The 57,047-nt window shown below is 72.5% G+C and carries 52 protein-coding genes and 2 pseudogenes (1 of these 54 running past the window's edge); 43 read left to right on the forward strand and 11 right to left on the reverse strand.

The window, feature by feature from the left end; translation table 11 throughout:
• The coding region (locus QWY29_RS18595; RefSeq protein ID WP_300962699.1) for an IS3 family transposase at positions 1-280 on the forward strand (280 nt) is incomplete at its 5' end.
• Here QWY29_RS18595 and QWY29_RS18600 read toward each other — a convergent pair.
• Positions 277-1,489 (reverse strand): annotated as a pseudogene (locus QWY29_RS18600) (IS30 family transposase). The gene QWY29_RS18595 and the pseudogene QWY29_RS18600 sit on opposite strands and share 4 nt — an antisense overlap.
• Positions 1,490-1,753: 264 nt before the next feature.
• Positions 1,754-1,837, reverse strand: a pseudogene (locus tag QWY29_RS21295) (hypothetical protein); the annotation flags it as partial.
• 35 nt (positions 1,838-1,872) lie between these two features.
• Between QWY29_RS21295 and QWY29_RS18605 the strand changes: the two are divergent.
• Positions 1,873-2,355 (forward strand): DDE-type integrase/transposase/recombinase, encoded by a 483-nt coding sequence (locus QWY29_RS18605; RefSeq protein WP_300962773.1) that lies wholly within the window; start codon positions 1,873-1,875, stop codon positions 2,353-2,355.
• A gap of 110 nt (positions 2,356-2,465) precedes the next feature.
• Here QWY29_RS18605 and QWY29_RS18610 read toward each other — a convergent pair whose 3' ends face one another.
• A complete protein-coding gene (locus QWY29_RS18610; protein ID WP_300962700.1) occupies positions 2,466-3,479 on the reverse strand; it encodes an ADP-ribosylglycohydrolase family protein in 1,014 nt (337 codons plus the stop codon).
• Positions 3,480-4,046: 567 nt separating this feature from the next.
• Here QWY29_RS18610 and QWY29_RS18615 point away from each other — a divergent pair.
• The 6 genes from QWY29_RS18615 to QWY29_RS18640 all read left to right on the forward strand — a co-directional run bounded on the left by QWY29_RS18615 (position 4,047) and on the right by QWY29_RS18640 (position 10,989).
• Positions 4,047-4,439, forward strand: a complete 393-nt coding sequence (locus QWY29_RS18615) for a helix-turn-helix domain-containing protein (protein WP_300962701.1) — start codon at positions 4,047-4,049, stop codon at positions 4,437-4,439.
• A complete protein-coding gene (locus QWY29_RS18620) occupies positions 4,436-6,895 on the forward strand; it encodes a protein kinase domain-containing protein (protein ID WP_300962702.1) in 2,460 nt (819 codons plus the stop codon). Before QWY29_RS18615 ends, QWY29_RS18620 begins: the two co-directional genes overlap by 4 nt.
• Positions 6,896-6,938: 43 nt before the next feature.
• A complete protein-coding gene (locus QWY29_RS18625; RefSeq protein ID WP_300962703.1) occupies positions 6,939-7,613 on the forward strand; it encodes a vWA domain-containing protein in 675 nt (224 codons plus the stop codon).
• Positions 7,614-8,423: a PP2C family serine/threonine-protein phosphatase gene (locus QWY29_RS18630; protein WP_300962705.1), complete on the forward strand. Its 810-nt coding sequence runs from the start codon at positions 7,614-7,616 to the stop codon at positions 8,421-8,423.
• Between the two features lie 58 nt (positions 8,424-8,481).
• Positions 8,482-10,161: a TM0106 family RecB-like putative nuclease gene (locus tag QWY29_RS18635; protein ID WP_300962706.1), complete on the forward strand. Its 1,680-nt coding sequence runs from the start codon at positions 8,482-8,484 to the stop codon at positions 10,159-10,161.
• 84 nt (positions 10,162-10,245) lie between these two features.
• Positions 10,246-10,989 (forward strand): uracil-DNA glycosylase, encoded by a 744-nt coding sequence (locus QWY29_RS18640; protein ID WP_300962707.1) that lies wholly within the window; start codon positions 10,246-10,248, stop codon positions 10,987-10,989.
• 372 nt (positions 10,990-11,361) lie between these two features.
• Here the strand turns inward: QWY29_RS18640 and QWY29_RS18645 are convergent, their stop codons facing one another.
• Complete coding sequence (locus QWY29_RS18645; RefSeq protein WP_300962708.1) at positions 11,362-12,672, reverse strand: FAD-dependent oxidoreductase; 1,311 nt, start codon at positions 12,670-12,672, stop codon at positions 11,362-11,364.
• Positions 12,673-12,854: 182 nt separating this feature from the next.
• Here QWY29_RS18645 and QWY29_RS18650 point away from each other — a divergent pair, with 182 nt between their 5' ends.
• From QWY29_RS18650 to QWY29_RS18695, 10 genes are all read left to right on the forward strand, one after another.
• Positions 12,855-15,386, forward strand: a complete 2,532-nt coding sequence (locus QWY29_RS18650) for a molybdopterin oxidoreductase family protein (RefSeq protein ID WP_300962709.1) — start codon at positions 12,855-12,857, stop codon at positions 15,384-15,386.
• A 1-nt stretch (position 15,387) separates the two neighbouring features.
• Positions 15,388-15,858, forward strand: coding sequence for a hypothetical protein (locus QWY29_RS18655; protein ID WP_300962710.1), 471 nt, complete (start codon positions 15,388-15,390; stop codon positions 15,856-15,858).
• A gap of 170 nt (positions 15,859-16,028) precedes the next feature.
• Positions 16,029-17,138, forward strand: a complete 1,110-nt coding sequence (locus QWY29_RS18660) for an SPFH domain-containing protein (RefSeq protein WP_300962711.1) — start codon at positions 16,029-16,031, stop codon at positions 17,136-17,138.
• Between the two features lie 13 nt (positions 17,139-17,151).
• The gene (locus QWY29_RS18665; RefSeq protein ID WP_300962712.1) at positions 17,152-18,552 is read left to right on the forward strand and encodes a hypothetical protein; all 1,401 of its coding nucleotides are present in this window, start codon (positions 17,152-17,154) and stop codon (positions 18,550-18,552) included.
• Between the two features lies 1 nt (position 18,553).
• A complete protein-coding gene (locus QWY29_RS18670) occupies positions 18,554-19,207 on the forward strand; it encodes a TetR/AcrR family transcriptional regulator (protein ID WP_300962713.1) in 654 nt (217 codons plus the stop codon).
• A gap of 39 nt (positions 19,208-19,246) precedes the next feature.
• Positions 19,247-20,947, forward strand: a complete 1,701-nt coding sequence (locus QWY29_RS18675; RefSeq protein WP_300962714.1) for a phytoene desaturase family protein — start codon at positions 19,247-19,249, stop codon at positions 20,945-20,947.
• Between the two features lie 126 nt (positions 20,948-21,073).
• Positions 21,074-22,204, forward strand: coding sequence for an MBL fold metallo-hydrolase (locus QWY29_RS18680; protein WP_300962715.1), 1,131 nt, complete (start codon positions 21,074-21,076; stop codon positions 22,202-22,204).
• A gap of 74 nt (positions 22,205-22,278) precedes the next feature.
• Positions 22,279-22,956: a response regulator transcription factor gene (locus QWY29_RS18685; protein ID WP_300962716.1), complete on the forward strand. Its 678-nt coding sequence runs from the start codon at positions 22,279-22,281 to the stop codon at positions 22,954-22,956.
• Positions 22,949-24,361 carry a sensor histidine kinase gene (locus QWY29_RS18690; RefSeq protein ID WP_300962717.1) on the forward strand — a complete coding sequence of 471 codons (1,413 nt, stop codon included), beginning with the start codon at positions 22,949-22,951 and terminating at the stop codon, positions 24,359-24,361. Before QWY29_RS18685 ends, QWY29_RS18690 begins: the two co-directional genes overlap by 8 nt.
• Positions 24,362-24,462: 101 nt before the next feature.
• The gene (locus tag QWY29_RS18695; RefSeq protein ID WP_300962718.1) at positions 24,463-25,038 is read left to right on the forward strand and encodes a PepSY domain-containing protein; all 576 of its coding nucleotides are present in this window, start codon (positions 24,463-24,465) and stop codon (positions 25,036-25,038) included.
• A gap of 34 nt (positions 25,039-25,072) precedes the next feature.
• Here QWY29_RS18695 and QWY29_RS18700 read toward each other — a convergent pair whose 3' ends face one another.
• Positions 25,073-26,233, reverse strand: coding sequence for a hypothetical protein (locus QWY29_RS18700; RefSeq protein WP_300962719.1), 1,161 nt, complete (start codon positions 26,231-26,233; stop codon positions 25,073-25,075).
• Between the two features lie 208 nt (positions 26,234-26,441).
• Between QWY29_RS18700 and QWY29_RS18705 the strand changes: the two genes are divergently transcribed.
• Genes QWY29_RS18705 through glsA form a run of 7 tightly spaced genes read left to right on the forward strand, consistent with a single transcriptional unit; the run spans position 26,442 to position 32,128 of the window.
• Entirely contained in the window at positions 26,442-26,975 is a 534-nt protein-coding gene (locus tag QWY29_RS18705) for an RNA polymerase sigma factor (RefSeq protein ID WP_300962720.1), read from the forward strand.
• The gene (locus QWY29_RS18710) at positions 26,972-27,814 is read left to right on the forward strand and encodes a zf-HC2 domain-containing protein (protein ID WP_300962721.1); all 843 of its coding nucleotides are present in this window, start codon (positions 26,972-26,974) and stop codon (positions 27,812-27,814) included. The genes QWY29_RS18705 and QWY29_RS18710 overlap by 4 nt, the downstream gene beginning before the upstream one ends.
• Complete coding sequence (locus tag QWY29_RS18715; RefSeq protein ID WP_300962722.1) at positions 27,811-28,698, forward strand: ABC transporter ATP-binding protein; 888 nt, start codon at positions 27,811-27,813, stop codon at positions 28,696-28,698. The genes QWY29_RS18710 and QWY29_RS18715 overlap by 4 nt, the downstream gene beginning before the upstream one ends.
• Complete coding sequence (locus QWY29_RS18720) at positions 28,695-29,249, forward strand: hypothetical protein (RefSeq protein WP_300962723.1); 555 nt, start codon at positions 28,695-28,697, stop codon at positions 29,247-29,249. The genes QWY29_RS18715 and QWY29_RS18720 overlap by 4 nt, the downstream gene beginning before the upstream one ends.
• Before the next feature lie 29 nt (positions 29,250-29,278).
• Positions 29,279-30,160 (forward strand): hypothetical protein, encoded by an 882-nt coding sequence (locus QWY29_RS18725; protein WP_300962724.1) that lies wholly within the window; start codon positions 29,279-29,281, stop codon positions 30,158-30,160.
• Positions 30,157-31,158 (forward strand): nucleoside hydrolase, encoded by a 1,002-nt coding sequence (locus tag QWY29_RS18730; RefSeq protein WP_300962725.1) that lies wholly within the window; start codon positions 30,157-30,159, stop codon positions 31,156-31,158. Before QWY29_RS18725 ends, QWY29_RS18730 begins: the two co-directional genes overlap by 4 nt.
• A 40-nt stretch (positions 31,159-31,198) precedes the next feature.
• Positions 31,199-32,128 carry a glutaminase A gene (glsA, locus tag QWY29_RS18735; RefSeq protein ID WP_300962726.1) on the forward strand — a complete coding sequence of 310 codons (930 nt, stop codon included), beginning with the start codon at positions 31,199-31,201 and terminating at the stop codon, positions 32,126-32,128.
• A gap of 79 nt (positions 32,129-32,207) precedes the next feature.
• Here glsA and QWY29_RS18740 read toward each other — a convergent pair whose 3' ends face one another.
• Positions 32,208-32,756, reverse strand: coding sequence for a hypothetical protein (locus QWY29_RS18740; protein WP_300962727.1), 549 nt, complete (start codon positions 32,754-32,756; stop codon positions 32,208-32,210).
• A gap of 112 nt (positions 32,757-32,868) precedes the next feature.
• Between QWY29_RS18740 and QWY29_RS18745 the strand changes: the two genes are divergently transcribed.
• Complete coding sequence (locus QWY29_RS18745) at positions 32,869-34,746, forward strand: gamma-glutamyltransferase family protein (protein WP_300962728.1); 1,878 nt, start codon at positions 32,869-32,871, stop codon at positions 34,744-34,746.
• 155 nt (positions 34,747-34,901) lie between these two features.
• On the opposite strand, the gene QWY29_RS18750 is transcribed toward QWY29_RS18745, so the two are convergent.
• Positions 34,902-35,303: a VOC family protein gene (locus QWY29_RS18750; RefSeq protein ID WP_300962729.1), complete on the reverse strand. Its 402-nt coding sequence runs from the start codon at positions 35,301-35,303 to the stop codon at positions 34,902-34,904.
• A gap of 198 nt (positions 35,304-35,501) precedes the next feature.
• On the opposite strand from QWY29_RS18750, the gene QWY29_RS18755 reads away from it, so the two are divergent.
• Positions 35,502-38,327 carry a crotonase/enoyl-CoA hydratase family protein gene (locus tag QWY29_RS18755; RefSeq protein WP_300962730.1) on the forward strand — a complete coding sequence of 942 codons (2,826 nt, stop codon included), beginning with the start codon at positions 35,502-35,504 and terminating at the stop codon, positions 38,325-38,327.
• 203 nt (positions 38,328-38,530) lie between these two features.
• On the opposite strand, the gene QWY29_RS18760 is transcribed toward QWY29_RS18755, so the two are convergent.
• Positions 38,531-39,610: an FUSC family protein gene (locus tag QWY29_RS18760; RefSeq protein WP_300962731.1), complete on the reverse strand. Its 1,080-nt coding sequence runs from the start codon at positions 39,608-39,610 to the stop codon at positions 38,531-38,533.
• A gap of 83 nt (positions 39,611-39,693) precedes the next feature.
• On the opposite strand from QWY29_RS18760, the gene QWY29_RS18765 reads away from it, so the two are divergent.
• The 4 genes from QWY29_RS18765 (at position 39,694) to QWY29_RS18780 (ending at position 42,972) form a co-directional block, all read left to right on the forward strand.
• Positions 39,694-39,984, forward strand: a complete 291-nt coding sequence (locus QWY29_RS18765) for a hypothetical protein (protein WP_300962732.1) — start codon at positions 39,694-39,696, stop codon at positions 39,982-39,984.
• Positions 39,985-40,175: 191 nt separating this feature from the next.
• A complete protein-coding gene (locus QWY29_RS18770; RefSeq protein WP_300962733.1) occupies positions 40,176-40,961 on the forward strand; it encodes a CoA transferase subunit A in 786 nt (261 codons plus the stop codon).
• Positions 40,958-41,596, forward strand: a complete 639-nt coding sequence (locus QWY29_RS18775) for a 3-oxoacid CoA-transferase subunit B (RefSeq protein ID WP_300962734.1) — start codon at positions 40,958-40,960, stop codon at positions 41,594-41,596. Before QWY29_RS18770 ends, QWY29_RS18775 begins: the two co-directional genes overlap by 4 nt.
• Before the next feature lie 17 nt (positions 41,597-41,613).
• Positions 41,614-42,972, forward strand: a complete 1,359-nt coding sequence (locus tag QWY29_RS18780; protein WP_300962735.1) for an alpha/beta hydrolase domain-containing protein — start codon at positions 41,614-41,616, stop codon at positions 42,970-42,972.
• Between the two features lie 3 nt (positions 42,973-42,975).
• Here the strand turns inward: QWY29_RS18780 and QWY29_RS18785 are convergent, their stop codons facing one another.
• Both QWY29_RS18785 and QWY29_RS18790 read right to left on the reverse strand, forming a co-directional pair.
• The gene (locus tag QWY29_RS18785) at positions 42,976-43,653 is read right to left on the reverse strand and encodes a PaaI family thioesterase (RefSeq protein ID WP_300962736.1); all 678 of its coding nucleotides are present in this window, start codon (positions 43,651-43,653) and stop codon (positions 42,976-42,978) included.
• Positions 43,650-44,918, reverse strand: coding sequence for a hypothetical protein (locus QWY29_RS18790; RefSeq protein WP_300962737.1), 1,269 nt, complete (start codon positions 44,916-44,918; stop codon positions 43,650-43,652). Before QWY29_RS18790 ends, QWY29_RS18785 begins: the two co-directional genes overlap by 4 nt.
• 176 nt (positions 44,919-45,094) lie before the next feature.
• On the opposite strand from QWY29_RS18790, the gene fadD1 reads away from it, so the two are divergent.
• The 12 genes from fadD1 to QWY29_RS18850 all read left to right on the forward strand — a co-directional run bounded on the left by fadD1 (position 45,095) and on the right by QWY29_RS18850 (position 56,499).
• Positions 45,095-46,699 carry a fatty-acid--CoA ligase FadD1 gene (gene fadD1 / locus QWY29_RS18795; RefSeq protein ID WP_300962738.1) on the forward strand — a complete coding sequence of 535 codons (1,605 nt, stop codon included), beginning with the start codon at positions 45,095-45,097 and terminating at the stop codon, positions 46,697-46,699.
• Between the two features lie 524 nt (positions 46,700-47,223).
• Positions 47,224-47,802 carry a TetR/AcrR family transcriptional regulator gene (locus QWY29_RS18800; protein ID WP_300962739.1) on the forward strand — a complete coding sequence of 193 codons (579 nt, stop codon included), beginning with the start codon at positions 47,224-47,226 and terminating at the stop codon, positions 47,800-47,802.
• Positions 47,799-49,064 carry a cytochrome P450 gene (locus tag QWY29_RS18805; protein WP_300962740.1) on the forward strand — a complete coding sequence of 422 codons (1,266 nt, stop codon included), beginning with the start codon at positions 47,799-47,801 and terminating at the stop codon, positions 49,062-49,064. The genes QWY29_RS18800 and QWY29_RS18805 overlap by 4 nt, the downstream gene beginning before the upstream one ends.
• Positions 49,065-49,071: 7 nt before the next feature.
• A complete protein-coding gene (locus QWY29_RS18810; RefSeq protein WP_300962741.1) occupies positions 49,072-49,896 on the forward strand; it encodes an SDR family oxidoreductase in 825 nt (274 codons plus the stop codon).
• Positions 49,893-51,296 (forward strand): cytochrome P450, encoded by a 1,404-nt coding sequence (locus tag QWY29_RS18815; protein WP_300962742.1) that lies wholly within the window; start codon positions 49,893-49,895, stop codon positions 51,294-51,296. Before QWY29_RS18810 ends, QWY29_RS18815 begins: the two co-directional genes overlap by 4 nt.
• Positions 51,297-51,303: 7 nt before the next feature.
• A complete protein-coding gene (locus QWY29_RS18820) occupies positions 51,304-51,543 on the forward strand; it encodes a ferredoxin (protein WP_300962743.1) in 240 nt (79 codons plus the stop codon).
• A complete protein-coding gene (locus QWY29_RS18825; protein WP_300962744.1) occupies positions 51,540-52,211 on the forward strand; it encodes a hypothetical protein in 672 nt (223 codons plus the stop codon). The genes QWY29_RS18820 and QWY29_RS18825 overlap by 4 nt, the downstream gene beginning before the upstream one ends.
• Complete coding sequence (locus tag QWY29_RS18830; protein WP_300962745.1) at positions 52,208-53,674, forward strand: aldehyde dehydrogenase; 1,467 nt, start codon at positions 52,208-52,210, stop codon at positions 53,672-53,674. Before QWY29_RS18825 ends, QWY29_RS18830 begins: the two co-directional genes overlap by 4 nt.
• 138 nt (positions 53,675-53,812) lie before the next feature.
• Complete coding sequence (locus QWY29_RS18835) at positions 53,813-54,547, forward strand: SDR family oxidoreductase (RefSeq protein WP_300962746.1); 735 nt, start codon at positions 53,813-53,815, stop codon at positions 54,545-54,547.
• Complete coding sequence (locus QWY29_RS18840) at positions 54,540-55,391, forward strand: NAD(P)-dependent oxidoreductase (RefSeq protein ID WP_300962747.1); 852 nt, start codon at positions 54,540-54,542, stop codon at positions 55,389-55,391. The genes QWY29_RS18835 and QWY29_RS18840 overlap by 8 nt, the downstream gene beginning before the upstream one ends.
• The gene (locus QWY29_RS18845) at positions 55,388-55,822 is read left to right on the forward strand and encodes a carboxymuconolactone decarboxylase family protein (RefSeq protein ID WP_300962748.1); all 435 of its coding nucleotides are present in this window, start codon (positions 55,388-55,390) and stop codon (positions 55,820-55,822) included. Before QWY29_RS18840 ends, QWY29_RS18845 begins: the two co-directional genes overlap by 4 nt.
• Before the next feature lie 131 nt (positions 55,823-55,953).
• A complete protein-coding gene (locus QWY29_RS18850) occupies positions 55,954-56,499 on the forward strand; it encodes a hypothetical protein (RefSeq protein ID WP_300962749.1) in 546 nt (181 codons plus the stop codon).
• 140 nt (positions 56,500-56,639) lie between these two features.
• Here QWY29_RS18850 and QWY29_RS18855 read toward each other — a convergent pair whose 3' ends face one another.
• Positions 56,640-57,047: the 3' end of an MFS transporter gene (locus QWY29_RS18855; protein WP_300962750.1), read on the reverse strand. Its footprint extends 783 nt past the window's final position; the window shows 408 of its 1,191 coding nt (coding positions 784-1,191); the start codon falls outside the window, past its right edge; it ends in the stop codon at positions 56,640-56,642.

Raw genomic sequence — 57,047 nt, forward strand, 5'->3', positions numbered from 1 at the left:
CACCTACGGCCACCGCCGCGTGCATGCCGAGCTGGTGTTGGGCAAGGGCATCGCGGTCAGCCGTGGGCGGGTGGAGCGGCTGATGCGCCACACCGGCGTGCAGGGCGTGCACCGGCGCCGGTTGCGCGGTTGCACCCGCCGCGACGAGGCGGCCACGCCGTCGCAGGACCTGGTGGAGCGCAACTTCACCCCCGATGCGCCCGACCGGCTCTACGTCGCCGACGTCACCCAGCACCGCACCACTTGGATTCCAGCAGTCGTCGCAACAGTGGGGATCTAGGTGGCACAGAGTAGTTGAGTCCAGCGCTCGGCCGGGGTGTCCCAGTCGAGAGACTTACGTGGTCGATCGTTGAGCTCAGTCGCGACGGTCTGGAGATCTTCGATCGTCTTGCTGGACAGGTCGAGTCCGCGTGGGAAGTACTGGCGAAGTAGGCCGTTGGTGTTTTCGTTCGTGCCGCGCTGCCATGGCGCTCCGGGGTCAGCGAAATAGACCTCGAAGTCGGTGGCGATGCTGAAGGCGCGGTGCTCGGCCATCTCGGCTCCTTGGTCCCAGGTCAGGGATCTACGCATTACGGCGGGCATGTCGCTGACGGTGGCGATGAGACTGTCGCGGACGGCTTCGGCGCTGCGTTCGCGGCCCAGGTGGCCGAGCAGGAGGTATCGGCTGGAGCGCTCGACCAGAGTCGCTACGGCTGATCCGCCTGCGGCGCCAATGACTAGGTCTCCTTCCCAGTGACCGGGGACCTTGCGATCGGTCGCGTCGAGGGGGCGCTGGCTGATGGGGGTCAGCGGGTCGACGAACCGGGGCCGTCGGGCATCGGGCTGCCGGCGGGGACGCCGTGCGGTGCGCCCGCGGCGCAGCTGGGAGCCGAGCTCGCGGCGCAGCTCGCCCTTGGCGTGGACGTAGATGGCTTGGTAGATCGTCTCGGGACACACGCGCATCTCCGGTGCGGCCGGGAAGTCCTTGATCAGCCGGTTGCTGATCTGCTGTGGCGACCACTTCTTCCTCAGTCTCACCTGCACGTATTCGCGCAGCGTCGGGTCGGCCACCAGCTTGGCCTGCCGGGGTCGGGCGCGGCGTGCGACCGAGAGCCGGTGAGCTGTGTGAGGCATGTAGCCGCGCGAGGTGGTGTTGCGTCGCAGTTCGCGACTGATGGTGGACGGGGAACGTCCCATCGCCGCCGCGATCTGCCTGATCGACTGCCCTTCGCGACGTAAGTCCTGAAGTTGCTCGCGCTCGAGGAGGCCCAGGTAGCGGGAGTCGATAGATCTGCTCGACCTTATTCAGGTCGACGCTGCCGCCGATGGCGCGGGTTCTGCGTTCGGGCACGCCTCCCATGATCGGCTCGGAATAGCGCACGATCCGGCCATCTGGGTAGACACGCCCCCGATTGATGATCGTGATGCCCTTGTCCCAGTCCGTGGCCGACCGGGCATCGGCTCCTACCTGTTTGCGGGCCTCTGCGCGCGTGAGTCCCTCGGCCCGCAGCCGCAGGAACTCCTCGCGCCGCGGGTTGGTCTTGCGAGCCTCGCTGGTGAAGATGCCGGCCTTGTGCGCCCACGCGTAGCAAGTCACGCGGGGGATGCCCATCTCCTTCGCCACGGCGGACACATTCGGGTTCACAGCCAGGCGGTGGAAGAAGTCAGCCTTCTCATCGGAGGTGTACTTCCGAGGCGTGGCACGAAACATCGAAAGCCCCGAGGCGCTGACCCACCGGTACGCGGCGTGCTCACTGACCCCGGCCGACCGCGCAGCGGCCCGGACCGTCCCTCCACGATCCAGAATCTCGAAGAAGCGCTCACGCTGTTCTTCGCTGTAGATCGGGCCACCCATCATCAACACCTCCAGTAGGCGTTGCGACGACTGCTGGAATCCAAGCCCGTGAAGGCAAGCTCTACCTCTGCGCGATCAAGGACGTCTACTCCAACCGGATCGTCGGCTACTCGATCGATTCACGAATGAAGTCCAGGATCGCGGTCGCTGCGCTCGACAACGCCGTCGCGCGTCGCAACGCCGAAGGCATCGATGTGGCCGGCTGCGTGCTGCACACCGACCGCGGGTCGCAATTTCGCTCGAGGAAGCTGGTCCACCAGCTCAACCGCCACGACATGGTCGGCTCGATGGGCCGGATCGGTGCGGCCGGCGACAACGCCGCGATGGAGTCGTTCTTCTCGCTGCTGCAGAAGAACGTCCTTGACCGGCGAACATGGAACACCCGCGAGGAGCTGCGGATCGCGATCGTGACCTGGATCGAGAGGACCTACCACCGACGCCGTCGGCAGGCCGCTCTCGGGCGGTTGACCCCGGTCGAGTACGAGTTGATCATGAAGCCCGCCGCCACCCAGGCGGCCTAAACCGACTGTCACCCGTTCGTGCAGCAGACCCCACGGTCGGGTAGCGCGGGTGGCGGCTTGACGGGCACACGCGGAATCGCGTGGTGTCGAGGTGTAGCCGTGGGCGAGGATCAGTTGAGAATGGGGTAGCGCTCGGAAACAGCTCTAAGTCCACGGACATGCTGGGCGAGGTCGAGCGCGAGCTGGTCAAGCACCCAGCTGAGTTCGAGACGACTCACCGCTTCGACCGGCAGGGCGTGCACTCCGTGGACGGCGCCGATGAGCGCAGCCGCGACTGTGGCCGACCCTCTGCCCCCGGGTAACCGGTAGGCGAAATCCAGCGCATCTTGTACATCGTCGGGTTCGGGAAAGGAGATCGCGGTATAGATCCCGCCCGTCATCGCTGACGTCGCGTCGTCTCGCATCCATTGACGCAGCGCGCTCGGGTCCCGTGGCTGACCGCCTGCGATGTCTCGAGCCGCGCTGAATAGGCTGCCCATTTCGTTAAACGGTGATGCGCCAACTGCCTCGCGGACGTCCATACCTGCCAGGCAAGAGGAGGCGAGGCTGGCGGTCGCCACTGCTGAATGGATCGCTGACCCCTCCCCATGCGTCAACACCGCGTAGCTGGCGAACTCCGCATCTGCCTCGCTGTAGATGCCCTCGTATGGCAGCAGATGGCGCACCGCCGCCGTGGGCAACAACCGCGTCACCACCTGCGTGCCGCCGCTGCTGCTCCCGGGCTGCTCGAGGGTTCCCGGCCGGCCTCCTCTGACCGCTGAGACGGTCGCTGGAGCCGATCCCCGCCTTTCGCTTAGGGCCGGAACCTCGCTAAGCCAACCATTCGCCACGGGAGCGCCTTGTGCATCGGTCGTCGGGATGACCTCTTGCTGGGCGCCCCATCGAGTGAGCGCGTTCCACAGTGCTGGCGCCACCTGACCTGGCGCCAGCTGGTCGCCCGAGGACGCAAGCGCCCGCACCAGCCCGTCGGCGGTGAACGCGGCCAACTGCGTGGCAACGCCGACATCGATCACTCCGCGCCGCCGGAACGACCCTCGCGCGCGTTCATAACTGTCCCCCAGAGCCAGGCCGAGCAGCAGCCCACGCAGGCGCTCGTTCCACGAGTCCTCACCCGGCTCGTTCATCGCGCACTCCTCATCAGGCGGGGGCGGCTCTCCGCCATGCCATTGGCCGCGATCGCCGGCCGATGCCCCTGAAGCATCGGAGACTAACGTCTCGGCCTGGGCGCCGGGCCTCATGTCGGCTTGCGAGGTCCGGTTGTGTCCCGCCGCGACCGCTGTTGGCGAAGCCTCGTCAGGTCCGGTTTGTGCGGCCGATGGTTTGGCGCAGCTCCGCGATGCAGTCGTCAGTGAGGTCCTCCCGCCCGGATGCTCTCCGCGCCCCGCGCCGAGGTCGTCGGCCTCGATGGCACCCGGATCAGCGCCCATTTCCCTGCGCGCCAGGCACGCCACCGCCGCCGCGCTCGCCGGGGTACCCCCGAATCGGATCGCTGCGAAGACCCGGCACAAGGACCTCGGAGTTCTCGTCAACCGCTACATCCGGCCCCTCCGAGCACTCACTACGACGTCCAGCAGGGACCTCCGTCTCTGAATCTCTGGCGGGAGAAGTTCTCGAAACCGCTTGCTCGCACTCACTTCAGATGGTTACAGTTATTGCAGTTGGTTGCACCTGCATCAGTTGGAGTGGAAGCGATGCCCGAGATCCTGCCGGACGACGTCCAGGCTCTCCGCGACGCATTGGAGGCCTCGCCCGAGGAGGTGACGGTCACGCTCAGCCTGACCCGCAAGAGTGCCGAGAAGGTACTCGAACTCCTGGAAGCCGAACACTCGACCGGTGCCGTAGTCGTACCGGTGAAGGACCTGTTCACCAGCACCGAGGCCGCGAAGATGCTCGGCATGTCGCGACCCACCCTCATGAAGCTCGTGGACGCCGGCGCCGTAGAGCACGTCCGGGTTGGGACCCACCGGCGCATCCCTATGCGGGCGCTCGTCGAGTACCAGCGCCAGCGCCAGTTGGAGCATGAGGAGAGCGTCGCGGCCGCGGAGCAGTTCCGCAGCAACATCACGTTCGGGGGCAACCAGTGAGTCTCGACATTCAGTTGCTCGACCCTGTCGAGTTCCTCCAGCCCAACCGCCGACTGTTCATTGACACCAACATCTTCATGGACCCTGACACTCGTCGGGCTGGTGGGTTGAAGCGGCTGTTCGAGCGCGGCCAGGACGCGATCCTGAAAAACGGCAACCCGATCGTCGTACCGACCAAGGTCATTGGGGAACTCACCAAACAGAGTCGGCGCGACCCCGCCCGGGAAGCTGAAGAACGTACGAAGGTGGCCATCAAGAAGGCCGGCGCATCCCTCCGATTCCTCGAGGATGCAAGCAAGCACGGGCTGGTCCGCAAGAACCTCGGAGACGAGAGCAACCCGTACGCGGACGACTTGTTCCTGCGGATCTTTGAGCGATTCGCGTCGACGTACGAGATGTGTCTCCTAACGCGTGACATCACCATCAAGCTGCGCATCCGCCTCCTTGCTCACGAGCTTGACAGGCGGCTCCTGACCGGCGTCCTCACCAAGGATGGCGACGTCGAGATCGAGTCCGACCAGTCGCTCATTAACCGAGGAGTGCGCAAATACAACCTGCACGCATCCAACGTCGCGGAGGGTAACGGCAATCAGAGAGACAAGTCTGAGGTCGCGGCACTCGGACCTCTGCTCCAGCAGTTCCGGAAGGCGTTCGGCGTCCAGGAGTCGGACGACAAGGTCGGTAGTACAGCCGCCAAACTGACTGCACCGCAGGGTCTTTCGGTTGGTTCGCCCAAGGCGAAGCCGTTCAGTTCGGCGGCCGCGATCAAGCCACGCGACACACCTCTCACCGTCTCATCGCTTCCTGTTGAGGGCGATCAGGTGAGGTGGGAGTCCGCGAGCAAGTGCGGCACTTTTGTGTTGGGCTCGTTGCTCGGTCGGGGAGGCGAAGGGTCCGTGTACGAGGGTGGCGGCAACACGGTCGTCAAGATCTTCGACAAGGACCACATCACTCAGCACCGCAAGGCCAAGGTCGAACTGCTTGTCATCAGCGGGCTCCAGGCCAAAGGCCTGTGCATCCCGTCAGCGACGGTTCACAATGCGGCAGGGGAGTTCGTCGGTTACGTCATGCCCACGGCGAGTGGTCGCGAAGCGCGCACGATCTTCAACATCCGCAAACTCGAGAAGGACTTCCCCACCTGGAAGAAGTCCGACCTCGTCGACATCTGCATCTCGTTTCTGAAGAAGGTGGAGTACCTGCACTCCATGAACGTCATCCTCGGCGACATCAACCCCAAGAACCTGATGATCGACGACCGAAAGAACGTCTTCATCATCGACGCGGACTCGTGGCAGCTTGAGGGGTATCCCTGCCCGGTCGGAACTCCGATGTACACATCTCCGGCAATGCTCGGGAAGACCTACGCGGAGGATCTGCGCACCATGGAGGACGAGCTCTTCGCGGTCGCCACGATGCTGTTCCAGATCGTGATGACAGGGCAGTTTCCGTACATGCGCACGGGCACCGACGGCGACATGGTGCAGCTGATCCGTGAGGGCAACTTCGCCTTCCAGATCTCGATCCGCGGCAAGGAGTACAACGATCGGGATCAGCCTGATGGCGACTGGAAGTACATCTGGAGTCACATCCACAAGCCGGTCAAGAACCTCTTCTGGGACACCTTTCACAAGGAGGGTAAGCGCTACAACAGACGCCCGACAGCCACCGAATGGCTCGAAGCGTTCAAGGCGTACCGGGCCTACTTGGGGAACAAGCGGCTCAACTTCGACCCGATGTCGAACGACGTTCGACCTATCCGCAACAAGGCGTTCAAGCCGGACACCCCCATAGAGGACTGCTCGACCTGTGGGCGCAAGCACGCGATCGCAGGCTTCATGCCCGAGGGAGAGACCGAGTACATCGTCCCGAGGCAGTGCAATAAGTGTCGTGGGCCGTCGGCGACGGGCGCGGGTCAGGCTCGCTCCCGACGACCCCCATCAGAGCCATCCCGAGGCCCGGTCGCCACCGCTACCGGAAAAACCCGAGTCTCTGCCCTCGCGAAGCACTACGGCATTACCAGCAAGCAAGCGCTGGAAAAGCTCTCGGCTCTCGGTGAGTACGCCAAGACAGCGTCCTCGAGCGTCGGGCCCGACGTCGTCAACAGATTCGAGGCCGCCTATGGCGCAAACCTCCGAGCTGCTCGCCGCCAGCGCGCAAACACTCTCGACCCGTCGAAGCTTTGCACCCGATGCCGCAACCCCTTCATCACCTACGGGAACGTCGAATGGCATCAACGGGAAGGAAAGCCTGTGCCGACCACGCACAAGGCCGGCCCAGGTGGGGCATATCCACCTGACTGTGTCCCACGCTCGAGCCAGCCGCGCCGATCGACTAGCCAGCGGTCGTCGACGACTGGCAACAACCCAGCAACGAAGTCCACGCAGAAGTCGCAGAAGCCGCAGAAGCAGCAGCAGAAGAAGAAAAAGAAGGGGTTCTGGTCATGGCTGTTCGGCTGAACCGCCTTCAGCCAACTCATCTTCCAAGAACAGGAGCAAACGAATGGCAACGCTCAACATCGGGGCTGACGACCTCGTCGACAACCCCACCCCGCGTGTCCCGGTCTCGCTGTGTCTCGACACCAGCACGTCCATGGCCGGATCGCCGATCGCGGAGCTCGTCCGAGGCGTGAATCTCTTTTACGAGGCGATCGACGAAGACGACGACGCCCACGACTCGGCCGAGATCAACATCGTGGAGTTCAACTCCTCGGCGGGTCTTGTCCACGACTTCGCCAGCATCGAGCGTCTGCCGCGGATCTCCTCCCTGACCGCCGACGGCTTGACCGCCATGGCCGCGGGCGTGAACCTCGCGCTCGACACGCTGGAGAAGCGCAAGGCCACCTACTCGGGCAGCGGAGTCTTGTACTACCAGCCGTGGCTCGTCCTCATGACGGACGGCGCCCCCACCGACAACATCGAAATCGCAGTGAAGCGGGTCGTTGATCTGGTCGAGACGAAGAAGCTCACGGTGTTCCCGATCGGGATCGGCAGCCGTGCCGACATGAACACGCTGGCTCGTTTCAGCCCCAACCGGCCGCCACTTCGCCTCGACGGGCTCAAGTTCAAGGAATTCTTCGAATGGCTCTCGAAGTCGGTCGCGCGGGTCTCGCGGTCGACGCCAGGGGACACCGTGAAGCTGGACCTCGAAGGCCTCGAAGGCTGGGCGGAACTGTAAGTGTTCAAGGAGTTCCACTACCAAGTCAGGGGCCACGGGCACCTGCAGGACGGCACTCCGGTCCAGGATCGGACCAAGTACCTCTCTCGTGGCGGTGTCCAAGTCCTCTGCCTCGCCGACGGCGCCGGCTCTGCGACGCACTCTCAGTTCGGCGCCCAGGCCGTGGTTGATGAAGCATGCACCACGCTGGTCAATCGATTCGCCGATTTCGCTGCGAGCGACGACGGTGCGCGCATCAAGGTGGAACTGCTAGAACAGCTTGTCTCCAAGTTCAACCAGGTTGCGAACCAGCACGGGGTCGAATCTCGCGAACTAGCCTCGACGTTCATGTGCGTGGCCGTCTCGGGGGAGCGGTTCCTTGGTGCTCATGTTGGTGACGGCGTCGTCGGCTACCTCAAGAACGGTGAGCTGAAAGTCATCTCGGCCCCGGACAACGCTGAGTTCGCCAACCAGACAACCTTTGTCACGTCTAGCCGCGCCGCCGAGTCGATGCGGCTTTTCCGCGGATCGCTGGAGGGTGTCGCCGGGTTCATCTTGATGAGCGACGGGACGGCGGAGAGCCTGTTCGATGCCCGGACCGGTAGGTTGGCGGCAGCTTGCGCGAAGCTCATCGCTGCCGTCGGGGCGGCCCCAGCAGATCTCAGCAAGACTTCCAAGTACACCAAGCGCCTACGGCGCTTGATGGACCTCAAGATTCGCAACGCCACGAAGGACGACTGCTCGATTGGGATCCTCGGTCGAAACCTGGCTCGGACCCGACCCAATCGACCCGTGGTGGGACACCAAGTACCCCGGGGGTCTCATCGGTGACTCAACCTCCACAGCCGGGCCCTGAGATGCGCCCCGCCCCCTCCGCACAAATGATCCGGTGGTCCTGCTGACCGGCTACGCGGCAAAGCAGTGCGCGCGCCGGGTCCATAACGAGTGGGACCCGACCATCGAGTCGGTCCCTTGGGACCTGCCGCCCGAGTTGAAGATGCGGTTCGACTCCGGCCGCGCCTTCGAGGACGATATCTTCGCCAAACTCAAGCAGCGCCTCGGCAAGCGTTGCATCGACCTATCGAATCTCCGGGGCAAGCAGGCATGCATTGACGCCACAGTCGCGGCGATGGAGCAGGGCGTCGAGGTCATCCTTGGCGGGTGGCTGCCAGACGACACCGAGGGTGGCCGCACCGGGAAGCCCGACGTTCTCCTTCGATACGACGCACCCCAGGCCCTGACTTCGTACGTGCCGGGAGACGTCAAGCAGCACCGCACCACGGCAAGGCGAGCCAAAGGGACATTGCGCTTCTCCCGTGTGAGCACGCCGGGCGATGTTGAGGGGCATCCCGGATACGCCCCCCAAACCACGGGCCGACTCGACGACTACCTGCAACTCGCGCACTACTGGCGGATGCTGGAGGCCTGCGGAAGGGCGCCGGACGGCGTGGATGCCACGGGCTTCATCATTGGCACCGACCACTTCGCCGACCTTGACCCCCTCGGGGTCGTGCTCGTGTGGCTCGACCTCGCCGCGCCGGTCTTTCAGACATACTCGCGCTCTCAGGGCACGGCGAAGCGGACCGCGATGGAGCGTTACGACCACGAACAAGGCTTCCGGCTCAAAGTCGCGAAGGTCGCGGCATCCCGCACCGGCAGTCCACATGACTCGCTGCCGCTGGTCGAGCCGATCTTCAAGGACGAGTGCGACTCCTGCCCCTGGTACGACTACTGCCGAGACATCACCGGCGCCGACGTAGCGAGTGCACAAATCACCTCGGGACGTCTTAGCGTCCGCGAGTGGCACGCCCTGCAGATACTGGGCGTGAGCACCATCGACGATCTCGCCCGGGTGGACGTGGCCAACGCCGAGTTTCTCGCCCGTTACCTGCCCGAGGTCACACACGTGAAAGATCCGGTGGGTCGACTCGAAGACGCTATTCGGCGTGCCTCGATGATCCGGTCAGGCGCGCAGCTTGAGCGGGAGACGACGGGCTCCATTGATGTCCCGCGCGCCGACATCGAGATCGACTTCGACATCGAGTGGGACGTTGAGAGCCGCGTGTACCTGTGGGGGGCGCTGGTCAACAGAGTCGGCGAGGCTCCGATGTACAAGCCAACCGTCGACTGGAGGCAACTCGACGATGAGTCGGAGATCGCGCTGGCCGAGTCGTTCGTGACCTGGCTTCGAGACCTTGTGACCACCGCCGACGCACGAGGAGAGAGCGTGCTGATCTACCACTACTCCCATCCCGAGCCGGCCCATCTCAAGCGGCTCATCGGCGATCACGCTGTCCAAGATCTCACCGCTCGTTTCGTGGACCTCCTGGCAATCATTCGCGAGCACTACTTCGGCCTGCAAGGGCTGGGGATCAAGAAAGTGGCCCCGGCGTTCGGCTTCGACTGGCGCGACGAACAGCCCGGCGGGTTGCAGTCGCAGGTTTGGCTCCAGCAAGCCCGCGACCGTTCATCCGAGGAGCACGTGGCGGCGAGGCAGCGAATCCTTGACTACAACGAAGACGACGTGCGTGCGACCGCAGCTATCCGGGCTGGCTTGACTGGAGCCTAGGCGCAGTTCTGGGCGAGTCAGTTGCCGCTGACCTCCGTCCCCGCAGTTTCGATCACCTTCCACGTACCCATTGGAGCCCATGGCGTGAGCAACACCGACCACGAGGCCATCGCGCTTCTCGCCGACCTCGATCCCGAGGAGGCGGAGGGATTGGCGGCGCTGGCCGCGTCCCAACAGCCCTGGCCGGGCGTTCTCGACGACGAGTGGGCCAAGGACTACTACCGGGATCTCCGACAGTTCATCCGCGATGGACGCCGCCAGGGGGAGGTCTATCCCCCACCGCATGACATGTTCGCCGCGTTCCACTTGACGCCCTACGAGAGGGTCGAAGTCGTGCTCATCGGGCAAGACCCCTACCCCAACCCGGGTGAGGCCATGGGATTGGCCTTCTCGGTGCCGGTGGGCACCAAACTGCCTACCTCGCTGAGAAACATCCACCATGCGATGGCACGAGACGGCTACAAACCACCCGAGCACGGCGACCTGACCGGTTGGGCCAAGCAGGGCGTGCTGCTGCTGAACCTCGCCCTCACCGTCCCGAAAGGGCAGGCGGGTGAACACCTCCGGCGCTGGCGGCCCTTTACCAAGGCGGTCTTGAAGGTACTCAACTCCCACCCGAAGCCGGTCGTCTTCATCCTCTGGGGGGCCAAGGCGCAGGAGATCAAGCGCTGGGACGTCATCGACTTCGGCCGCCACGGTCTCGTTGAGGCCCCGCACCCCGCCGCCAGGAAGGAGCAACCGGACTTCCGCTCCGCGAAGACATTCGCTAAGGCCAACTACCTGCTCCTCGGCCTCGGACGGCGCCCGATCAACTGGGCCGAGCAGTAACGACGGATCGGTGATCAAACCGCCCATGTGATCAGGCCGCGCTCGCAGGCGAGACTCGCCGCCCACCCGACACTGGCCGCCGAAGTGACGCGCCCGCGCGGAGACGTGGAGACTCGATCGCCCTCCGTTTAGCCTCCGGAATCCGTCGGCCTGAGCCGGTACGGATCGGGTACGATCGGAATCGTTCGAGACAGCGAACACCGCGTCAACACAAGCGATTCGGCTGGTTCCCGCAACGTTCGGTAGCACTCGGAATCGGCCTGTGCGATTCCAGAGGTCGCAGGTTCAAATCCTGCCCCCGCTACAAAAGACGGAAGGCCCCCACAGTCTGACTGTGGGGGCCTTTCGCATGTCCGGATCGCGGCTGGCCCCTCAGGCGAGGTGCGCCCGGGTCTCCTCGATCACGGCGACGAGCTCATCCCGGCCGGGGCCGTCGGCGTACGGCGCCCGCCAGCCGGTCTCGTAGACCGCCCGGGCCAGGGGCTCGGCCGGCGCGGGGCAGCTGGGGAGCGCGGTCATGGCGAAGTACGGCCCGGCGTGCTCGTTGATCCGGGGCTCCACCTGGGCCGCCTCGCAGATCCGCTCCGTGGTCAGCGGGCGGGCCAGGTCGAGCTCGGCGCCCTGCCAGCGCGCCACGGCATCGGTGTCGATGGCGATGTGGTCCTCGACCCAGGGGCGGACCTGCTCGTCGCACCACGCGCCGAACGGTTCGGCGAGCGGCGTCGGGTCGGCGCCTTCGTCCAGCAGGCGCAGGAGGGTGTCGACCTGGGTGAACGCCATCGCGATGCCGCGGCCGCGGGTGGGTGTCGTGGTGGCCACGGCGTCGCCCACCGAGACGAGCCCGGCGAGCGGGCGCTGGGACCGGTAGACGTTGCGCAGGGCGCCGCCCACCATCACCGGGCCGGTCGGTCGCGCCCGCTCCGGGTCGGTCCAGGCAGCGAGCGCGGGGACGGCGCGACAGGCTGCGTCGAAGACGGCGTCGAGCCGGAGCGGCTTGAGCGCGTCGTCGGCGGTCGGGCAGACGAAGAGCACCGAGAAGTGCCCGGCCTCGTGCAGGAACAGCAGGACCTGGTAGCCGTCGTACCCGCTGAAGGCGCCGAGCGGGTTGCTCATCGGACCCGGCTCGGCCCCGGGGAGCAGCTGGTAGGTGCGGTCGACGTAGGCCAGGCCGCAGAGGCCCTCCAGCTCGGGATCGGTCGTCCTGTCGATCCGGCTCGAGCGGCCGGAGGCGTCGACGACCAGGTCCGCCGTCAGCGGCGCCCCGTCCACCACCGCGCCGGTGACGTGCCCGTCCTCGACGAGCATCCGGTCGACGTGCCCGAGGCGCAGGCCCAGCCCGGGCGCGTCCGCCGCGGCGCTGCGCAGCGCGCGCTCCAGGACCGAGCGACGGGACCGGCTGCCGATGGTGACGGTGCCTCCTCCCGGGACCTCGACCACCATCGGCTCGGCGCCGGCGTCCGTCCACGCGGCGGACGCCGCCGGCCATCGACGCGCCAGGACGTCGGCCACCTGCGGCCGGAAGCCGTGGGCGTGCTCGAACTGCATGACGCCCCGACGCCGCCAGGTGCCGTCCGCAGCCGGGCCCGGGTCGCGGTCCACCGCGGTGACCACGTGCCCGCGCTCCGCGAGCGCCGCACCGGTCAGCAGCCCGGCCGGACCGGCGCCGAGGACGACGACCTCCATGCCTGCCCACGGTCCGCTCCGGCCGGCACCCTGTCAACGAGCCCGGGTCATCCACGCGCCGACAGCGTCCGCGGGTTGCGGAGACGCGGACGGTGGGCACCGGTCCGGGAGCGGCGCCGAGCTGGACCATCCGGGCCACCCGCACCTCGGAGCCGATCCGATCCTGCACCTGAGGAGACGAGATGACCGACCGCATCGCCGACATCTGGGGCGAGCGCACCCCGCACGCGAAGGGCACGGTCTGGCCGGCGCGGGTCGACCTGCACCTCGACGAGGGCGTCCGCGAGGAGGACGTCGAGGCGTGGGTGCCGTCCGCGTGCGTGCTGTGCAGCAACGGCTGCGGCTGCGACATCGCGGTCAAGGACGGCCGCATGGTCGGCGTCCGCGGCCGGGCCACCGACGTCGTCAACCACGGCCGCCTCGGCCCGAAGGGGCTCTACGGCAGCACCCCCTGGGCGTCCTCGCCGGACCGGCTGAGGAGGCCGATGGTCCGCGAGGGCGGTCGGTTGGTGGAGACCGACTGGGAGACGGCCATGGGCCGGGTCGTGCAGGAGTCGAGGCGGCTGCTGGAGGAGAACGGCCCGCTCACCCACGGCTTCTACACCAGCGGGCAGTTGTTCCTGGAGGAGTACTACACCCTCGCCGTGATCGGGAAGGCCGGCCTCGGCACGCCGCACATGGACGGCAACACCCGGCTGTGCACCGCCACCAGCGCCGCGGCGTTCAAGGAGTCCTTCGGTGCCGACGGCCAGCCGGGGTCCTACACCGACATCGAGCACTGCGACGCGATCTTCCTCTACGGCCACAACATGGCCGAGACCCAGACCGTGCTCTGGGCGCGGATCCTGGACCGCACCCGTGCCGAGGACCCGCCGGTGGTCGTGTGCGTGGACCCGCGTCGTACGCCGGTCGCGGAGGAGGCCGAGCGCACGGGCGGCGTGCACCTCGCGCCGCGCGTCGGCACCAACCTCGCCCTGATGAACGGGCTGACCCGGGAGCTGTTCGAGCGCGGGTGGATCGACGAGGCCTGGGTGGCCGCCCACACGATCGGCGTGGACGACCTGCGTGCGGTCGTCGAGCCGTACACCCCGGAGGAGGTGGCCGCCACCTGCGGCGTCGACGCGGGCGACCTGCGCCGCGCGGCCGAGATCTTCGGGACCAGCGACAACGTCCTGTCCACCGTGCTCCAGGGCTTCTACCAGTCCCACCAGGCCACCGCCTCCGCGGTCGCGGTGCACAACCTGCACCTGCTCCGCGGCCTGATCGGTCGGCCCGGCAGCGGGATCCTGCAGATGAACGGCCAGCCCACCGCGCAGAACAACCGGGAGTGCGGCGCCGACGGCGACCTCCCGGGCTTCCGCAACTGGAACAACCCCCGGCACGTGCAGGAGCTCGCCGACCTGTGGAACGTCGACCCCCTGACGATCCCGCACTGGGCGCCACCGACGAACGCGATGCAGATCTTCGGCTACGCCGAGCAGGGCTCGATCGAGCTGCTGTGGATCTCCGCGACCAACCCCGCGGTCTCCATGCCTGAGTCGGCGCGCATCCGGCGCATCCTCGGGAGCGACCGGTGCTTCGTGGTGGTCCAGGACCTGTTCCTCACCGAGACCGCCCAGCTCGCCGACGTCGTCCTCCCGGCAGCCGGGTGGGGGGAGAAGACCGGCACGTTCACCAACGTCAACCGCACCGTCCACCTTTCGGAGAAGGCCGTCGAGCCGCCGGGGGAGGCCAGGAGCGACCTCGACATCTTCCTCATGTACGCCCGCGCCATGGGGTTCGTGGACCGGGCAGGGGACCCCCTGCCCTCGTGGAACAGCCCCGAGGAGGCCTTCGACGCCTGGCGCGCCGCCTCCGCGGGCCGACCCGTGGACTACACCGGGCTGTCCTACGACAAGCTCCGCGGCCCCACCGGGATCCCGTGGCCGGTCGACGAGGAGGCCCCCGAGGGCACCGATCGGCTCTACACCGACCCGGTCTTCCCCACCGACACCGACCGGTGCGAGACCTACGGCCACGACCTGGTCACCGGGGCTGCCGTCACCGAGCAGGAGCACCGCGCCATGGCGCCGAACGGCCGCGCCTTCCTCAAGGGCGCGGCGTACACCCCGCCCCACGAGGAGCCCAGCGACGACTTCCCGCTGCTCTTCACGACCGGCCGCACGGTCTACCAGTTCCACACCCGCACCAAGACCGGCCGGGCCCGCTCGCTGCACGAGGCGGCGCCCGACGCCTGGGTGGAGCTGTCGACCACCGACGCGGACGCGCTCGGGATCAGCGAGGGCGACGTGGTCCGCGTCGAGTCCCCGCGCGGCACGATCGAGGTGCAGGCGCGCATCGGCCAGGTGATGCCCGGCGCGGTCTTCGCCCCGTTCCACTACGGGTCCTGGGACCTCGACGGGCTCGCGCCCGACCAGCAGCACCGGCAGGCCAACGAGCTCACCATGACCGTGTGGGACCCCGTCTCCAAGCAGCCCTACTTCAAGACCGCCGCCTGCCGCGTCACCCGCGTCCGCGCGGGCGACGGCCCCGCGCCGGCGCCCACGACCGCCGCGTCCGCGCCCCCGCCCGCCCGCAGACGGGCCGTCCCGCCCACCGCCGGGGGTGGGCCGACGACCTCGGAGGTGCTGCCCGAGACGCCGACGTACCCCAACGACCCCGCCGCCGGCACCTCGCACCCCGCGCCGACGCGGACGATCGCCGGGAGGTCCTGAGATGCCGCACCTGAGCACCTACGTCGGGCTCGCCGACCACAGCGAGAAGACCCTGGCCGACTCCCTCCGCGCCGTCGCCGAGGGGCACGCCGCGGAGGCCGACGTCTTCCACACCTGCCACCTGCTCGCCGGCTGGAGCGACGCCCACCGCGAGCGTCTGCGGCCGGTGGTCGAGCGGTACGGCGAGGACGACAGCGTCACCGAGCCCGAGCGCCTGCACGCCGACGGCCTCGCCGAGGTCCGCGCGGGCCAGGTGGGGCTCCTGCGCGACCTGCAGGACCTGCACGTGCTGGCCACCCTCGTGCAGACGACGTGGACGGTCGTCGCCCAGGGCGCCCAGGGCCTCCGGGACCGCGAGCTCCTCGAGATCGCCACCTCGGCCAACGCGGAGACGTCGCGCCAGCTGTCCTGGCTCAACACCCGGATGAAGGCCGCCGCGCCGCAGGCGCTGATCGTGGACCCGGCACGGTGAGGCCGCCGACCTGCCACCGGGGGCGTCCGCCGTCCACAGGCCTCCGCGCGTCCCGAGCGGGCGGGGCCTGTGACCCGTAGCATCCCCGGCGACGCACACGCCGGCCGGCGGCGTACGACCTCCGGACCCCTCGACCGCCGCGGGGCCGACGACGAAGGGCGCTCGACCTCATGGGCTTCATGGACAAGGTCCGCGGACAGTTCATCGACATCGTCGAGTTCCTCGACGACTCCCGCGACACCATCGTGTGGCGCTTCCCGCGGCAGGGGAACGAGATCAAGATGGGCGCCCAGCTCGTCGTGCGCGAGGGGCAGACGGCGGTCTTCGTCGACGAGGGCCAGATCGCGGACGTCTTCACGCCCGGCACCTACGAGCTGACCACCGAGAACATCCCGATCCTGAGCACGCTCAAGGGCTGGAAGTACGGCTTCAACTCGCCGTTCAAGGCCGAGGTCTACTTCGTCGGCACCCGGCAGTACACCGACATGAAGTGGGGCACGCAGAACCCCTTCACCGTCCGCGACGCGGAGTTCGGCATCGTCCGGCTGCGGGCCTTCGGCACCTACGCGCTGCGCGTCACCGACCCGGGGACCCTGCTGCGGCAGCTGGTCGGGACCGACCCGGACTTCGTGACCTCGGAGGTCTCGGAGTTCCTGCGGCAGGTCATCGTCGAGGCGGTCACCACCGCGCTCGCCGGCGCCGGCATCCCCATGCTCGACCTCGCCGCCAACCAGGCGGCGATCTCCAAGACCCTGGTCGGCACGCTGTCGGCGAGCCTGGCGGAGTACGGCATCGCGCTGCCGCGGTTCGTCATCGAGAACATCTCTGTCCCGCCCGAGGTCGAGAAGGCGCTCGACAAGCGCAGCCAGATGGGCATCGTCGGCGACCTCGGGGCCTACACCCAGTTCCAGGCCGCGACCGCGCTGGAGGCCGCCGCCAACAACCCCGGCGCCGCCGGGTCGGGCGCCGGCATGGTCGTCGGCATGGGGCTCGGCCAGGCCGCGGCCGGTGCGGTCGCCGGAGCCGGCCAGGCGCCCGCCGCAGCCGCGAGCGCAGGGCCGCCGCCGCTGCCGGGCGGGCAGTGGTACGTCGCCGTCGACGGCCAGCAGGCCGGCCCGTTCGCGCTGGGAGCCCTGCCCGCCAAGGTCGCCGCGGGCCAGCTCGGCCCCGACTCGCTGGTCTGGCGCGACGGCATGGCCGCGTGGCAGCCCGCCGGCGAGGTCGGCGACCTCGCCCAGCTCTTCGCCGCGACCCCGCCGCCGCTCCCGCCGCAGGCCTGATCGCGCACCGGCGATGACGAGCACCCCGCCACCGCTCCCGCAGTCCGGCCCCACGACCGAGCCGCCCCCGCCGCAGGGGATCGGGCCCGACCTCGCGCCCGCCGAGCCCGCCATCGCACCGGAGGCGCGGCCGGCGGGACAGCCCGACCCCGCAGCGGGCCCCGCAGCAGACTCCGCGGCGGGCCCGGCGTCCGTGGAGCCGGCCGAGGTGCACTTCTCCTCCTGCCCCTCGTGCGGGTCGCAGCTGTCCTACACGCCCGGCACCACCGTGCTGACCTGCGGCGCGTGCGGGGCCTCGCGGGAGATCGAGACCGGTGAGGACACCACGGTCGACGAGCACTCCTTCGACGAGTGGCTCGCCGCCAACGCCCACGTGCGGGTCGCCTCGCTCGGCGGGCAGGTGCTGCGCTGCGAGGGCTGCGGCGCGCAGATGGAGACCACCGACCTCGCCGAGACCTGCCAGTTCTGCACCGGCCACCTCGTGGTGCTGTCCACGCCGGAGGGGCTCATCGCGCCCGAGGCGGTCGTGCCGTTCACGATCGCCCAGGCCGGGGCGCAGGCGGAGTTCAAGAAGTGGGTCAGCTCGCGGTGGTTCGCGCCGAGCTCGCTGAAGAAGGTCGGGGGAGCGCACTCGCTCAAGGGCACCTACGTGCCGCACTGGACCTTCGACGCGCGCACCGCCAGCCACTACACCGGCAAGCGCGGCGACCATTACTACGTGACGCGCACCCGGACCGTCTCCGACGGCAACGGCGGCACCAGGACCGAGACCTACCAGGAGCGGCACACCCGCTGGTCGAACGCCTCGGGACGGGTCGCCCGCGACTTCGACGACGTGCTCGTGCCGGCCACGGCCCGGCTGGCGACCGACCGCCTCGACGAGATGGGGCCCTGGAGGCTGGAGACCGCGACGGCGTACCAGCCGGAGTTCCTCAGCGGCTACTCCGCGCTGCGCTACGACGTCGACCCGCAGGACGGCTCGCAGACCGCCCGCGCGCGGATGGCGGAGGTCATCGAGGGCGACGTGCGGAGCGACATCGGCGGCGACGAGCAGCGCATCTCGAGTGTGGACACCTCCTACGCCCAGGTGATGTTCAAGCTCGTGCTGCTGCCGCTATGGCTGGCCAGCTACGCCCACGGCGGCAAGCAGTGGCAGGTGATGGTCAACGCCAACACCGGCAAGGTGACCGGCGAGCGGCCCTGGTCGTCGGTCAAGATCGCGCTGGCCGTCATCGCCGCAGTCATCCTGGTCGCCGTCGTGGCCCTGCTCATCGCGCAGGGACGGGAGGACGCGACGGCCGAGGTCGACCACGGCAGCCCGCTGTCGATCTCGCAGACGGTCACCCCCGACGACGCGCACCACACCCTCGACACGGTGCCGGGAGACCCGCCCGGGTCGGCCGGACCGGCCTGACGTGACCGACCCGGCCGACCCGACCGGCGCCGCCGCACGCGGGTCGCGCCGGCGGGAGCGGACGCGCACGCAGCTGCTCGACGCGGCCGAGGAGCTGATCTCCCAGCGCGCGCCGGAGGAGATCCGGATCGAGGACGTCGCCGCCCGGGCCGGGATCTCCGCGGCGTCGGTCTACGTCCACTTCGGCACCAAGGACGGCCTGCTCGCGGCCGTGACCGAGCGGGTGCTGGGCCTGGCGACGGACGCCCTGCGGGCGGCGTACGCCGCGGAGACGACGCCGCTGGAACGCTTCGCGGGCGTGGGCGCGGCCTACCTGCGGCTGCTGCTCGACCACCCCGCGGTCGCGAAGTACCTCGCGGTCACGGGGGAGCGGGGCCCCCGGTCGGCGGTCGAGGACGAGGTCGTCGCGCGGTTCAGCGTGCTGCGCGGGGAGTTCGAGCAGAGCATCCGCGACGCCGTCGAGTCCGGCGCGATCCTCCCGGTCGACCCGGAGGCGATGTCGTGGTTCCTCTTCGGCGCCTGGAACGGCGTCGCCGCGCTCGCGCTGCGCCGCGACGCCCTCACGCTCGCGCCCGAGCGGGTCGAGGCGGCCGTCGTCGAGGCGGGCCTCGTGCTGCTCGAGGGACTGCTGGTGGCGCCGTCCGACGTGAACTAGAGTCCGGCTCCAGATCACTTCTCGACGAGAACGGCACCCATGACGCAGACGGCGGCACCCCACCCCACCGACGATCTCGCCGACGGGCCGGAGACCTGGGACGTCGTGGTCGTCGGCGCCGGGCCGGGCGGGCTGACCTGCGCGGCGTACCTCGCGGCCGCCGGCAAGCGGGTGCTCGTGCTCGAGGCCAACCAGGTCGTCGGCGGGAGCACGCAGGTCTTCCGGCGGGCCGGCAACAAGTTCGAGTTCGACGTCGGCACCCACTACGTCGGCGAGTGCGGGCCCGGCGGTCGGATGCAGACCGCCCTGTCCGGCCTCGCGCTCACCGAGCGCATCACGTGGCTGCGCCAGCGCCCCGAGGGCCACTGCCGGATCATGGTGCCGGGCACGACGTTCGAGACGCCGACCGGCTGGGACACCTACCTCGATCGGCTGGTCGCGGCGTTCCCCGACGAGGAGGCCGGCCTGCGCCGCTGCGTCGGCATCATGCGCACGATCGCGGCCGGCGAGCGGCCGCGCCGCCGCCCCCTGGCCCTGCTGCGCTGGGGCATCCGCCCGATCACCACGCTGATGGACGCCTGCGGGTTGAGCGCCGACGCGCAGGCGGTGGTCCTGGCCGAGAACGGCGACTACACCTGGCCGCCGCACCGCACACCGACGGCGATGCACGCCGGCTTCCTGCACCACTACCTCCAGGCCGGCGCCTACTACCCCCGCGGCGGCGGGCAGGTCATCGGCGCCCACCTCACCGACGTGGTCCAGACCCACGGCGGACGGGTCCGCACCAAGGCCCGCGTCGAGCGGATCCTGGTCGAGGACGGCCGCGCCGTCGGCGTACGGCTCCGGGGCGGGGAGGAGGTCCGCGCCGACGTCGTGGTCTCGGCCGCGGACTACGCCAAGACGTGGACCGAGCTCGTCGGCGACGAGCACCTCACCCGGCGGCTGCGGCGGCGCCTGCGCGGGCTCGAGATGACGCTGCCGATGTTCGCGGTGTACGTCGCGCTCGACGTCGACCTGCGCGAGCGCGGCACCCCGCCGCTGGCGTGGGTGTGGCCCACCAACGACGTCGACGGCTACTACCGCGAGGTCGCCGCGGGCCGCTGCCCCGAGCAGATGCCGGTCGGCATCAGCTGCCCGACCGCGAAGGACCCGCAAGGCACGCACTCGGCGCCCCCGGGCTACTCGACGCTGGAGCTGGTCAGCTGGGCGCCGGCGGACCACGCGTTCTGGAACGTCTCCGAGGACCCGACCGAGGGCGCCGGCTACGGACGCGACGAGGCGTACCTGCGCCGCAAGGAGGAGCTCACCCAGCGCGTGCTCGACACCGCCGAGCTGATGATCCCCGACCTGCGGGAGCGGATGGTCTTCTGCGAGGCCTCGACGCCGGTCACCCAGGAGCGGTTCACGCTGACCACCGGCGGCTCCTGCTACGGCATCGCGCCGCTGCTGCGCAACCTCGGCCCGTTCCGGCCGCGGGTGCGCACGCACCTGCCCGGGCTGTTCCTCGCGGGCGGCAGCACCGAGCACATGTTCGGCATCAACGCCACGATCTGGGGCGGCATGGGCACCGCCGGCGCCGTCCTGGGCCGCGACCTGGTGCAGGAGGTCCGCGACGGCGCGGTGCTCGTCAACGAGAGCCGGCTGACGCCGGTCACCGACGACTTCGACCCGCTGCTGGCCTCCAAGCCCGGGTCGATCATCCGCCGTCCGGTGCGCCGCCGGGCCACCGACCCGCGCTGATCCACCGGCCCGGGACCGGCCCGGGACCGTGCCGGTCCACCGTGCGGGGGCCCGGCCCGTGGGCGGGTGGTGGCGCGGTGTCGGTGGGAGCCGTCAGGATCACGGCACACCAGCAGAGGAGACCCCATGACGAGCACGGCCACCCCGCCGTCGAGCCTCACCGACGCCGGCCTGCGGCCGATCCCCGAGCTCGCGGGCGTCCACGACGTCTGGCCGCGCGGGGAGCGGCTGCGTGCGGTGCGCGAGGGCGCGGCGGCGTACAAGGAGCGGTTCAAGGCCCAGGGCCAGGTCCGGGCGGTCCGCTCGGTCGACATCGCGGCCGCGCCGTACCCGGTGAAGTACGCCTTCCACGACGCCGTCTCCGTGCCGACCCTGCCGCTGGTCTCGATGATCAACAGGATGATCGTCGTGCAGTACGACGACTGGGACGGCGTCGCGCGCACGCTTGTCTTCGAGCCGACGGTGCCGGCCGGCTCCGCGCAGGCGCCCTTCTACCGCAACCTGCAGCGGCTGCTCGACGCCGTGCCCGGCGGGCGGTTCCTCGAGAAGCCGATGGTGCGGTACTACAACGAGCCCGGCGACGTCCTCGAGCAGCTCGGGCTCGCGCCGGACGACGTCGACTACTGCACCTTCGACCACCTGCACGTGCAGGACCCGCGGATGATCCTGGGGTCCAGCGAGGTCATCGAGGGCGAGACCGAGCCGCGCGCCCCGCTCTTCGGCGACGCCCGGATGCTCGTGCACAGCCGCGAGCTGGCGACGCTCCAGTCGCTGCACCCGATGCAGTGGGCGTGGTACGTCGACGGCGGGCTCGGCGGCGTCGACCCGGCCAAGCTGGTGACCTTCGACGGCGACGTCGAGCTCGGCCCGGGCATCGCCCTGCTGTGGACCCCCGGCCACACCGACGGCAACCACTCGCTGGTGCTGAACACCCCCGACGGGGTCTGGGTCTCCTCGGAGAACGGCATCTCCGCCGACAACTGGCAGCCCGAGCTCTCGCGCATCCCCGGCGTGCGCCGCTACTCCGAGGTCTTCGGCCGCGAGATCTGCCCCAACGCCAACACCCTCGAGGACTCCCTCGACCAGTACGACTCGATGGTCAAGGAGAAGACGCTCGCGGACCCGTGCACCGACGACCCGCGGTGGTTGCAGATCCTCCCGTCGACCGAGCTGGTGCCGTGGAAGCGGTTCTGGCCGGTCGTGCCGACCTACCCCCACGGCGGCATCTCCTACGGGGAGATCACCGGCAGCCGCTGACCGGCGGCGTCGTTCAGCGGGGCTTCAGCCACGGTGCGGGAGGATGGCGGCCCGCCCACCTCCGGAGGTCTGCCATGCGCGTGCTCGTCGTCGACGACGAGGTGCGGCTCGCGCGCTCGCTCCGGATCGGCCTGGAGGCCGAGGGCTTCGCGGTCGACGTCGCCCACGACGGCACCGACGGGCTCTGGCTGGCGCGGGAGAACACCTACGACGCGATCGTGCTCGACCTGATGCTGCCCGGCATCAACGGCTACCAGGTCTGCGAGACGCTGCGCGCCGAGCGGGACTGGACGCCGATCCTCATGCTCACCGCCAAGGACGGCGAGTGGGACCAGGTCGAGGGGCTGGACACCGGTGCCGACGACTACCTGACCAAGCCGTTCTCGTTCCCGGTGCTCGTGGCCCGGCTGCGCGCGGTCGCCCGGCGCGGCGCCCGCGAGCGCCCGACCGAGCTGGTGGTCGGCGACCTCCGCGTCGACCCGGCCGCCCGGCGGGTGTGGCGCGGGGAGAGCGAGGTCGAGCTGACTGCCCGGGAGTTCTCGCTGCTGGCGTTCCTCGCGCGGCACGCCGGCGACGTCGTGTCCAAGCGGCAGATCCTCGAGGCCGTGTGGGACGTCGACTTCGACGGCGACCCCAACATCGTCGAGGTCTACGTCCGCCACCTGCGCAACAAGATCGACCGGCCCTTCGGCCGGGAGGCGATCCAGACCCTACGCGGCGCGGGCTACCGGCTGATGAGCAACGGTGGCTGAGCCGCCGGGCGGGCGCTGGTCCGGCCGCGCGTCGGTGCGGCTGCGCACCACCGCCGCCGCGGTGCTCGTCGTGGCCGTCGTGCTGGTGCTCGGCGCGCTGCTGCTGGTCTCCCTCGTGCGCGGCTCGCTGCGCGACGGGGTCGAGACCACGGCCGAGCAGCGCGCCGCCGACCTGGCCGCGCAGGTCGAGGCCACCGGCGTCCCGGGCTCCGGGACCGGGGACGGCGACGGCGACGGCGACAGCGACGGGGACGGGGACGGGGACGACGACGCCGACGACCCCGAGGACGTCGTCTGGCAGGTGCTCGACGAGCGCGGACGCGTGGTCGCCGCCTCCCAGCCGCTCGCGCGCACGCTGCCGAGCGACGACGTGGACGAGGTGCGGCTGCCGGGCGCCGACGCGGCGTACGTCGTCGTGGCCGAGGACGCCCGCGCCGGCGAGGCGTCGTACGACGTCGTGGTCGCCGCCTCGCTGGAGGAGGTCGCCGACTCGACCCGGGCCCTGGTCGGACCGCTGGTCGTCGGGCTGCCGCTCGTGCTGCTGCTGGTCGGCGCAACCACGTGGGTCGTGGCCGGCCGCGCTCTCGCGCCGGTCGAGCGGATCCGGCGGGAGGTCGAGGGCATCACCGGAGACCGGCTCGACAGCCGCGTGCCCGAGCCGCCCGCACGAGACGAGGTCCGCCGCCTCGCGGTCACGATGAACGCGATGCTCGAGCGGCTCCAGGCCTCCAGCGAGCGGCAGCAGCAGTTCGTCGCGGACGCCTCGCACGAGCTCCGCTCGCCGCTGGCGAGCATCCGGCAGACCGCCGAGGTGGCCCGCGAGCACCCGGGCGCGCTGCCCGAGGGCGAGCTGGCCGAGGCGGTGCTCGAGGAGTCCGCGCGCATGCAGCGGCTCGTCGAGCAGCTGCTCGTGCTCACCCGCGCCGACGAGGGAGCGCTCGTGCGGGCGCACCGCGACGTCGACCTGGACGACCTGGCGCTCGCCGAGGCCCGACGGGTACGCCGCGCCGGCCTCGCCGTGGACACGAGCGCGGTGGCGCCGGGGCGGGTGCAGGGCGACCCGCTCGCGCTGGCGCAGGTCGCGCGCAACCTCGTCGACAACGCCGCGCGGCACGCCGCCGCGAGGGTCGCGGTGAGCGTCGGGGACCGAGGCGAGACCGTGGAGCTGGTCGTCGAGGACGACGGGTCCGGGGTGCCGGAGGCCGACCGCGAGCGGGTCTTCGAGCGGTTCGTGCGGCTCGACGACGCCCGGGCACGCGACGCCGGCGGCAGCGGCCTGGGGCTGGCCATCGTCCGCGAGACGGTCGCCGCCCACGGCGGGTCCGTGGCGGTGGAGGGCTCCCGGCTCGGCGGCGCCCGGTTCGTGGTGCGGCTGCCCGCCGTGGCCGCGGACGAGCGTCCCTGAACGGGTCTTCAGGAGCGTTCAGGAAGGGTTCAGCGACCCCGTCGCATGGTGGTGCCACACCACCGGGCAGGGAGCCCGGAACGCCGATCGAGAGGGTCACCATGAACACCGCCACGCTCCGCACCAAGCGCGTCCTCGTCCCCACCGTCGCCGCTGTCGCCGTCCTCGGGATCGGTGGCACCGTCTGGGCGACCACCGCCAGCGCCGACGGCACCGTCGACGGTGCCGAGCGTGACCGGGTCGCGGCCGCGGCCGTCGAGGCCGTCGGCAGCGGCGAGGCCGTCGACGTCGAGACCAGCGACGACCCGGGCGAGGCCTACGAGGTCGAGGTCCGCCTGCCCGACGGTGGCGAGGTCGACGTCGCCCTCGACTCCGACCTGGGCGTCGTAGCCCAGGACCGCGACGACGACCGCGATGACCGCGACGACGACAGCGACGACGTGCGCGACGACCGTGACGACCGGGACGCCGACGACCGCGTGCTCAGCGCCGAGGAGCGCACCGCTGCCGGTGACGCCGCGCTCGAGGCCGTCGGCGGCGGCACCGTCCTCGACGTCGAGGCGAGCGACGACCGGGGCGAGGCCTACGAGGTCGAGGTGCGCGCCACCGACGGCACCGAGTGGGACGTCGAGCTCGACGCCGACCTGACCGTGCTGGACAAGCGCGCCGACCGCTGACCCCCTGGACGAGGCAAAGACAGGTCAAAGCGGGTCAGGCCGGCGGGAGGAGCTGACCGGCGACCGCGCCCAGGCGCGAGCCGACCCGGCCGTAGGACGTGACGAGCTCCCCGACGATCGGCACCTCGCGGTCGGTGCCGTCGGCGACCCAGGAGAACCGGAAGCCGTCGGCACCCCACCGGGGCTCGCGCGCCGGGCGGGCCAGCACCCGCCCGCCGTCCTGCCACCAGGTCGTCGCCTCGTCGCTGCCGGGCAGGAGCGACCAGTCGCCGTCGGCGTACACATAGGTCCCGAGCAGGTTGCGCTCCCGCGGCACCCGCCCGTCGCCGGCCCGGACGTACCGGACGGCGACCCGGTCGCCCACCCGGTCCATGGCGTCGACGCGCCAGGAGTCGTCGTACTCCTCGGGGTGACCGTAGGACTGGAGCGTGCCGTCGACCGGGTCGATCTCGACGACCTCCTGCTCGACGACGCACCCCCCGCAGGGCTCGCCACGCACCTGCCGCAACGCGAGCAGCGAAGCGCCGTCGACGGAGAGGTGGAACGCGACCAGGGGCTCGTCGAGCAGCACCGTGTCGACCTCGCCGTCGCGGATCCTGGCTACGCCGCGAGCACCGTCCTCGTAGGTCTCGCTGCTGTCGTGCCACAGCACGAAGGTCGTGTCGCCCACCGTGGCCGCGACGCCGAAGTAGCCCCGGACGACGTCGGGGTCCTCGGCCGCGACCGGGTCGTCGGTCCCGGGCAGCGCGACCTCCTCGACCGCGTCGAGCGCCGCCGACCAGGAGCGGAGCACCGTCGGCTGGTCGTAGCGCGCGAGCAGGTTCACCCGGGCCGCCGACCTGCCGGGCAGGTCCGCGTCGCCGATCGGCGCGCTGCCGCGGGCCTCGCCGGTGCGCGGGTCGAGCAGCCGCAGCCGGCGGCGGTCCTCCTCGACGACGACGAGCCGGCCGCCGGGCAGCCAGCGCGCGTCGACGGCGTCGGGGAGCACCAGCTCCCGGCCGCCGGCGCGGACGCGCAGGCCCTCGGGTGTCCCGAGGGCGTACGTCGGGACGGGAGCCACCACCTCCAGCGGCTCGGCCCGCGGCTCGAGCAGGGCCGCCCGGTCCGGCTCGTCGACGGCCGACCAGGTGGCCAGCCCTCCGGCGGCCAGCGCTGCGACGGCCGCACCGCCCGCCACGACCCGTCGCAGCCCCATGGCCTCACCCTAGGTCCGGCGACCGCACGGACCCGGGAGCGCGCCCCCGGGGCCCACCGTTCCACGCCCGTCACGGGCCGGGATCCGCCACGATGGTCCCGCCGAGTCCGTGAGGAGGTGCGCCGTGGTGCCGCGACGAGCCCGCCCGTCCGGTCTGGACCGGTCGCCCGCGGCGAACCGATCGGGCGGCTCGCCTCCACAAGAGGGCATGGAGGACGAGGCGGCGGTCGACCGCGAGCTGCTCGCCCGGGTCGCCGAGGGCGATCGCGGGGCGTTGCGCGAGCTGTTCGACCGGCACCAGCCCTGGTTGGCGGCGCGGGTGCGGCAGCGGTGCGGCGACCCCGCCGTGGTGGCCGAGGTCGTCAACGACACGTTCCTGGTCGCCTGGCAGCAGCCGGGGAGGTACGCCGGTCGCGGCGAGGTCGCCGCCTGGCTGTGGGGCATCGCCCTGCGCACGCTCCTGCAGCGGCTGCGCGCCCGCAAGCCGGTGCTCGAGCGGCTGGCGCGGCTGCGCCCGGAGCACGCGCCGTCGGCCGAGGAGGCGGTGCTGCTCGCCGTCGAGCACAGCGACGTCGGCCGGGCGCTGCAGCGGTTGTCGCCGGAGCTGCTGGCGGTCGTCCAGGCGACCGTCCTCGACGGGCTCTCGACGAGGGAGGCCGCCGCGCTGCTCGGGATCCCGAGCGGGACCGTGAAGAGCCGGATGAGCCGCGCGCGGCTCGAGCTGAGGGAGGCGCTCCTGTGAGCACGCACCGCACGGAGTGGCACGCCGAGGACACCTCGATCGCCGCGTACCTGGCCGGGGACGCACCGCCGGTCCTCGCCGCCTCGCTCGAGGCGCACCTGCTCGCCTGCGGGACCTGCCGCTCCCGGCTCGCCGAGCTCGACGCGCGGGACGGCACCGCGGAGCGCGACCGGGCGTGGGCGCTGCTCGCCGACCACGTGGACCGTCCGTCGCGGAGCCCGTGGCTGCTGCGCTCCACGGTGGCGACGCCCGCGCTGCTCCGGGCCGCGCTCGTGGCGGTCGCGCTGGTGGGGCTCGTGCCGCTGCTGACCGCGGCCACGGCGGGGGAGCGGGGCCTGGTCGCGCTGCTGGTCGCCGCCCCGCTGGCACCGGTCGTCGCGGTGGCGCTGGCGTTCCGGGCCGAGGTCGACCCGGCCGGGCAGGTCAGCCTGGCGACGCCGGCGGCCGGTCTGCGCCTGGTCTCCGCGCGGGCGCTGGTGGTTGCCGGCGCGGCGCTCCCGGCGGCGTACCTCGTCCTCGCCGCGGTCGACCACTGGTGGGCCGACGTCCCCGTGTCGCTCGCGCTCGCCTGGTGCCTGCCGGGACTGGCGCTGGCCAGCACGGTGCTGGCGGCCGGCACGACGCGGCTCGACCCGACGTACGTCGCGGTCTCGGTCGGCGTCGGCTGGGCGCTCGTCGTCGGCGCGGGGGTCTCGGCCCGGCGGCGGGTCGATCCCGAGGCGTTCGCCGACCTGGTCGCCCACCCCACCCTGCAGCTGGTGGCCCTGCTGGTCGCCGTCGCGGCCGTGGCCACGACGGTGGTCCGCCGTGACGCCGTGGCCTACCGGAGGACCGCATGACCAGCCGACCCGTCACCGGCCCCACCGTCCCGGGCGTCGTCACCGCGGCGCCGCCGCTGTCGTTCGCGGGGGTGACCCGCTCCTTCGGCCGCTCGCGCGCGGTCGACGCGGTGTCCCTCACGGCCGGCCCCGGCGTCGTCGGGCTGCTCGGCCCCAACGGCGCGGGCAAGTCCACGCTGCTGCGGATCGCCGCGACCGTCCTGGCGCCGGACCGCGGCGAGGTGCGGCTGCTCGGGCTCGACCCGTCCCGCCCCGACGAGCGGCTCGAGGTCCGGCGGCGGCTCGGCTACCTGCCGCAGGCCCCCGGGCTCTACCCGGGCTTCACGCCGTTCGACCTGGTCGACTACGTCGCCGTGCTCAAGGAGCACACCCACGCGGCACGCCGCCGGGAGGAGGTGCGACGCGTGCTCGTGTCGGTCGGGCTCGAGGACGACATGCACCGCAAGATCCGCCGGCTCTCTGGAGGGACCCGGCAGCGGGTCGCGCTCGCCGCGGCCCTGCTCGGCGACCCCGACCTGCTCGTCCTCGACGAGCCCGCCACGGGGCTCGACCCCGAGCAGCGGCTGAGGCTGCGGTCCCTGCTCTCGCAGGCCCGCACGGTCGTCATGGCCACCCACCACATCGCCGAGGTGTCGTCCGTGTGCCACGAGGTGCACGTCGTGCTGGGCGGGCGGGTGCACTTCTCCGGGCCCCCGGCCGGGCTGGCCGCGCTCGCCGCCGGCCGGGTCTGGGAGGACGACCGCCCGGACCCGCGCGCGGTGCACAGCTGGCTGACCCCGGCAGGGACCCACCGCCACGTCGGGGAGCCCCCGGCCGGGGCCGCCCTGGTCGCGCCGACCCTCGACGACGGCTACCTGCTGCTCACCGCGGAGGCCCGCCGATGAGCCCCGCCTGGGTGCTGCCGACCGTCCGCGCGACGAGCTGGTGGCCGCTCGCGGTGGTGGCCTGCTGCCTGGCCGTCGTCGCCGTGCCCCTCCATGCCGGCGCGCTCGGTGCCGACGGTCCGGCCGACGACCTGCTCGGCCCGGTGGCCGCGGCGCTCGCGGCGGCCGCGGTCGCGGGCCTGCGCGACCCGGCCGCCGCACTGCTCGCCGCCGTGCCGGCCCCGGCGCCCACCCGGCGTACCCACCGTCTGGTGCTGCTCGTGCCCGCGGCGCTCGTGGTCTGGTCGGCCTGGCTCGCGCTCGGCGACGACGTGCGGCCGCCCGACCTCCTCGCCCTGGTCGCCCTGGTGGCGCTCGGGCTCGCCGGCGCGCTCGCGGCGGCCGGCCGGGGCGGCGCCCCGGTCGGCGCCTCGGCCGCTCTCGCGGTCGGCACCGCCGCCCCGGTCGTCTGGGTCCTCGCGAGCCGGGCGGGTGGGCACGGCTGGGACGCGCACGTCGGTGCGCTGCTCGTCGTCGGTGCCACCGCCCTCGTCCTGGGGCGGGACCGGTGACGGCGCTCGACGGGGCCCGCACGGTCCCCGTGCGACCGACACCGCCGCGGGACGCGGGTCCGTCGTCGGTGCGCGTGCTCGCCGGGCTCGAGGCGCGCCGGATGCTGCGCCACCCGGCACCGTGGTGCGGCCTGGCGCTGGCCGTCGTCGCGGCTTGGGACGCCTCGCAGGCGGAGTGGTCCGGCGCGTCGTACACCGGTCTGGCCGCGTCCGTCGGTCCGTTGCTGCTCGGCATCTCGCTGGCTGCGGTCGCGTCGTCCGGACGGGGGCTCGTGCCCCTCGCCGAGGACGCGCCGGTGGCGGAGACCCAGCGGTCGGCGGCGCGGCTGCTCGGCGGTCTCGCCCTGGTCGGCCTGGTCGCGGTCGTCGTGGCCGCCGTGGCCACCGGGCTGCGGCTCGCCGGGGGAGTGGACCTCGGCGACGAGCCCGGCCGCACGCTCCACGCGCACCACACCCTCCCCGAGCTGTTGCAGCCGGTGCTGCTCGCGGCCGTCGCCGTCTGCCTCGGAGCGCTGGCCGTGCGCGTCCTGCGGCACCGTCTCGCCGCGTCGCTGGTGCTCGCCCTGGGGTGGTTCCTGGTGTGGGTCTACTGGCTGTGGCAGGGGCCGGTGGTCCGGTACGTCGCGCTGCTGCAGGTGCAGCCCGTCAGCGTCGAGGTCGGTCCGCTCCAGGCCGACCCGACGACGTTCCCGGCCGACTGGCTGCTCACCGGGCCAGGCGAGCACCAGGACCACTGGGCGCGCGTCGTGGTCTCGCCCGAGCTGGCGGCCTGGCACGACGTCTACCTCCTCGGGCTCGTGGCCGTGCTCGCCGCCCTCGTGGTCGGCGGACGGTCGCGCCGGTGGTGGGTCGCCGGCGGGCTGGTCCTGGCCTCGCTCGGGGTCGCGGCCCAGGTGGTGGTCGCGCCGTGAGGCGGGCCGCGATCCTGGCGTCCGCGGTCGTCGCGGCCGGAGCCTTGGCGCTGGCCGGGTGCACGGCGCCGTACGACGACGACGGCGAGGCCGCGTCCGGACGGCTCGCCCCCGCCGTGGCCGTCTCCGACGACGCCCGACGGGTCGTGGTCGACACCGACCTCGGCGGCGACGACCTCGTGGCGCTCGCCTTCCTGCTGCGCCGACCGGACGTGCGGGTCGAGGCGGTCACCGTCGCTGCCACCGGCCTCGTCGGCTGCGACGCCGGCCCGGACCTGGTCGCCGACCTGGTCGCCGCCCTCGACGTCCAGCCGGTGCCGGTCGGGTGCGGGCGGGCGTCGGCGGGCGCGGGCGGGCGCGCCCTGCCGCAGGACTGGCGCGAGCGCGCCGCCGCCGGACCCGGCCTCCGCGACGCAGCGGGACCCGCCCGGCCCGCCGGCGACGCGGTGGGGCTGCTCGCCCGCGCCGCGCGCGCCGCCCGCTCGTCCGGCAGGCTGACGGTCGTCGCGCTCGGCCCCGCCACCAACCTCGCCGACCTGGCCGCCGAGCGGCCCGCGGCGTACGCCCGGCTCGACGCCGTGCACCTGATGGCCGGCGCCGTCGAGTCGCCCGCCGTGGACGGCGTCGTCGAGTGGAACGCCGCGGCCGACCCCGCCGCGCTGCGGGCCGTCCTCGCCGCCGGGGGTCCGCCCGTGACGGTCGTCCCGGACGACGCGGTCCCCGACGGCACGCCCGCCGTTGTCCTCGACGCCCCCGTCGTCGGCGGTCTGGCCGCCGTCGCCGGCCTGCCGCGCTGGTGGGACCTCGCGACCGCGGCGGCGCTCGTCGCGCCGGACGCCGTGGAGGAGACGGACGTCGAGGCCGGGTCGTGGACCGTGGACGACGTCGGCCGCCTCGAGCGGACCGGCCCCGGCGCGGTCCGGGTGGTCCGGGCGCTCGACGAGGCGGCGCTGGAGGCGGCGTACGCCGAGGCGTTCGCGGCCGGCGCTGATCGCTGACCCCTGCCGGGGCGCGGACCTGCGTCGTACGCTCCACCGGGTGGCCCGCGACCCTGACGCCCTGACCGCGCTCCTCGCCGCCGAGCGGGAGCGGCTGCTGCCGGAGTCCGACGGCGAGGTGGGCGACCCGAGCGTCGAGGGGTGCGAGGGCCGCTTCGGGCTGGCCGTGGTCACCGTGGAGGGCGAGACCTGCCGCACCGACGACGCCGACGTGGCGTTCCCGGTGCAGTCGGTGGTCAAGCCGTGGGTGTACGCCGTCGCGCTGGCCGACCGCCGCGACGCCGTGCACGACGCGATCGGGGTGGAGCCGACCGGCGAGCCGTTCGACGCCGTGGAGCTCGAGCTCGAGACCGGCCGGCCCCCGAACCCGATGGTCAACGCCGGCGCGCTGATGGCCTCCTCGCTGGTCGACGGCTCGGGCGTCGCGGACCGGGTGGCCCGGGTGCTCGACGTGTGCTCGCGGGCCGCCGGCCGCGAGCTGCACGTGGACGAGGAGGTCGTCGCGGCCGAGCTCGAGGGGGCCGACCGCAACCGGGCGCTCGCCCACCTGATGCGGGGCGGCGGCATGCTCGCGCGGCCGGTCGAGGAGGCCGTGGAGGTGCTCGCGCGGGTGTGCTCGATCGCGGTGACCGCGACCGACCTCGCGACGATGGCGGCCACCTTCGCCGGCTGGGGCGTCCGCCCGGGCAGCGACGACCGGGTGCTGCCCGAGGCGGTGGTCACCGAGGTGCTCAGCGTGATGGCGACGTGCGGGATGTACGACGGCAGCGGCCGCTGGATCCATCGCGCCGGCATGCCCGCGAAGTCCGGCGTCTCCGGCGGGCTGCTGGCCGTCGCGCCCGGGACGCTCGGGCTGGGCGGCTGGAGCCCGCTGCTCGACGAGCAGGGCAACAGCGTGCGCGCCCTGCACGCGGGGGAGCGGATCTCCGAGGAGCTCGGGCTGCACCAGTTCGCGCCGCGGGGGTCGTAGCCGGGGTCGTGTGCCCGAGGACGCGCTGGACCGCGTCGTGGGGCACACGACCCCCGCGTGAGGCCCGCAGCAGCCCCGCTCAGCCCCGCGGCGTACGCCGCCGGAGCACCAGCCAGAGCGCGAGACCACCGACGGCGACGACCGCGACGGCCGACCCGGCCAGCACGGCCGGTGCGTCGAACGGCGCGCCGGTGGCCGTCCCGGACCGCTCCCAGGTCGCCCCGCGCCCGGCGACCACCCACGCGTCGCAGGGACTGACGCGCCACGCGTCGTCACGTTCGTAGGGCGCGAACAGCCAGGTGCTCCCGGAGCGGTAGCCGTCGGCGAGGTCGCCGTCGTCGGTCGGCCACACGCCGTACTCCTGGGCCTCGACGACCAGCCGCACGGTTCCGCGGTCGGGGTCCACCGGCGGCTCGCCGCGGCGTACCTCGGCCACCTCGACCTCGAGCGCGCCGTCGTCGGTGTCGACGACGCGGCCGGTGAACAGCACGGTCGCCTCGGCCACCACCTGCTCGTGGTCCACGCACGAGAGGGCCGCGGCCGGGCCGGCCAGCGCGCCCACGGGCACCGGGGCGGCCAGCGCGAGAGCGGCGAGGAGGAGCGCGGCGCACGGGCGGAGCAGTCGCATGCCGGTCCGACGCGGGCGGCCCCTGAGGGGTTCCGCTGTTCGCCGGTGAGGAGCCTTCTCACCGTGGCACAGTGTCGCGGCCGGGAGCCGCCCGGCCGGGACGGAGGGTGCAGTGCGTCGCAGGTCGAGGGCTCGGCAGGACGATCGACGGTTCCCGCGGCTGCGGCGCTGGTCCAAGCGGATCGGCATCGGTCTCCTCGTGCTGGTGGTCGTGCTCGGCTGCGTCTACTGGGCGCTCCCGAAGGGTCCGCGCGACCCGATGGACTTCGACAGCCCCAAGGGCGAGACCCGGCCGATGGCGACGGGGTCGGAGTACGCCGTCGTGGCCGGCACGCCGTGGGCGGCCGAGGCGATGCGCGACACCCTCGAGGCCGGCGGCAACGCTGCCGACGCCGCGATCGCCGGCCTGCTGGCGCTGAACGTCACCTTCGGCGAGGCGGCCAGCTTCCCGGGCGTCGCGCCGCTGCTCTTCCGCGACGGGACGTCGGGGGAGGTGCAGAGCTACACCGGCGCCGGCACCGCACCGGCGGCTGCGACGCTGGAGAAGTTCCGTGACCGGGACTGGGACGAGGTCCCCGAGATGGACGTGTGGGCTCAGCTGCTGCCGGCCTCGCCCGACGTGCTGGTCGCGCTGCTGCGCGAGCACGGCACGATGAGCTTCGCCGAGCTGGCCGCGCCCGCGATCGAGCTGGCGCGCACCGGCTTCCCGATCCACGAGGTGATGGCGCACAACCTCGACTTCAACCTCGTCGAGCGGATCGGGTTCCAGTTCCTGCTGCCGTACAACGCCGAGGTCTACACCAAGGGCGAGTGGTGGCGGCCGATCCACGTCGGTGACCGGTTCCAGCGCCCCGACCTCGCCGACACCCTCGAGGCGCTGGGCCGGGCCGAGACCGCGGCGGTCGAGGCCGGCGGGGACCGCGACGCCGGCCTGCAGGCGGTGCGCGACCACTTCTACACCGGCCCGCTCGCCGAGGCGATCCTCGAGATGCAGGACGACGAGGGCGGCCTCTTCACCGCCGAGGACCTCGCCGGCTACGCGGGGGAGTGGGAGGAGCCGATCGAGACCGACTTCCTCGGCCACACGATCCGCACCAACCGCACGTGGAACCAGGGGATCGTCGTCCCGATGGTGCTCGAGATCCTCGAGGGCATCGACCTGGAGGCCATGGGGTGGGGCTCGGAGGAGTACGTCCACACCGTCCTCCAGGCCATCGACCTCGCGATGGCCGACCGCGAGGCCCACGTGGGCGACCCGGCGTACGTCGACGTCCCGGTCGCCGAGCTGCTCTCGCCCGAGCACGCCGCCGAGCGCCGCGGCGAGATGGGCGAGACGTCGTACGACGGCATGCCCGACGCCGGCGACGTCGCCACCGCGTCCCGGCCGCACGACCCGGACCCGCTCATCGGCAAGGACACCACCCACCTGGCGGTCGTCGACCGCGACGGCGACTCGGTGACGCTGACGCCCAGCGACTTCCCGCTGACGCCGATGGTGCCGGGGACCGGGATGAACCTCGGCAACCGGATGACCCAGTTCAGCCTCGACCCCGAGAGCCCCAACCGGCTCGAGCCCGGCAAGCGTCCGCGGATCACCCCGCACGCGGTGATGGTCGACGAGAAGGGCGGGGCGCAGGTCTCGCTCGGCACGCCCGGCGGCGACGTGCAGACCCAGACCAACGTCCAGGTCCTGCTCAACATCCTGGTGTGGGGGATGGACCTGCAGGAGGCCGTCGAGGCGCCGCGGTTCATGTCGCTGAACTTCCCCAGCTCCTTCGTCCCGCACGTCACCGAGCCGCACGGGATCAAGCTCGAGGCGCCGCTCTACGACGAGCTGCACGAGGCGCTCGAGGACCGCGGCTACGAGGTCGAGCGGCTCGACCGCTGGGACCACGAGCTCGGCGGCGTCGGCATCGTCCGCCGGCTGCCGGGTGGTCGCGTCCAGGCCGGTGCCGACCCGCACGAGAGCACCACGGCGTTCGTGCGCTGAGCGGTCCTCGGGGCGCAACATCCGTTCAATTGCGCCGCTGTGTCGGGGTGGCAGCGCTCCCGCACGTCCACATCGGCGCAATTGAACGATCGTCGACCAGCCCCGGGCGCCGGGACCGGCCCCGGGCGCCGGGACCCGCCCGACCCGGCCCGGGGTCAGCCCATGGCCGACATGTCCATGTGCATGACCTCCCAGACGTGGCCGTCGAGGTCGCGGAAGGACCCGCCGTACATCGGGTCGTCGTCGCCGCCGGTGCGCGCGTCGGTGTCGGTGGCGCCGGCGGCCGCGGCGCTGCTGCACAGCTCGTCGACCTCCGCGCGGCTGTCGGCGGAGAGGCAGATCAGCACCTCGGTGCCGGTGCCGGCCGGGGTCGTGTCGTGGAAGGAGTGGAAGAACTCCTCCTGCAGCAGCATCACGTTGCACAGGTCGTTGAGGACGAGGCAGCAGGCCTTGCCGTCGCTGAACTGCTCGTTGAACGTGAAGCCGAGCGCCGACCAGAACGCGCGGGCGCGCTCGATGTCGGCGACGGGGAGGTTCGGGAAGACCATGCGGCTCATCTGTTGCTCCTGGCGGTAGTGGCGGTGGGTGGCGGTAGTGGCGGTGGGTGGCGCCGGTGGCGCCGGGTGACTGCGTGGTGGGGGAGACCACCCGAGCAGCCCGGACTCATCGCTGCGGCAGCGGCCGCGCTCCGCTACGCTCACGAACAAACAGTCACGCCTGACTTTTTCTGTCAGGACGAGCGTCTTGGAGAGTGCATGAGCGAGACCGACCTGCCCACCCAGCTCGCCGGCTACCCGCGCGTGGTCCGCGCGGCCGCCGACGTCGCCGCGCCGCTCGCGCTGGCGCAGAGCCTGGTCGCCGACCTCGCGCGGTACGCCGCGTGGCTGACGATGCACTCCTCCTTCCGCGGGTCGCCGCCGGAGGTCGCGAGCGTGGGGGACACGTTCGAGGAGCAGGTCTCGCTGATGGGCATCCCGGCCGACATCGCCTGGACCGTCGTCGAGGCCGAGGACGACCTGGTCGCGCTCGACGGCACCGGCCCGATGGACCTCACGCTGGGGCTGCGGATCTCGGTGGCGCAGGAAGCCGACACCGTCCGCGTCGCGGTCCAGGCCGGCATCGGCGGCGACCCCGTCGAGGGCCCGCTGGGCGCGACCGTCGCCGCCAGCGTCGAGGAGGCGCTGACCGAGTCGGCCACGGCGTTCGCCGCGCTCGCGGCCGAGCTCGCCGCGGACCCGGCCGTCTCCGCGGGCGGGCGCTTCCCGCGGCGTACCGTCGTCCACGAGCGCACCGGCGCCCGCCTCGACCCTCGCACCCCCGTGCTCGTCGGCGTCGGCCAGGTCGCCCAGCGCGAGCCCGACCTCGGCGCGCCGAAGGACCCGGTCGCGCTCGCCGTCGAGGCGCTGCGGCGCGCCGGCGAGGACAGTGGCGCCGGCGCCGACCTGCTCAAGGAGGCCGACGCGGTGTACGCCGTCGCGAGCGCCTCGTGGACCTACCGCGACGCCGCCGCGCTCGTGGCCGAGGCGCTCGGCGCCGAGCCGGACGAGACCGCGATGTCCGCGCCGTACGGCGGCGACGCCGGACAGGTGCTCATCAACACCGCCGGCCAGGCGGTCGCCGACGGCCGCGCCGACGTCGTGCTCGTCTGCGGCGCCGAGGCCGGCGCGACGCTGGCCGCCGCGCAGAAGCAGGGCCTCGACCTCGACTGGCCGACCCAGCCCGCCGACGTCGCCCCCGACCGGGTCATCGGCAGCGACCGCGAGGCCAACAACGGGCCGGAGTCCGCGGCGGGGCTGACCGTGCCGGTCTACACCTACGCGCTGATGGAGTCCGCCGTCCGCGCCAAGGCCGACGAGACGCCCGAGGAGCACCTGCGCACGATCACCGGCCTGTGGTCGCGCTTCTCCGAGGTCGCCGCCGGCAACGAGCACGCCTGGCTGCCGAAGGCGTTCACGCCCGAGGAGCTGGCCACGCCCGACGGCGGCAACCGGATGATCAGCGAGCCCTACCCGAAGCTGCTGTGCGCCAACCTGACCGTCGACCTCGCGGCCGGCGTGGTGGTCACCAGCGTCGCGGCCGCGGACGCGCTGGGGATCCCGCAGGACAAGTGGGTCTTCCTGCACGCCGGCGCGGCGGCGTACGACGAGTGGTTCGTCTCGGAGCGCCGTGACCTCGCGGCGTCGCCGGCGATCCGCGCGGTCGGCGAGGCGGCCTTCGCCCACGCCGGGATCGGCCCCGACGACGTGCGCCACGTCGACCTCTACTCCTGCTTCCCGGCCGCGGTGCAGATCGCCGCGGGCGAGCTCGGCTTCCCGCTCGACGACGCCGACCGGCCGCTGTCGGTGACCGGCGGCCTGACCTTCGCGGGTGGCCCGGGCAACAACTACGGCACCCACGCGGTCGCCACGCTGGTCGGCCGGCTGCGCGAGGACCCGGAGTCCTACGGCCTGTCGACCTCGCTGGGCTGGTTCGTCACCAAGCACGCGCTGGGGATCTACTCGGCCACGCCGCCGCGCACGGCGTACCGCGCGCTCTCGCCGGTGCTGCTCCCGGAGCGCTCCCGCCCCGCGCTCGACACGTGGAGCGGGCCGGGCGTGGTGGAGGCCGCGACCGCGCAGTACGACCGCGCCGGTGCGCCGGAGAACGCGATCCTCTCCGTGCTCACGCCGTCCGGCGAGCGGGTGCTGGTGCGCTCGGCACAGGCCGAGGTGCTCGAGCAGGTCGTCGGCGGCGACCCGCTGCACCTGCCGGTGGAGGTGTCGGACGCCAAGACGCTGCAGTTCACCGGCAGCGAGCGCCAGGAGCTGCCCGAGCCGCCGGTGCCGCCGGTGCTCACCGAGCGCCGCGGGCCGGTGCTGGTCATCACCATCAACCGGCCCGAGCGGCGCAACGCGATCGACCTGCGCACCGCGCAGCTGCTCGAGCGGGTCATCGACGCGTTCGAGGCCGACGAGACCGCGCGGATCGCGGTGCTCACCGGCGCGGGCGGGACGTTCTCGGCCGGGATGGACCTCAAGGCCGCGGCCGCTGGGTCCTTCGCGCTGACCGACAAGCGTGGCCCGCTCGGCATCGCCGCGCTGCCCATCAGCAAGCCGGTCATCGCCGCCGTGGAGGGCCACGCGCTCGCCGGTGGCTGCGAGCTCGCGCTCGTCGCCGACCTGATCGTCGCCTCGACCGACTCCCAGTTCGGCATCCCCGAGCCCAAGCGCGGCCTCGTCGCGGCCGCCGGTGGCGTGCTGCGGCTGACCGAGCGGCTCCCGCGCAACGTCGCGATGGAGCTCGCGCTCACCGGCAACCCGATGCCCGCGACTCGGATGGCCGAGCTCGGACTGGTCAACCGCCTCGCCGAGCCCGGCACGGTGCTCGACGCCGCGCTGGCGCTGGCCGACGAGATCGTCGCCAACGCCCCGCTGTCGATCTCGGCCAGCCGCCGGATCGTGCTCGAGTCGCCGTCGTGGTCGGCCGACGAGGCGTTCGCCCGGCAGAGCGACCTCGCCGGCGTGGCCGTCATGTCCGAGGACGCTGCCGAGGGGATCGCCGCCTTCGCCGAGCACCGCGACCCGGTCTGGAAGGGCCGCTGACCCCACGTCGTCCGACCCCTCCATCCGAACGCCACCCGCTTGCTGACTGCTAGCGGGCGGGTGGGTGGCGAGCCGGCGGCCGGCTTGTAACGGGTCGTTCGCCGCTGTGTAGGCACGCTGCAGCGTGCCTACACAGTCGGGAACAGCCCGTTACAAGCCCGCTCGGCTGCCCGGACGGTGCTGGCACAGGCAGCACCGGCCGGTCAGGACCACGCCTCGACGGCCCGCTGGAGGTTGACCCAGACGGCGGCGGCGGGCAGGTGCTTGTCGTCGGTGGAGGCGAGGTGCGAGACGAGCAGGCCGAGCTCCTCGACGGACCGCTCGGCGTCGGCGGTCGGCACGGCGGCGGCGTCCTCCTGCCCCTCGTCGTGCACCGGGTCCTCCGCGGCGCTGCGCAGCATGGTCGCCACGGCCCGCATCGCCCGCGCGATCGTGTCGCGCAGCTCCTCGGCGGAGCGCTCGTCGGCGTGCACCGAGGAGCGCTGGTCCGAGACGAGGGCTGACACCTCGTCGACGCAGCCGGCGAGCCGCTCGAGCGCACGCGCCTGCGCGTAGCGGCGGTCGACGGTCTCCGACCAGCGCCCGGCACGCCAGTTGCCGCGGCGGGCGTCGTTGGCCTCGGCCAGCAGCGCCCGCAGCTCGGTGACGTGCGGCTCGGTCCGCTGCCGCTGCTGCTCCCAGAACGACGGGTCGAGCACGTCGTCGTCCAGCAGCCCGTCGGCGAGCGTGTCCAGCTCGTCGGCGAGCCGGTGCCGCAGCCGGGCCTGGGCCCGGGCGACCGGCTCGAGCGGCAGCTGCGGCACCAGCGCGTTGACCACCGTGGCGACGATCGCGCCGAAGGCGGTGAGGCCGACGTACGCCGCGACGTACGCCTCGGGGTCGTGCCCGCCGATGACCAGCACGAACAGTGCCGCGACAAGCACCCAGCCGCCCATCGCACCCAGCTGCTTCAGCCCCGCGAGGAGGGTGGCGACGGCGATGGTCAGCGCCAGGGCGAGCCACCCGGGCACGTCCAGCAGGCCCATGGTGGTCGCCACGACGGCACCGATCGTGATCGCCACGACGGCCTGGGCAGACGTGCGGGCCGAGCCGATCACCGTGGTCGACATCGCGGCCGCGGCGCCCATCGGCGCGTAGTAGGGGTAGTCGCTGAGCGGCCCGGACAGCGGCTGCACCAGCAGCCATGCGAGGCCGGCGGCGGTGGCGGTCTTGAGCGCGAGCAGCCACCGCGGGTGGGCCCACGAGGCCGTCCGCGCGCGCCGCCAGAGGTCGAGTGTCGCCATACCCCGACGGGTACCCGCCCCGGCCACCGCGGTCACCCACTGGGGTGAGCATGGTCACACGGCCCGCGCGGCACCGTGGTCCCATGACCTCGGGGACAGACACCGGCGTGGTGCGGCTGCGCACCATCGACCGCGGGGACCGGCGCGACCGGCCCGCCTTCTGGTACGACGAGGCCGGTGCGCCGCGCGGTGACGTCGAGGCGGTCGCGGAGGTGCTCGCCGACCAGGGCTACGACCTCGACGCGATCACCGGCTGGTTCATCGAGCCCAACGCCGGCCTGCCCGGCCGGGCCGCCCCGGTCGACCTGCTGCCCGCCCACATCGGGCGCGTGCTCGCCCTCGCCGGCTCCGACCGGCCCTGCGGCCGCCCCTGACGCTCGGCCCTGACGCTCGGCCCTGACGCTCGGGCCGCCCGAGCTGGCGACTCGGCCTGCCGGAGGTGGCGACTCGGCCTGCCGGAGGTGGCGACTCGGCCTGCCGGAGGTGGCGACTCGGCCTGCCGGAGGTGGCGACTCGGCCTGCCGGAGGTGGCGACTCGGCGTGGTGGGCGTGCTTGGATCGGTGGATGGACAAGGTGATGGCGTCGGCCGCCGAGGCGGTGGCCGACATCGGGAGCGGGTCGACGGTGGCGGTCGGCGGGTTCGGGCTCTGCGGGATCCCGTCGGTGTTGATCGAGGCGCTGCTCGCGGCCGAGGTCGACGAGCTCGAGGCGGTGTCGAACAACGCGGGCGTCGACGACTGGGGCCTGGGCCGGCTGCTCGCGGCGGGCCGGCTGCGGCGGATGGTGGCGTCGTACGTCGGGGAGAACCGTGAGTTCGCCCGGCAGTACCTCGCCGGTGAGCTCGAGGTCGAGCTGACCCCGCAGGGCACGCTGGCGGAGCGGATGCGCGCGGGCGGGAGCGGGATCCCGGCGTTCTACACCGCGACCGGGGTCGGCACGCAGGTCGTCGAGGGCGGGCTGCCGTGGCGCTACGACGCCGACGGCAACGTCGTGAAGGCCTCGCCGCCGAAGCAGACGCAGGTCTTCGAGACCGCCGAGGGGTCCAAGGAGTTCGTGCTCGAGCACGCGATCGTCGCCGACTTCGGGCTGGTGCGGGCCTGGCGCGGTGACCGGCACGGGAACCTCGTCTACAAGGACGCCGCGCGGAACTTCAACCCGCTCGCCGCGATGTGCGGCCGCATCACGATCGCGGAGGTCGAGGAGCTGGTGGAGCCCGGCGAGATCGACCCCAACCACGTGCACACGCCGGGGGTGTTCGTGCAGCGCGTGGTCGCGCTGACCCCCGAGCAGGCCGCGGACAAGCGGATCGAGAAGCTGACGGTCCGCCCGAGCCAGGAGGTGTCGTCATGAGCTGGAGCCGTGAGGAGATGGCCGCGCGGGCGGCCAGCGAGCTGACCGACGGGTCCTACGTCAACCTCGGGATCGGCCTGCCGACGCTGGTGCCCAACTACGTGGCCGACGACGTCGAGCTGGTGCTGCAGTCCGAGAACGGCATCCTCGGCGTCGGCGCCTACCCGGTCGAGGGGGAGGAGAGCCCGGATCTGGTCAACGCCGGCAAGGAGACCGTCACGGTCCGCCGCGGGGCGAGCTTCTTCGACTCCGCGACCAGCTTCGGGATGATCCGCGGCGGCAAGGTCGACGCCGCGATCCTCGGTGCGATGCAGGTCAGCGCGACCGGCGACATCGCCAACTGGATGATCCCCGGGAAGATGGTCAAGGGCATGGGCGGGGCGATGGACCTCGTCCACGGCGCGAAGAAGGTCGTCGTGCTGATGGAGCACGTCGCTCGCGACGGGTCCTACAAGATCGTCGAGGAGTGCTCGCTGCCCTACACCGGTCGCGGGGTGGTCCAGCGGATCATCACCGACCTCGCCGTCATCGACGTCATCCCGGCCGCCGAGGGCGGCGGCCTGCGGCTGGTCGAGCTCGCGCCCGGCGTCACCGAGGACGAGGTTCGCCAGAAGACCGAGCCGACGCTGCGCTGAGGCGGCAGGATCGGCCCATGCCGACCACCCCCGGGACCCCGACCACGCTGACGCCCCTCCCGCCCGGCGAGCACGGCCTGCTGGCCGCCCGGCCCGGGCCCGACCTGGCCGCGGCCGGGTACGCCGAGACCGAGCTGGTCGCGGCCGGTGTCGCCCCGTCGTACGCCGCCGACGAGCTGCCGCAGGACGGCCGCTGGTCGCTGGCCGAGCGGGACCGCGCCGACTTCGCGACGCGGGTGCTGCTGCGCGCGCCGGCCGACCCGGCGGCGTACTCCGGGACGCTCGTGGTCGAGTGGCTCAACGTCAGCTCCGGCACCGACGCGGCGCCGGACTGGACCTACCTGGCCGACGAGGTCGTGCGCCGCGGGCACGCCTGGGCCGGCGTCTCCGCGCAGCACATCGGCGTCATGGGCGGCGTCTCCGCGGTCGGGCTGGGCGGCGCGAGCGCGGGGCTGCGGGGGCAGGAGCGGTACGCCGCGCTGCACCACCCGGGTGACGCCTACTCCTACGGCATCTTCACCGAGGTGGCCGGCGCGCTGGTCGAGCACCTGGCCGACGGCCTCGGCGCGACGACGTGCCTGCTCGCGATCGGGGAGTCGCAGTCGGCGTACGCCCTCACCACCTACGCCGACGGCGTCCAGCCGCTCACCGGCCGCTTCGACGGCTTCCTCGTCCACTCCCGCGGCGGCGCGGCGATGCCGCTGGGCGAGCCGGTTGAGGCGGTCGACATCGGCGTCTTCCGCAACCACCCGCCGACGCGGATCCGCGACGACCTCGATGTCCCGGTCGTCATGGTGCAGACCGAGACCGACCTGACCGGGCGGCTCGCCTACCTGCCGGCGCGCCAGCCCGACACCGACCTGCTGCGGCTGTGGGAGGTGGCGGGGACGGCGCACGCCGACAAGTTCCAGATCGGCGAGTTCGAGGACTACCTCTCGTGCCCGCGCCCGGTGAACCGCGGCCAGCAGGCGTACGTCGTCCGCGCGGCCCTGCGCCACCTCGAGACGTGGGTGCGGGGCGGGCCGGCCGCGCCGACCGCCGACCGGCTCGAGGTGGTCGACGGCCGGTTCGTGCCCGACGACCTGGGCAACGCTCGCGGCGGGGTCCGCACGCCCGCGGTGGACGCGGCCGTCGAGGTGCTGTCCGGCGACACCGAGCCGGGGGCGCCGGTGATCTGCGAGCTGTTCGGCAGCACGGTGCCGTTGCCGGCCGAGCGGGTCGCGGTGGCCTACCCGGAGCTGTCGGCCTACCTGGCGGCGTACGAGCGGGCGACCGACGCGGCGGTCGCGGCCGGCTTCGTGCTGCCCGAGGACCGGGCCGAGGTGCTCGCCGAGGCGCGGGCGGACCTGGTCGCGGAGGCCCTGGGCGGCGGGTGAGCCTCAGGCGTCCGTGACCGCCCAGCTGGGCACGATGAAGACGCCGTGGGCCTCGACGGTGACGCCGTCGGGGTCGGCGAGCGTCGCGACGACGAAGACCTTGCGGCCCTCCTCGCGGTCGACGCGGGCCTCGATGCGCACGGGTCCCAGCGGGGTGGCGCGGACGTAGCGCATGGTCAGCGTGCCGGTGAACGTGACGCGCTTGCGGGCGCTCGCCGCGACCCCCATGACGTGGTCGAGCAGGAGCGCGCCGACGCCGCCGTGGACCATGCCGGGCGGACCTTCGTACTGCACGCCCAGCACCGTCTCGGCGTGGACGAGGTCGTCGGGGTCGCGCACGACGTCCAGCGGCGGCGCCACGGCGTTGCGCTCGCCGACCACCGCGTTGCCCCAGCTCCACGACCGGCCCTCGGCGTTGTAGCGCACCCCCGCGGGGCCGTCGATCCGGCGGGCGCGCAGCCGCGCGACGAGCGCGTCGACCTCGGCGCGGACCTCCCGGACCTCGTCCTCGTCGACGCACGTCTGGATCGTCGCCGCGACCAGGTCGCGGACGCTGTCGGCCAGCGGCGCGTGCACCGCCTCGAGGCGGTCGACCTCGGCGGTGGAGACGTCCTCCTGGACGAAGATCGAGGCGTAGCCGGTGCCCGCCCCGCCGCCAGCCACGCCACCTGTGGCGCTCACGCCGGGGCCGCCGACACCGGGAAGATCGGCAGCGAGCGGCGCGGCTCGAACGCGAACGACGCGCCCGTGCTGATCCGCGTCACCGCCACCTCGTCGGGCTCGCGCGCCGGCTCGGCCAGCGTGCGGATCGTCGCAGTCCAGGTGTCGGCCGAGCCGGTGACGTCCACGTCGAGGTAGGGGCTCACGCCGCGCACGGCCGCCTGCAGCGGGGCGGTCACGCCGGGCCCCACGAGGTCGATCCAGGCGCCGTCCTCGTGCGCTGCCGACGGGGTGACCGAGACCGAGCCGGCTGCGGGGTCGACCGACGCGGCGACGTACGCCGCGGGGTTGAGGAGCGGGTGGAGCCGCAGCACCTCGAGCGCACCGGCGGCGTCCGCGGGCAGGTCGAGCGCGCGGCGGATGCGGTCGGCGGCGACCCCGGCGATGCCGACCAGCTGCTTGGTGGCGATCGTGCGCTCCTGGGTGCGACCGGCCTCGTCGTCGCCGGTGCGGGCGCGCAGGGCGAGCAGGAAGGCCAGGTTGAGCAGGTGCATCTGCAGGCAGACCTCGTCGGCGATGCGGACGAGCGCGGAGTGGCTGAACGCGGCGAAGTCCAGGTCGTCGACGAGGGGGCCGCTGTAGTCGGCGGCGCCGTCGTCGAGCGGGTCGACCGGGTCCAGCTCGAGGCCGGCGGCGCGGGAGCGCTGGTTGACCGCGAGCGCCGGTATGCCCGCGACCGGCGGGTGGGCGGGGTCGATGCGCACCGTCCACGCGCAGTGCGGGTTGCGGTCGGCCGGCAGCCGGGGCGGGCGGTGGATGGGCCGCACCTGCGCGCGCGGGTTGGTGGCGACGGCGGTGGCGTCGAACGTCGGGTCCTCGATGGTGTGGCACATCGAGCGCACGTAGTCCGGGCCCATCGGCTCGACGTCCATCAGCGCGCCGCAGTGGTCGAGGTGGAACTCGCCGGTCCAGCGGTCGTGGACGGTGTAGCGGAAGTCCATGAACTGCGGGGGAGCGCCGATGTCGAGCTGCAGCCCCTTGAAGATCGTGACCACGTCGCCCTCGTCGGGCGGGCCGGCGTAGCCCAGCGCCTGCTGCATCCGCCGGGTGTAGATCGGCGAGGCCGCCGCCCACTCCTCGATCGCGATCTGCGCCATCTCCTCGCGGCCGAACGCCGCGATGCACCACGCCATGCCCGACCGGTCGATCAGCTGCCCGATGAGCAGCAGCTCGGGGACGAGGGTGGCGAGCTGGGCGCGCGAGAGGTCGGCGTACCGGCTGGTCATGCGGGCATCGTCGGCCACCGCCGCGGGGGTGTCAACAGTGTTGACACCCGGTCCGGCCAGCCGGGACAAGACTCCGGCGGATGTGGCCGAACCGGTTGACGGGAGGCCAGGACCCCGCCATCTTGACGCGTGTCGAGTGAGCCGGGTCACACGCCCGGCACGAGGGAGGCAGAGGCATGGCGGAGAACGTGCAGCAGCTGGTCCGGGAGCGCGCCGAGGACGACGGCGTCGCGATCCGGTACGGCGACCGGAGCTGGACCTGGCGCGAGCACGTCGCGGAGGCGTCCGCCGAGGCCTCGGCGATGCTGGGCCTCGTCGACCGCGAGCGGCCGGTGCACGTGGCGGTGCTGCTGGGCAACACCCCGGACATGCTGCGGTCGATGGCCGCGGCGGCGCTGGGCGGCTACGTGCTCTGCGGCATCAACACCACCCGGCGCGGGGCCGGGCTCGCCTCCGACGTACGACGCTGCGACGCCCAGGTGCTGCTCACCGACGCCGAGCACCGCCCGCTGCTCGACGGCCTCGACCCGCAAGCCGACCTCGGGGGAGTGCGGGTCGTCGAGATCGGCTCCGAGGAGCACACGGCGCTCATCGCCGGCGCCGGCCCGCTGGTGCCGCTGCGCGAGGTCGAGGCGATGGACACCTTCATGATGATCTTCACCTCGGGCACGAGCGGCGACCCGAAGGCCGTGCAGGTGGCGCACCTGATGGTGCTCTTCTCCGGGATGAACCTCGTCGACCGGTTCTCGCTGACCGCGGACGACGTCTGCTACCTGTCGATGCCGCTCTTCCACTCCAACGCCGTCGTCGCCGGCTGGGCGCCGGCGCTCGGCGCGGGCGCGACGATGGTGCCGGCGAAGTTCTCCGCCTCGCGGTTCCTCGACGACGTGCGCCGCCACGGCGTGACGTACATGAACTACGTCGGCAAGCCGCTCGCCTACGTGCTCGCCACCCCCGAGCGGCCCGACGACGCCGACAACACGCTGCGCGTGGCGTTCGGCAACGAGGCCAGCGACCGCGACATCGACGAGTTCTCGACGCGGTTCGGCTGCGACGTCATGGACGGCTTCGGCTCCACCGAGCTCGCCGTGATCATCCTGCGCGAGCCCGGCACGCCCGCCGGGTCGATCGGCAAGGGCATGCCCGACGTCGGCATCTACGACCCCGAGACCGTCGCCGAGTGCGAGGTCGCGCAGTTCGACGAGCACGGCGCGCTCGTCAACGCCGACCGCGCCGTCGGCGAGCTGGTCAACACCCAGGGCGCCGGCTACTTCCAGGGCTACTACAACGACCAGGGCGCGAACGACGAGCGGATGCGCCACGGGATGTACTGGTCCGGCGACCTCGCCTACCGCGACGCCGACGGCTGGATCTACCTCGCCGGCCGCACCGCCGACTGGATGCGCGTCGACGGCGAGAACCTCGCCGCGGCTCCCATCGAGCGGATCCTGCTGCGGCTGCCGCAGCTCAACCGGGTGGCCGTGTACGCCGTCCCCGACGGCAACGTCGGCGACCAGGTGATGGCCGCGATCGTCCTCCAGGACGACGCCACCCTCGCCCCGGCCGAGCTCGAGGCGTTCCTCGCCGACCAGCCCGACCTGTCGCCGAAGGCCTGGCCGCGCTACGTCCGCATCGCCCCCGACCTCCCCGCCACCGCCACCAACAAGGTCGTCAAGCGGGAGCTGATCGCCCAGGGCCCCACCGCCGGCAACGGCGAGCTCTGGGTCCGCGAGGAGCGTGGCCACACCTACGCCCCCGCCGCCGCCCCCGCCCTCGCCTGACCTTCGGTTCGGATGGCCGAGGAGGTTGCGCAGCAACCGTCTCGAGACCCCGTCCCGCCTCGGGTGGTTGAGGAGGTTGTGCAGCAACCGTCTCGAAACCCCTACCGCCTCGGGTGGTTGAGGAGGTTGCGCAGCAACCGTCTCGAAACCCCTCCCGCTGGTTGAGCCGGAGGCGCGCCAGCGCCGACGTGTCGAAACCCGGTGAGGGACGCAGGGCCGCAACCACGGTCACCGGGTTTCGAGACAGGCGCTGCGCGCCTTCCTCAATCAGCGGTGGGGCGCCTTCCGCTGGTTGAGCCGGAGGCGCGCCAGCGCCGACGTGTCGAAACCCGGTGAGGGGCGCAGGGCCGCAACCACGGTCACCGGGTTTCGAGACAGGCGCCAGCGCGCCTTCCTCAACCAGCGGGTGGTCGGGTTTCGAGACAGGCGCTGCGCGCCTTCCTCAACCAGCGGTGGCGGGTAGGCGAGTGGCAGTTGTCCAGAACTGGTTGCACCCGGACAAGAACACGTTCTAGGTTGGACACGTGTCCAGTTACGTGTCCAACGCCCCCCGACAGGAGCTCGGGGGGCGGCGTGCGGAGACGGTCGAGCGGCTGTTCTCGGCCGGGGCCGAGGAGCTGGACGAGGTCGGCCACGAGGCGCTGACGATCCGCTCGGTGGCGGGCCGGGCGGGGGTGTCGCCGGCGACGGCGTACACCTACTTCGCCTCCAAGAACCACCTGTTCGCCGAGCTGTTCTGGCGCTCCCTGGTCGAGGACGCCGACCACGAGCCGCAGGGCGCGGACGCCGTCGCTCGCGTGCAGTCGGTGACGCGGCGGATGGCCGAGCGGCTCGCGGCCAGCCCGGCTCTGGCGGCAGCGGTGACGCCGGCGCTGCTGAGCTCGGACGCCGACGTGGCGCGGCTGCGGCTGCGGATCGGCGGGGAGTTCCTCGACCGCTTCGCCCGCGCGCTGGGGGAGCAGCCGGACCCGGCGGTGCTGGAGGCGCTGGTGCTGGCGTTCTCCGGGGCGCTGCTCCAGGCCGGCATGGGCGTCCTGACCTACACCGACATGGGCGAGCGGCTCGACGCCGTCGTCGCCGCGATCCTGGAGGGCCACGCATGACCACCACGGCGGAGCCGGCGGCCGCGCCCCCGGTGCTCGACCCCTACGACTACGCCTTCCACGACGACCCCTACCCGACGTACGCCCGGCTGCGCGCGGAGTCCCCGCTGCACCACAACGCCGAGCACGACTTCTGGGCGCTGAGCCGCCACGCCGACGTGGCGGCCGCGGTGCGCGACGACGAGACGTTCTCCAACGCGATGGGGGTCTCGCTCGACAAGAGCGCCTGGGGGCCGCACGCGCACAAGGTCATGTCGTTCCTCGCGATGGACCCTCCCCACCAGTCGCGGCTGCGCTCGCTGGTCTCCCGCGCGTTCACGCCGCGCCGGGTCCGCGAGCTCGAGCCGCGGGTGCAGGCGCTGGCCGAGCACTACCTCGGGCTCGCGCTCGACGGCGCGGGCAGCGGCGACGAGGTCGAGCTGGACTGGATCACGGCCTTCGCCGGCAAGCTCCCCATGGACGTCATCTCCGAGATGATGGGCGTGCCGCAGGCCGACCGCGACGAGGTACGCCGCCTGGCGGACCTGGTGGTCCACCGCGAGGAGGGCGTCCACGACGTGCCGGCCGCCGGCATGGAGGCGGCGCTGACGCTGGTCGGCTACTACGCCGAGATGCTCGCGGAGCGCCGTCGGCGGCCGAGCGAGGACCTCACGTCCGCGCTGCTCGAGGCCCGGATCGACGACGGCAGCGCGGACGGCGACCGGCTCGGCGACGACGAGATCATCGCGTTCCTCTTCCTCATGGTGGTCGCCGGCAACGAGACGACCACCAAGCTGCTCGGCAACGTGCTCTACCACCTCACTGCGACCCCGGCGCAGCTCGCCGACGTGCTCGACGCCGGCCCGGGGACGGACGGGCTGGTGGTGCCGTGGATCGAGGAGACGCTGCGCCACGACACGTCGAGCCAGATGGTGGCCCGCCACCTCAAGCGCGACCTCGACCTGCACGGCACCGTCGCGCCGGCCGGGTCGAAGCTCCTGCTCCTGCTCGGCTCGGCCAACCGCGACGAGCGGGTCTTCACCGAGCCCACCGTCTTCGACCTGCACCGCGACCGCGCGGAGCTCTCGCAGATCCTCAGCTTCGGCGGGGGCCGGCACTTCTGCCTCGGCGCCAACCTCGCCCGCCTCGAGGCCCGGGTCGTGCTCGACCACCTCGTGCGGGTCGCGGGCGGCATCGAGGTCGACCACGACGCGGCGGTGCGCGTCCACTCCACGAGCGTGCGCGGCTTCGCCTCGCTCCCGACCCGCATCCGGTTGAGGTGAGCGCCCGATGAACGCCAGCAGGTACGCCCAGCCCGAGCGGCGCCCGGCCGTCGTCGCCGGCGCCTCGTCCGGCATCGGCGCGGAGACCGCCCGCGCCCTGGCCGAGGCCGGCTTCCCGGTCGCGCTCGGCGCGCGGCGTACGGACCGGTGCGAGGAGGTCGCCGCCGCGATCCGCGCCGACGGCGGGGAGGCCGTGGCCCACCCGCTCGACGTCTCCTCGGACGAGTCGGTCGCCGACTTCGCCGCGAAGGTCGCCGCCGACCTCGGCGAGGTGGAGGTCGTCGTCAGCAACGCGGGCCTCGTCGGCCCGGGCCGGCTGCTCGAGGTCGGCACCGAGCGGTTCGCGCGCGAGCTCGACGTCAACCTGGTCGGCCCCTACCGGCTGCTGCACGCCTTCGTGCCCGCGATGGTCGAGCGCCGGCGCGGCGACATCCTGTTCGTCTCCTCCGACGTGGCCCTCCGAGCCCGGCCGTTCATGTCGGCCTACACCGCCGGCAAGTCGGGCCTGGAGGGGCTCGTGGAGTCGCTGCAGATGGAGCTCGAGGGGACCGGCGTGCGCGCCTCGATCGTGCGGCCCGGCCCCACCTGGAGCGAGATGGGCGGTGACTGGGACGCCGACGACACCGCCTTCGTGCTGGAGCAGTGGGTGCGCTTCGGGCTGGCCCGCCACCCCCACTTCCTCAAGGCGCGCGCGATCGCCGACGCGATCACGACCGTGGTCGGCGCGCCCCGCGGCGTCCACATCAGCCCGGTCGACGTCAACCCCGAAGCACCCATCACAGCCCCCACCGACGCAGCCCCCACCGACGGATCCGCGGAGGACCCCCGATGACGACCACCACGCCGCAGGACCTGCTGGCCGACATCCCGGAGGTCTCGACCGTCCTCGACGACCGCAGCGAGGAGGTGCCGGAGATCATCCGCGGCACCGGCCACCTGCCCGAGATGCGCGTCGACCCGGTGAGCCTCTTCCACCGGGTGCGCGAGGAGTGCGGCGACATCGGCCGCTTCCGGCTCGCCGACAAGCAGGTCGTGCTCGTCACCGGCGCCGAGGCCAACGAGGCGTTCTTCCGCGCGCCGGACGCCACGCTCGACCAGGCGGCGGCGTACCCCTTCATGACCCCGATCTTCGGCGAGGGCGTCGTCTTCGACGCCAGCCCCGAGGAGCGCCAGCAGATGCTGAAGAACCAGGCGCTGCGCGGCGACATGATGCGCGGCCACGCGCAGACGATCGAGGCCGAGATCCGCCGGATGGTCGCCGACTGGGGCGACGAGGGCGAGATCGACCTGCTGGACTTCTTCGCCGAGCTGACGATCTACACCACCTCGGCGTGCCTGATCGGCAAGCCGTTCCGCGAGGAGCTCGACGCGCAGTTCGCCCAGCACTACCACGAGCTCGAGCACGGCACGGACGCCATCGCCTACGTCGACGCGTACGCCGACATCGACTCCTTCCGCCGCCGTGACGCGGCCCGCGCGGAGCTCGTCGCCCTCGTGCAGGGCATCGTCGACCGGCGGGTGGAGCGCGGGCCGGTGCCGCGCGAGGAGCGCGACCTGCTCGACGTGCTGATCTCGCTGGAGATGTCGGCCGACTACATCACCGGGATCTTCATCTCGATGATGTTCGCCGGCCACCACACCAGCAGCGGCACGGCGTCCTGGGCGATGATCGAGCTGCTGCGCCACCCCGACGTGATGGCGCAGGTGGTCGGCGAGCTCGACGACCTCTACGCCGACCCAGACGGAACTGGCGCGGTGGAGGTGTCCTTCCAGGCGCTGCGGTCGATCCCGGTGCTGGAGTCGGTGCTCAAGGAGACGCTGCGGCTGCACCCGCCGCTGATCATCCTGATGCGGCTGGTCCAGGAGGACTTCGAGCTGATGGGCCGCACCATCCCCGCCGGCACCGTCGTCGCGTCGTCGCCGCGGGTCTCGAACCGGATCGAGGAGGACTTCCCCGACGCCGACACCTTCGACCCGGGCCGCTACATCGACCCGCGCCAGGAGGACCTGCAGAACCGCTGGACCTGGATCCCGTTCGGCGCCGGCCGGCACCGCTGCGTCGGCAACGCCTTCGCGATGATGCAGATGAAGGCGATCTTCTCCGTGGTGCTGCGCGACTTCGAGTTCGAGGCGGCCCAGCCGCTGGACTCCTACCGCGACGACTTCACCAAGATGGTGATCCAGCTCGAGCAGCCCTGCCGGGTGCGCTACCGCCGCCGGCCGGGCCGGTGACGGCGTGATGAGCACGATGCGCGTCCTCGCCGACCTGGACCTGTGCCAGGGCCACCAGCTGTGCCAGGGGGAGGCGCCCGACGTCTTCGGCTTCGACGAGGACGCCGACGTCGTCGTCGTGCTCGAGGAGCACCCCGACCCCTCCCGCCGGGCCGACGTCGCCCAGGCCGTCAAGTACTGCCCCGCCTTCGCCCTGTCCGTCGAGGACGGAGCCATCGGAGCCATCGAGGAAGAGGACCGACCATGACCGGGACCACCACCGACCTGACCCGCGCCGAGCTCGAGGAGTTCTGGGAGCACTGGCTGGCGGTGAACCGGCAGGCCGAGAGACAGGCCGACTGGCGGCTGCTCGCCGAGGAGTACGCCGAGGACGCCAGCTACGGCTGGATGTACTCCGTCGACGAGCACTTCATGGCGGTCGGCCGCGACCAGATCCGCGACTGGGCCATCGGCATCGAGATGGACGGCTTCGACGGCTGGCGCTACGACTACGTCGCCACCGTCATGGACGAGTCCAACGGCATGGTCGTCGGCTTCTGGAAGCAGCGCTCGGGGATCGTCGACGACGCCACCGGCAAGGAGTTCGAGATCCTCGGCATCGGCGGCTCGTGGTTCGGCATCGAGCGGCAGACCGACGGCGCCGACGCCGGGCAGCTGAAGATCGCCTGGCAGCGCGACTGGTTCGACATGCCGTCGACGGCGCACACCTTCATGGAGATCCTCAGGTCCGGCAAGGCGCCCGACACGCTCCTGGCGCGGATGAAGGTCTCCGGCCACGGGGTGCCCGGCCACTACCACCTGGCCGACATCCCCTCGCCGGTCTGGCCGCCCCCGGTCGAGGCCGGTGAGCACGTCCGCCCGGAGCCGACCCAGCCGACCGAGCGGGCCGAGCGGGCCGCGGAGCCGACCGCATGACCGAGCTGACCAACCCGCCGGCCCAGCAGCTGATCGACGGCAAGCTGGTCCCGGCGAGCGACGGCGCGACGTACGCCGTCCTGGGCCCCGCCACCGGCGAGGTCATCGGCCACGCCCCCGACGGCACCGCGGCCGACGTCGAGGCGGCGATCGCGGCGGCGCGGCGGGCGTTCGACGAGAGCGACTGGTCGACCGACGTGGCGCTGCGCGTGCGCTGCCTGCGCCAGCTGCACGCGGCGCTGCTGGAGGAGGCCGAGCCGTTCAAGGCGCTGACCACCGCGGAGGTCGGCATGCCCGGCTTCATGATGGGCGCGGCCGGCTTCGACGTACCGGTCGACGGGCTGCGGTGGGTCACCGACCTGCTGGAGTCCTACGAGTTCGAGACCGACCTCGGTGTCGCGAAGCCGATGGGGATCCCCTCGCGCCGGGTCGTGCGGCGCGAGCCGGTCGGCGTGGTCGCGGCGATCAGCCCGTGGAACGTCCCCACCCAGATCAACCTCGCCAAGATCGGTCCGGCGCTGGCCGCCGGCTGCACGGTCGTGCTCAAGCCCGCTCCCGACACCCCGTGGGTCGCGGCCGAGCTGGGGCGGCTGGTCGCCGAGCGCACCGACATCCCCGCCGGCGTGCTCAACGTCGTCACCCCGCGCAGCAACGAGGTGGCCTCGGTGCTCGCCAGCGACCCGCGCATCGACATGGTCTCCTTCACCGGCTCCACCGCCACCGGCCGCGCGGTCATGGCCGCAGCGGCGCCGACGCTGAAGAAGGTCTTCCTCGAGCTCGGCGGCAAGTCCGCGGCGATCGCGCTCGACGACGCCGACGTGGCCGCGGTCGCCGGCGCGACGGCGTTCACGGCCTGCATCCACGCCGGCCAGGGCTGCGCGATCACCACCCGCCTGGTGGTGCCGCGCGACCGGTACGACGAGGCGGTGCAGGTCGCCGCGGCGACGATGGAGTCGATCGGCGTCAAGGACCCGTCCGACCCCGGCGCGATCTGCGGGCCGGTGATCTCCCAGGTCCAACGGGACCGGGTGGAGTCCTACCTGCGGCTGGCCGAGGAGGAGGGCGGCACGTTCGCCACCGGCGGTCACGTCCTCGACGACCGGCCCGGCTACTGGGTCGCCCCGACCGTCGTCGCCGGCCTCGACAGCTCCTCGCGGCTCGCCCAGGAGGAGGTCTTCGGGCCGGTGCTCGTCGTGCTCCCGCACGACGGGGACGACGACGCCGTGCGGATCGCCAACGACTCGGCGTACGGGCTCTCCGGCTCGGTCGACTCCGGCTCGCTGGAGCGCGCCAAGGCCGTCGCCGACCGCATCCGCACCGGCACCCTCGCGGTCAACGGCGGCGTGTGGTTCAGCCCCGACGTGCCCTTCGGCGGCTACAAGCAGTCCGGCCTCGGCCGGGAGATGGGCGTCGCCGGCTTCGAGGAGTACCTCGAGACCAAGACCCTCGCCTTCCCAGCTTGAGCGAGCCCGCGTGGCCGCGGGCGGAGCCCGTGGCCACGGTCACGGGCGAAGGTTGAGGAGGCTCGGCGTGCGCGGAGCGCAGCGAGGCGGACGCGAGCCGTCTCGAAACCCAGTGAGACGAAAGGTAGGGGTGACCAGATGAGCAGACTCCAGGACATGGTCGTCGTCGTGACCGGCGCGGCGCAGGGCATCGGCGAGGCGTACGCCCGGGCGCTGGCCGCTGAGGGCGCGTCGGTCGTCGTGGCCGACCTCAACGCCGAGGCCGGCGAGAAGGTCGCCGCGGACGTCGGCGGCATCTTCGTGCGCACCGACGTCTCCTCCCACGAGGACGCGACGGCGCTGGTGGCGGCGACGGTCGAGCGGTACGGCGGCATCGACGGGCTGGTCAACAACGCCGCGATCTACGGCGACATGCAGTTCGACCTGCTGATCAGTGTCGACTGGGACTACTACCGGAAGTTCATGAGCGTGAACATGGACGGCGCGCTCGTGATGACCCGCGCGGTCTACCCCGAGATGCAGAAGCGCGGCGGCGGCTCGATCGTCAACCAGAGCTCGACGGCGGCCTACCTCTACTCCGGCTTCTACGGGCTCGCCAAGGTCGGCGTCAACGGTCTGACCCAGCAGCTCGCCCACGAGCTCGGCGGCATGGGCATCCGGGTCAACGCGATCGCGCCCGGCCCGACCGACACCGAGGCCACGCGCACCCAGGCCGGCGGCGCGTCCAAGGAGCTGGTGAAGTCGCTGGCCATCAAGCGGATGGGCCAGCCCGAGGACATGGTCGGCGCCTGCGTCTTCCTGCTCTCCGACGAGGCCTCGTGGGTGACCGGTCAGATCCTGGCCGTCGACGGCGGGCAGACGTTCCGTGGCTGAGGCCGCTGCCGGGTCGGTCATCGGCTTCGTCGGCCTGGGCAACATCGGCAAGCCGATGGCGCTCCGGCTCGCGGCCGCGGAGGCCCTCGACGTCCACGTGTACGACGTCGCGCCGGGGCCGCTGGCCGAGCTCGAGGCCGCCGGGGCGAAGGTCGCGGGGTCGGTGGCCGACCTGGCCGCCGCCGTCGACGTGCTGTGCGTGATGGTCCGCGACGACGACCAGGTGCGCGCGGTGCTCGACGAGGCGCTGACCACCGCGCGCGGCGGTCTGGTGGTCGTCGTCCACTCGACGGTCGCCCCCGGCACCCCCGGTGAGCTGGCCGACCTCGCCGCGCGCTCCGGCGTACGGCTCCTCGACGCGCCGGTCAGCGGCGGCCCGATGGGCGCCGCCGACGGCACACTCGCGATCCTGGTCGGCGGGGAGGACGAGGCGTTCGCGGCGGCCCGGCCCGCGCTGGAGGCGATGGGCACCAAGGTCGTGCACACCGGACCGGTCGGATCGGGCACGCGCTTCAAGCTGGCGCGCAACCTCATGCACTTCGTGTCGTTCACCGCCGCCACCGAGGCGCAGCGGCTGGCCGAGGCCGCCGGGCTGGACCTCAAGGCGCTCGGCGACGTCGTGCGCCACACCGACGCGATCACCGGCGGGCCGGGCGCGATCATGCACCGGGAGACCGCGGCGTCGATCGCGCCGGACGACTTCTGGCACGGGGTGTTCTCCCACGTGGCGGCGCTGGGGGAGAAGGACCTCGGGTTCGCCGTCGCGCTGGCGGACGAGCTCGGTGTCGACGTACCGCTCGCGCGGCTCGCGGAGCAGCGGCTGAGGAAGGGACTGGGACTGTGAACGAGGACCGCACCGCCAAGTTCGACCACCTCCCCGAGACCCGCCGGCGCGGGCTGGAGAAGATGGAGGAGGTCTACGGCTTCGAGATGTCCGACGGCGACGGCGACTTCTTCCGCTACACCGCCGACCACCTCTTCGCCGAGATCTGGACCCGCCCCGGCCTCTCCGACCGCGACCGGCGGCTGCTGCTCATCGGCATGCTCGCCGGCCAGGGCGCCGCGGACGTGCTCGGCATCCAGGTGCCGGCCGCCCACGCCAACGGGGAGCTCGACGACGAGGCGTTGCGTGAGATCGTGGTGTTCGTGAGCCACTACGCCGGCTGGCCCAACGGGGCCCGCCTCAACTCGATCGTCGAGGACACCATCGCCAAGGCGGCCCGTCGCGCCGCGCGCGCGGCCGACCGGGCGGAGCAGCCGGGGGAGCAGTCCTGAGCGCTGCGACCGCCGTCCGCCCGCTCACCCTCGCCGACCTCGACCGGGTCGTCGCGCTCCTCGAGCGTCGCCTCACCCGCACCGCGGCCTGGGCGCCGCGGCTGTGGCGACCCGCCGAGCAGGCGCCCGCCGTGCTCCGAGCGATGGCGGAGCGGATGCTGGCCGCGCCCGACGCCGTCTGCCTCGGCACCGACGACGCGGTCCTCCTGGGCGTACGCCGCGGGGCCGGCGTGGTCGTCGACCACCTGGAGTCCGCCGGCGACGACCCCGATGCGCTCGCCCGGCTGCTGACCAGCGTGCCGGCCGACGCGGGGGAGGTGCGCGTCTTCACCCCACTCGCCGACGAGGTGCGGATCGCTGCGACCGACGCCGCCGGCCTCGCCGTCACCGGCCGTTGGTGGGTCCGCGACCTGCCCGTCACCCTCGCGGTCGCCGCCAACCTGGCCGCCCCGCGCCCGGGCTACTCCCTCGCCCCGGCCCCGCCCTTCCACGATCCCGGTGGCCCGATCGCCGTCATCGGCAAGGCCGCCTCGGCCCAGGAGCTGGTCGAGCTCGGCGTCGACGCCGCCGCCCGCGACGCCCGGGTCGCCGTCGTCATCGCCGACGCCGGCTCACCGTTGGAAGCCCTTGCCGCCGACGCGGCGTACAGGCCGGTCGCGGAGCTGCGGGCGCGCTGAAGGGCGCGTTGCCGCTCATCGATGGTGGTGGGCGCCCGTCACACTTCGCCGCGTGCCGGCGCCGTACAGACACCGATCCTCTGGGAGAAACGTGCTCGGTAGCCGCGAGTCTCGCGGATCTGCTTATCCCCGCGGCTCGATCACGCTGTCGTCAGCCGACGGGCCAGGGCCAAGGTCCACAGGCAGCCCGTCAGTGCAATTGCGGCACCCACACCGAATGCCCCATTGATGCCGAGGCTCTCCGCAACGAGACCGAGGATGATCGGACCTCCGCCGAGACCGACGTCGAGCATGGCAGAGGCCGTGCCTGAGGCTGCACCACGCTGTGACGCGGACGCGGTCGCGAAGATCGCGGTGAAGAACGCAGGGGTGCTGAAGCTGACGCCCAGTCCCATCAGAGCCGCCCCGATCAGCAGCCCCGTCGGTGTCGCGGACACAGCAGGGAGTCCCAGCCCGACGCCGATCACGAGCAGCGAGACAGCTCCGAGCGGAAGCGCCGGCAGCCGGTCCGGAACCTTCGCGAACGCGACCCGGCACACCACGACGAC

This window comes from Nocardioides abyssi (genome assembly GCF_030412915.1).
GTDB lineage: Bacteria > Actinomycetota > Actinomycetes > Propionibacteriales > Nocardioidaceae > Nocardioides > Nocardioides abyssi.

What these genes read in the sequence shown, in the direction of transcription:
- QWY29_RS18810 (WP_300962741.1), top strand. Translation starts at nt 49,072, where the DNA reads ATGAACGCCAGCAGGTACGCCCAGCCCGAGCGGCGCCCGGCCGTCGTC.
- QWY29_RS18695 (WP_300962718.1), top strand. Translation starts at nt 24,463, where the DNA reads ATGAACACCGCCACGCTCCGCACCAAGCGCGTCCTCGTCCCCACCGTC.
- QWY29_RS18685 (WP_300962716.1), top strand. Translation starts at nt 22,279, where the DNA reads ATGCGCGTGCTCGTCGTCGACGACGAGGTGCGGCTCGCGCGCTCGCTC.
- QWY29_RS18705 (WP_300962720.1), top strand. Translation starts at nt 26,442, where the DNA reads ATGGAGGACGAGGCGGCGGTCGACCGCGAGCTGCTCGCCCGGGTCGCC.
- QWY29_RS18815 (WP_300962742.1), top strand. Translation starts at nt 49,893, where the DNA reads ATGACGACCACCACGCCGCAGGACCTGCTGGCCGACATCCCGGAGGTC.
- QWY29_RS18790 (WP_300962737.1), bottom strand. Translation starts at nt 44,918, where the DNA reads ATGACCAGCCGGTACGCCGACCTCTCGCGCGCCCAGCTCGCCACCCTC.
- fadD1 (WP_300962738.1), top strand. Translation starts at nt 45,095, where the DNA reads ATGGCGGAGAACGTGCAGCAGCTGGTCCGGGAGCGCGCCGAGGACGAC.
- QWY29_RS18720 (WP_300962723.1), top strand. Translation starts at nt 28,695, where the DNA reads ATGAGCCCCGCCTGGGTGCTGCCGACCGTCCGCGCGACGAGCTGGTGG.
- QWY29_RS18830 (WP_300962745.1), top strand. Translation starts at nt 52,208, where the DNA reads ATGACCGAGCTGACCAACCCGCCGGCCCAGCAGCTGATCGACGGCAAG.
- QWY29_RS18660 (WP_300962711.1), top strand. Translation starts at nt 16,029, where the DNA reads ATGGGCTTCATGGACAAGGTCCGCGGACAGTTCATCGACATCGTCGAG.
- QWY29_RS18680 (WP_300962715.1), top strand. Translation starts at nt 21,074, where the DNA reads ATGACGAGCACGGCCACCCCGCCGTCGAGCCTCACCGACGCCGGCCTG.
- QWY29_RS18755 (WP_300962730.1), top strand. Translation starts at nt 35,502, where the DNA reads ATGAGCGAGACCGACCTGCCCACCCAGCTCGCCGGCTACCCGCGCGTG.
- QWY29_RS18610 (WP_300962700.1), bottom strand. Translation starts at nt 3,479, where the DNA reads ATGAACGAGCCGGGTGAGGACTCGTGGAACGAGCGCCTGCGTGGGCTG.
- QWY29_RS18805 (WP_300962740.1), top strand. Translation starts at nt 47,799, where the DNA reads ATGACCACCACGGCGGAGCCGGCGGCCGCGCCCCCGGTGCTCGACCCC.
- QWY29_RS18820 (WP_300962743.1), top strand. Translation starts at nt 51,304, where the DNA reads ATGAGCACGATGCGCGTCCTCGCCGACCTGGACCTGTGCCAGGGCCAC.
- QWY29_RS18760 (WP_300962731.1), bottom strand. Translation starts at nt 39,610, where the DNA reads ATGGCGACACTCGACCTCTGGCGGCGCGCGCGGACGGCCTCGTGGGCC.
- QWY29_RS18740 (WP_300962727.1), bottom strand. Translation starts at nt 32,756, where the DNA reads ATGCGACTGCTCCGCCCGTGCGCCGCGCTCCTCCTCGCCGCTCTCGCG.
- QWY29_RS18675 (WP_300962714.1), top strand. Translation starts at nt 19,247, where the DNA reads ATGACGCAGACGGCGGCACCCCACCCCACCGACGATCTCGCCGACGGG.
- QWY29_RS18750 (WP_300962729.1), bottom strand. Translation starts at nt 35,303, where the DNA reads ATGAGCCGCATGGTCTTCCCGAACCTCCCCGTCGCCGACATCGAGCGC.
- QWY29_RS18625 (WP_300962703.1), top strand. Translation starts at nt 6,939, where the DNA reads ATGGCAACGCTCAACATCGGGGCTGACGACCTCGTCGACAACCCCACC.
- QWY29_RS18655 (WP_300962710.1), top strand. Translation starts at nt 15,388, where the DNA reads ATGCCGCACCTGAGCACCTACGTCGGGCTCGCCGACCACAGCGAGAAG.
- QWY29_RS18700 (WP_300962719.1), bottom strand. Translation starts at nt 26,233, where the DNA reads ATGGGGCTGCGACGGGTCGTGGCGGGCGGTGCGGCCGTCGCAGCGCTG.
- QWY29_RS18615 (WP_300962701.1), top strand. Translation starts at nt 4,047, where the DNA reads ATGCCCGAGATCCTGCCGGACGACGTCCAGGCTCTCCGCGACGCATTG.
- QWY29_RS18645 (WP_300962708.1), bottom strand. Translation starts at nt 12,672, where the DNA reads ATGGAGGTCGTCGTCCTCGGCGCCGGTCCGGCCGGGCTGCTGACCGGT.
- QWY29_RS18665 (WP_300962712.1), top strand. Translation starts at nt 17,152, where the DNA reads ATGACGAGCACCCCGCCACCGCTCCCGCAGTCCGGCCCCACGACCGAG.
- QWY29_RS18715 (WP_300962722.1), top strand. Translation starts at nt 27,811, where the DNA reads ATGACCAGCCGACCCGTCACCGGCCCCACCGTCCCGGGCGTCGTCACC.
- QWY29_RS18765 (WP_300962732.1), top strand. Translation starts at nt 39,694, where the DNA reads ATGACCTCGGGGACAGACACCGGCGTGGTGCGGCTGCGCACCATCGAC.
- QWY29_RS18775 (WP_300962734.1), top strand. Translation starts at nt 40,958, where the DNA reads ATGAGCTGGAGCCGTGAGGAGATGGCCGCGCGGGCGGCCAGCGAGCTG.
- QWY29_RS18835 (WP_300962746.1), top strand. Translation starts at nt 53,813, where the DNA reads ATGAGCAGACTCCAGGACATGGTCGTCGTCGTGACCGGCGCGGCGCAG.
- QWY29_RS18780 (WP_300962735.1), top strand. Translation starts at nt 41,614, where the DNA reads ATGCCGACCACCCCCGGGACCCCGACCACGCTGACGCCCCTCCCGCCC.
- QWY29_RS18825 (WP_300962744.1), top strand. Translation starts at nt 51,540, where the DNA reads ATGACCGGGACCACCACCGACCTGACCCGCGCCGAGCTCGAGGAGTTC.
- QWY29_RS18770 (WP_300962733.1), top strand. Translation starts at nt 40,176, where the DNA reads ATGGACAAGGTGATGGCGTCGGCCGCCGAGGCGGTGGCCGACATCGGG.
- QWY29_RS18650 (WP_300962709.1), top strand. Translation starts at nt 12,855, where the DNA reads ATGACCGACCGCATCGCCGACATCTGGGGCGAGCGCACCCCGCACGCG.